Origin of the sequence: Campylobacter concisus, from assembly GCF_902460665.1 — a bacterium.
GTDB classification, from domain to species: domain Bacteria; phylum Campylobacterota; class Campylobacteria; order Campylobacterales; family Campylobacteraceae; genus Campylobacter_A; species Campylobacter_A concisus_AL.
In genome coordinates, this window is record NZ_CABPUR010000001.1 from 445298 (window position 1) to 499657 (window position 54360).

General features: G+C 36.9%; 71 protein-coding genes (1 of these 71 running past the window's edge). 54 read left to right on the plus strand and 17 right to left on the minus strand.

The features are described from left to right. Positions 1-365: 365 nt before the first annotated feature. From frr to F3G66_RS02285, 5 genes are all read right to left on the minus strand, one after another. Complete coding sequence (frr, locus tag F3G66_RS02265) at positions 366-923, minus strand: ribosome recycling factor (RefSeq protein WP_085658440.1); 558 nt, start codon at positions 921-923, stop codon at positions 366-368. After that, positions 913-1872, minus strand: coding sequence for a polysaccharide deacetylase family protein (locus F3G66_RS02270; RefSeq protein WP_149707009.1), 960 nt, complete (start codon positions 1870-1872; stop codon positions 913-915). The genes frr and F3G66_RS02270 overlap by 11 nt, the downstream gene beginning before the upstream one ends. A gap of 2 nt (positions 1873-1874) precedes the next feature. Further along, a complete protein-coding gene (gene secG, locus F3G66_RS02275) occupies positions 1875-2204 on the minus strand; it encodes a preprotein translocase subunit SecG (protein ID WP_021091090.1) in 330 nt (109 codons plus the stop codon). A gap of 66 nt (positions 2205-2270) precedes the next feature. Further along, positions 2271-2660, minus strand: coding sequence for a thiamine-phosphate pyrophosphorylase (locus F3G66_RS02280; RefSeq protein WP_087577411.1), 390 nt, complete (start codon positions 2658-2660; stop codon positions 2271-2273). After that, entirely contained in the window at positions 2647-3345 is a 699-nt protein-coding gene (locus tag F3G66_RS02285; RefSeq protein WP_149707010.1) for a Bax inhibitor-1/YccA family protein, read from the minus strand. Before F3G66_RS02285 ends, F3G66_RS02280 begins: the two co-directional genes overlap by 14 nt. 170 nt (positions 3346-3515) lie before the next feature. Here F3G66_RS02285 and F3G66_RS02290 point away from each other — a divergent pair, with 170 nt between their 5' ends. From F3G66_RS02290 to F3G66_RS02305, 5 genes are read left to right on the plus strand one after another with little or no spacing between them, the layout of a single operon-like run. Next, a complete protein-coding gene (locus F3G66_RS02290) occupies positions 3516-4160 on the plus strand; it encodes a carbonic anhydrase (protein WP_072595207.1) in 645 nt (214 codons plus the stop codon). Continuing rightward, positions 4153-5997 (plus strand): mechanosensitive ion channel family protein, encoded by a 1845-nt coding sequence (locus F3G66_RS02295; RefSeq protein WP_107789056.1) that lies wholly within the window; start codon positions 4153-4155, stop codon positions 5995-5997. Before F3G66_RS02290 ends, F3G66_RS02295 begins: the two co-directional genes overlap by 8 nt. A 10-nt stretch (positions 5998-6007) precedes the next feature. Next, entirely contained in the window at positions 6008-6166 is a 159-nt protein-coding gene (locus F3G66_RS09395) for a hypothetical protein (RefSeq protein ID WP_021091126.1), read from the plus strand. A gap of 46 nt (positions 6167-6212) precedes the next feature. Then, positions 6213-7292, plus strand: coding sequence for a GGDEF domain-containing protein (locus F3G66_RS02300; RefSeq protein ID WP_223154189.1), 1080 nt, complete (start codon positions 6213-6215; stop codon positions 7290-7292). Beyond that, entirely contained in the window at positions 7285-8337 is a 1053-nt protein-coding gene (locus tag F3G66_RS02305; RefSeq protein WP_149707011.1) for a GGDEF domain-containing protein, read from the plus strand. Before F3G66_RS02300 ends, F3G66_RS02305 begins: the two co-directional genes overlap by 8 nt. A gap of 25 nt (positions 8338-8362) precedes the next feature. Here F3G66_RS02305 and F3G66_RS02310 read toward each other — a convergent pair whose 3' ends face one another. Genes F3G66_RS02310 through F3G66_RS02320 form a run of 3 tightly spaced genes read right to left on the minus strand, consistent with a single transcriptional unit; the run spans position 8363 to position 11192 of the window. Continuing rightward, a complete protein-coding gene (locus tag F3G66_RS02310) occupies positions 8363-9646 on the minus strand; it encodes a TRAP transporter large permease (RefSeq protein WP_021091123.1) in 1284 nt (427 codons plus the stop codon). 11 nt (positions 9647-9657) lie between these two features. Beyond that, on the minus strand, positions 9658-10200 hold the full coding sequence (locus F3G66_RS02315; protein ID WP_084041037.1) for a TRAP transporter small permease: 543 nt from the start codon (positions 10198-10200) through the stop codon (positions 9658-9660). After that, complete coding sequence (locus F3G66_RS02320) at positions 10200-11192, minus strand: DctP family TRAP transporter solute-binding subunit (RefSeq protein ID WP_149707012.1); 993 nt, start codon at positions 11190-11192, stop codon at positions 10200-10202. Before F3G66_RS02320 ends, F3G66_RS02315 begins: the two co-directional genes overlap by 1 nt. Before the next feature lie 442 nt (positions 11193-11634). Between F3G66_RS02320 and sodB the strand changes: the two genes are divergently transcribed. Beyond that, on the plus strand, positions 11635-12252 hold the full coding sequence (gene sodB / locus F3G66_RS02325) for a superoxide dismutase [Fe] (protein WP_149707013.1): 618 nt from the start codon (positions 11635-11637) through the stop codon (positions 12250-12252). Positions 12253-12752: 500 nt separating this feature from the next. Here the strand turns inward: sodB and F3G66_RS02330 are convergent, their stop codons facing one another. Beyond that, the gene (locus F3G66_RS02330; protein WP_149707014.1) at positions 12753-13919 is read right to left on the minus strand and encodes a MalY/PatB family protein; all 1167 of its coding nucleotides are present in this window, start codon (positions 13917-13919) and stop codon (positions 12753-12755) included. A 99-nt stretch (positions 13920-14018) separates the two neighbouring features. Here F3G66_RS02330 and F3G66_RS02335 point away from each other — a divergent pair, with 99 nt between their 5' ends. The 3 genes from F3G66_RS02335 to tpx all read left to right on the plus strand — a co-directional run bounded on the left by F3G66_RS02335 (position 14019) and on the right by tpx (position 16372). After that, entirely contained in the window at positions 14019-14474 is a 456-nt protein-coding gene (locus F3G66_RS02335; protein ID WP_149707015.1) for a DIP1984 family protein, read from the plus strand. 216 nt (positions 14475-14690) lie between these two features. Next, positions 14691-15833: a trans-sulfuration enzyme family protein gene (locus F3G66_RS02340; RefSeq protein WP_149707016.1), complete on the plus strand. Its 1143-nt coding sequence runs from the start codon at positions 14691-14693 to the stop codon at positions 15831-15833. Positions 15834-15847: 14 nt separating this feature from the next. Further along, a complete protein-coding gene (tpx, locus tag F3G66_RS02345; protein ID WP_149707017.1) occupies positions 15848-16372 on the plus strand; it encodes a thiol peroxidase in 525 nt (174 codons plus the stop codon). Positions 16373-16417: 45 nt separating this feature from the next. On the opposite strand, the gene F3G66_RS02350 is transcribed toward tpx, so the two are convergent. From F3G66_RS02350 to F3G66_RS02365, 4 genes are all read right to left on the minus strand, one after another. Continuing rightward, positions 16418-16969, minus strand: a complete 552-nt coding sequence (locus F3G66_RS02350) for a ribonuclease HII (RefSeq protein WP_149707018.1) — start codon at positions 16967-16969, stop codon at positions 16418-16420. After that, positions 16969-17823, minus strand: a complete 855-nt coding sequence (locus tag F3G66_RS02355) for an S-adenosylmethionine tRNA ribosyltransferase (RefSeq protein ID WP_149707019.1) — start codon at positions 17821-17823, stop codon at positions 16969-16971. The genes F3G66_RS02350 and F3G66_RS02355 overlap by 1 nt, the downstream gene beginning before the upstream one ends. Positions 17824-17901: 78 nt before the next feature. Continuing rightward, entirely contained in the window at positions 17902-18996 is a 1095-nt protein-coding gene (locus tag F3G66_RS02360; protein WP_149707020.1) for an AAA family ATPase, read from the minus strand. Continuing rightward, positions 18959-21994, minus strand: coding sequence for an Eco57I restriction-modification methylase domain-containing protein (locus F3G66_RS02365; protein WP_149707021.1), 3036 nt, complete (start codon positions 21992-21994; stop codon positions 18959-18961). The genes F3G66_RS02360 and F3G66_RS02365 overlap by 38 nt, the downstream gene beginning before the upstream one ends. A 257-nt stretch (positions 21995-22251) precedes the next feature. Between F3G66_RS02365 and rpsJ the strand changes: the two genes are divergently transcribed. The 43 genes from rpsJ to F3G66_RS02580 all read left to right on the plus strand — a co-directional run bounded on the left by rpsJ (position 22252) and on the right by F3G66_RS02580 (position 48509). Continuing rightward, positions 22252-22560 (plus strand): 30S ribosomal protein S10, encoded by a 309-nt coding sequence (rpsJ, locus tag F3G66_RS02370; RefSeq protein WP_009295257.1) that lies wholly within the window; start codon positions 22252-22254, stop codon positions 22558-22560. A 20-nt stretch (positions 22561-22580) separates the two neighbouring features. After that, complete coding sequence (rplC, locus tag F3G66_RS02375; RefSeq protein WP_002941563.1) at positions 22581-23159, plus strand: 50S ribosomal protein L3; 579 nt, start codon at positions 22581-22583, stop codon at positions 23157-23159. Further along, entirely contained in the window at positions 23156-23770 is a 615-nt protein-coding gene (gene rplD / locus F3G66_RS02380) for a 50S ribosomal protein L4 (RefSeq protein WP_012140561.1), read from the plus strand. The genes rplC and rplD overlap by 4 nt, the downstream gene beginning before the upstream one ends. A 1-nt stretch (position 23771) precedes the next feature. Next, entirely contained in the window at positions 23772-24053 is a 282-nt protein-coding gene (locus F3G66_RS02385) for a 50S ribosomal protein L23 (RefSeq protein ID WP_002941535.1), read from the plus strand. Position 24054: 1 nt separating this feature from the next. Beyond that, the gene (gene rplB / locus F3G66_RS02390; protein ID WP_021091121.1) at positions 24055-24888 is read left to right on the plus strand and encodes a 50S ribosomal protein L2; all 834 of its coding nucleotides are present in this window, start codon (positions 24055-24057) and stop codon (positions 24886-24888) included. Between the two features lie 2 nt (positions 24889-24890). After that, positions 24891-25172: a 30S ribosomal protein S19 gene (gene rpsS / locus F3G66_RS02395; RefSeq protein ID WP_002941639.1), complete on the plus strand. Its 282-nt coding sequence runs from the start codon at positions 24891-24893 to the stop codon at positions 25170-25172. A gap of 11 nt (positions 25173-25183) precedes the next feature. Then, on the plus strand, positions 25184-25516 hold the full coding sequence (gene rplV, locus F3G66_RS02400; RefSeq protein WP_009295259.1) for a 50S ribosomal protein L22: 333 nt from the start codon (positions 25184-25186) through the stop codon (positions 25514-25516). 1 nt (position 25517) lies between these two features. Next, on the plus strand, positions 25518-26216 hold the full coding sequence (gene rpsC / locus F3G66_RS02405) for a 30S ribosomal protein S3 (RefSeq protein WP_002941650.1): 699 nt from the start codon (positions 25518-25520) through the stop codon (positions 26214-26216). A gap of 2 nt (positions 26217-26218) precedes the next feature. Further along, positions 26219-26644, plus strand: coding sequence for a 50S ribosomal protein L16 (gene rplP, locus F3G66_RS02410; RefSeq protein WP_021091116.1), 426 nt, complete (start codon positions 26219-26221; stop codon positions 26642-26644). After that, positions 26631-26825: a 50S ribosomal protein L29 gene (gene rpmC, locus F3G66_RS02415; protein WP_002941625.1), complete on the plus strand. Its 195-nt coding sequence runs from the start codon at positions 26631-26633 to the stop codon at positions 26823-26825. Before rplP ends, rpmC begins: the two co-directional genes overlap by 14 nt. Before the next feature lies 1 nt (position 26826). Next, positions 26827-27078 (plus strand): 30S ribosomal protein S17, encoded by a 252-nt coding sequence (gene rpsQ / locus F3G66_RS02420; RefSeq protein ID WP_149707022.1) that lies wholly within the window; start codon positions 26827-26829, stop codon positions 27076-27078. Next, positions 27078-27446, plus strand: coding sequence for a 50S ribosomal protein L14 (rplN, locus tag F3G66_RS02425; protein WP_021091075.1), 369 nt, complete (start codon positions 27078-27080; stop codon positions 27444-27446). Before rpsQ ends, rplN begins: the two co-directional genes overlap by 1 nt. Continuing rightward, positions 27446-27682, plus strand: a complete 237-nt coding sequence (gene rplX / locus F3G66_RS02430; RefSeq protein WP_002941666.1) for a 50S ribosomal protein L24 — start codon at positions 27446-27448, stop codon at positions 27680-27682. Before rplN ends, rplX begins: the two co-directional genes overlap by 1 nt. Before the next feature lie 5 nt (positions 27683-27687). Next, complete coding sequence (gene rplE / locus F3G66_RS02435) at positions 27688-28233, plus strand: 50S ribosomal protein L5 (RefSeq protein WP_002941643.1); 546 nt, start codon at positions 27688-27690, stop codon at positions 28231-28233. A gap of 1 nt (position 28234) precedes the next feature. After that, positions 28235-28420 (plus strand): type Z 30S ribosomal protein S14, encoded by a 186-nt coding sequence (locus F3G66_RS02440; RefSeq protein ID WP_002941532.1) that lies wholly within the window; start codon positions 28235-28237, stop codon positions 28418-28420. A 9-nt stretch (positions 28421-28429) separates the two neighbouring features. Beyond that, a complete protein-coding gene (gene rpsH, locus F3G66_RS02445) occupies positions 28430-28825 on the plus strand; it encodes a 30S ribosomal protein S8 (protein ID WP_021091129.1) in 396 nt (131 codons plus the stop codon). 190 nt (positions 28826-29015) lie between these two features. Then, complete coding sequence (gene rplF, locus F3G66_RS02450) at positions 29016-29552, plus strand: 50S ribosomal protein L6 (RefSeq protein ID WP_054197279.1); 537 nt, start codon at positions 29016-29018, stop codon at positions 29550-29552. A 10-nt stretch (positions 29553-29562) separates the two neighbouring features. Further along, a complete protein-coding gene (gene rplR, locus F3G66_RS02455) occupies positions 29563-29919 on the plus strand; it encodes a 50S ribosomal protein L18 (RefSeq protein ID WP_085658472.1) in 357 nt (118 codons plus the stop codon). Positions 29920-29934: 15 nt separating this feature from the next. Then, positions 29935-30378 carry a 30S ribosomal protein S5 gene (rpsE, locus tag F3G66_RS02460; protein WP_002941646.1) on the plus strand — a complete coding sequence of 148 codons (444 nt, stop codon included), beginning with the start codon at positions 29935-29937 and terminating at the stop codon, positions 30376-30378. A gap of 15 nt (positions 30379-30393) precedes the next feature. Then, positions 30394-30795, plus strand: a complete 402-nt coding sequence (gene rplO, locus F3G66_RS02465) for a 50S ribosomal protein L15 (protein WP_021089212.1) — start codon at positions 30394-30396, stop codon at positions 30793-30795. Next, the gene (gene secY, locus F3G66_RS02470) at positions 30795-32057 is read left to right on the plus strand and encodes a preprotein translocase subunit SecY (protein WP_149707023.1); all 1263 of its coding nucleotides are present in this window, start codon (positions 30795-30797) and stop codon (positions 32055-32057) included. The genes rplO and secY overlap by 1 nt, the downstream gene beginning before the upstream one ends. Position 32058: 1 nt before the next feature. Further along, positions 32059-32817, plus strand: coding sequence for a type I methionyl aminopeptidase (map, locus tag F3G66_RS02475; RefSeq protein WP_072595226.1), 759 nt, complete (start codon positions 32059-32061; stop codon positions 32815-32817). 34 nt (positions 32818-32851) lie between these two features. Next, complete coding sequence (gene infA / locus F3G66_RS02480) at positions 32852-33070, plus strand: translation initiation factor IF-1 (protein ID WP_002848031.1); 219 nt, start codon at positions 32852-32854, stop codon at positions 33068-33070. A gap of 189 nt (positions 33071-33259) precedes the next feature. After that, complete coding sequence (gene rpmJ, locus F3G66_RS02485; RefSeq protein WP_002941545.1) at positions 33260-33373, plus strand: 50S ribosomal protein L36; 114 nt, start codon at positions 33260-33262, stop codon at positions 33371-33373. A gap of 3 nt (positions 33374-33376) precedes the next feature. Further along, entirely contained in the window at positions 33377-33745 is a 369-nt protein-coding gene (gene rpsM / locus F3G66_RS02490) for a 30S ribosomal protein S13 (RefSeq protein WP_012140556.1), read from the plus strand. 22 nt (positions 33746-33767) lie between these two features. After that, complete coding sequence (gene rpsK, locus F3G66_RS02495; RefSeq protein WP_021091081.1) at positions 33768-34160, plus strand: 30S ribosomal protein S11; 393 nt, start codon at positions 33768-33770, stop codon at positions 34158-34160. A gap of 25 nt (positions 34161-34185) precedes the next feature. Then, on the plus strand, positions 34186-34812 hold the full coding sequence (gene rpsD / locus F3G66_RS02500) for a 30S ribosomal protein S4 (RefSeq protein WP_054197275.1): 627 nt from the start codon (positions 34186-34188) through the stop codon (positions 34810-34812). A gap of 14 nt (positions 34813-34826) precedes the next feature. Continuing rightward, the gene (locus F3G66_RS02505) at positions 34827-35861 is read left to right on the plus strand and encodes a DNA-directed RNA polymerase subunit alpha (protein ID WP_149707024.1); all 1035 of its coding nucleotides are present in this window, start codon (positions 34827-34829) and stop codon (positions 35859-35861) included. A gap of 11 nt (positions 35862-35872) precedes the next feature. Beyond that, positions 35873-36229 carry a 50S ribosomal protein L17 gene (gene rplQ / locus F3G66_RS02510; protein ID WP_002941584.1) on the plus strand — a complete coding sequence of 119 codons (357 nt, stop codon included), beginning with the start codon at positions 35873-35875 and terminating at the stop codon, positions 36227-36229. Between the two features lie 285 nt (positions 36230-36514). Next, on the plus strand, positions 36515-37519 hold the full coding sequence (locus F3G66_RS02515) for a hypothetical protein (RefSeq protein ID WP_149707025.1): 1005 nt from the start codon (positions 36515-36517) through the stop codon (positions 37517-37519). A gap of 122 nt (positions 37520-37641) precedes the next feature. Continuing rightward, a complete protein-coding gene (locus tag F3G66_RS02520) occupies positions 37642-38250 on the plus strand; it encodes a hypothetical protein (protein WP_149707026.1) in 609 nt (202 codons plus the stop codon). Then, the gene (locus F3G66_RS02525; RefSeq protein WP_149707027.1) at positions 38247-38996 is read left to right on the plus strand and encodes an ABC transporter permease; all 750 of its coding nucleotides are present in this window, start codon (positions 38247-38249) and stop codon (positions 38994-38996) included. Before F3G66_RS02520 ends, F3G66_RS02525 begins: the two co-directional genes overlap by 4 nt. Continuing rightward, positions 38993-39685: an ABC transporter ATP-binding protein gene (locus F3G66_RS02530; protein ID WP_149707028.1), complete on the plus strand. Its 693-nt coding sequence runs from the start codon at positions 38993-38995 to the stop codon at positions 39683-39685. Before F3G66_RS02525 ends, F3G66_RS02530 begins: the two co-directional genes overlap by 4 nt. A gap of 76 nt (positions 39686-39761) precedes the next feature. Continuing rightward, positions 39762-40679 carry an NrtA/SsuA/CpmA family ABC transporter substrate-binding protein gene (locus F3G66_RS02535; RefSeq protein WP_149707029.1) on the plus strand — a complete coding sequence of 306 codons (918 nt, stop codon included), beginning with the start codon at positions 39762-39764 and terminating at the stop codon, positions 40677-40679. A 209-nt stretch (positions 40680-40888) separates the two neighbouring features. Beyond that, a complete protein-coding gene (locus tag F3G66_RS02540; protein WP_021091089.1) occupies positions 40889-41164 on the plus strand; it encodes a NifU family protein in 276 nt (91 codons plus the stop codon). Continuing rightward, positions 41151-41705 (plus strand): hypothetical protein, encoded by a 555-nt coding sequence (locus tag F3G66_RS02545; RefSeq protein WP_021091130.1) that lies wholly within the window; start codon positions 41151-41153, stop codon positions 41703-41705. Before F3G66_RS02540 ends, F3G66_RS02545 begins: the two co-directional genes overlap by 14 nt. Beyond that, positions 41683-42966 carry a UDP-N-acetylmuramoyl-L-alanyl-D-glutamate--2,6-diaminopimelate ligase gene (locus tag F3G66_RS02550; RefSeq protein WP_149707030.1) on the plus strand — a complete coding sequence of 428 codons (1284 nt, stop codon included), beginning with the start codon at positions 41683-41685 and terminating at the stop codon, positions 42964-42966. The genes F3G66_RS02545 and F3G66_RS02550 overlap by 23 nt, the downstream gene beginning before the upstream one ends. Before the next feature lie 2 nt (positions 42967-42968). Continuing rightward, entirely contained in the window at positions 42969-43316 is a 348-nt protein-coding gene (gene panD / locus F3G66_RS02555) for an aspartate 1-decarboxylase (protein ID WP_002941539.1), read from the plus strand. Positions 43317-43319: 3 nt separating this feature from the next. Beyond that, entirely contained in the window at positions 43320-43634 is a 315-nt protein-coding gene (locus tag F3G66_RS02560) for a YbaB/EbfC family nucleoid-associated protein (RefSeq protein ID WP_002941513.1), read from the plus strand. Beyond that, the gene (locus tag F3G66_RS02565) at positions 43631-44740 is read left to right on the plus strand and encodes a DUF7488 domain-containing protein (protein WP_149707031.1); all 1110 of its coding nucleotides are present in this window, start codon (positions 43631-43633) and stop codon (positions 44738-44740) included. The genes F3G66_RS02560 and F3G66_RS02565 overlap by 4 nt, the downstream gene beginning before the upstream one ends. Next, a complete protein-coding gene (locus F3G66_RS02570; RefSeq protein WP_149707032.1) occupies positions 44737-45636 on the plus strand; it encodes a polyprenyl synthetase family protein in 900 nt (299 codons plus the stop codon). Before F3G66_RS02565 ends, F3G66_RS02570 begins: the two co-directional genes overlap by 4 nt. Before the next feature lie 109 nt (positions 45637-45745). Continuing rightward, a complete protein-coding gene (gene tkt / locus F3G66_RS02575; protein WP_149707033.1) occupies positions 45746-47656 on the plus strand; it encodes a transketolase in 1911 nt (636 codons plus the stop codon). Positions 47657-47714: 58 nt separating this feature from the next. Continuing rightward, positions 47715-48509 (plus strand): undecaprenyl-diphosphate phosphatase, encoded by a 795-nt coding sequence (locus F3G66_RS02580; RefSeq protein ID WP_149707034.1) that lies wholly within the window; start codon positions 47715-47717, stop codon positions 48507-48509. A gap of 109 nt (positions 48510-48618) precedes the next feature. Here the strand turns inward: F3G66_RS02580 and F3G66_RS09400 are convergent, their stop codons facing one another. From F3G66_RS09400 to moaC, 4 genes are read right to left on the minus strand one after another with little or no spacing between them, the layout of a single operon-like run. Next, complete coding sequence (locus F3G66_RS09400) at positions 48619-49383, minus strand: hypothetical protein (protein WP_188115811.1); 765 nt, start codon at positions 49381-49383, stop codon at positions 48619-48621. A gap of 24 nt (positions 49384-49407) precedes the next feature. Continuing rightward, positions 49408-49857, minus strand: coding sequence for a hypothetical protein (locus F3G66_RS09405; RefSeq protein WP_188115812.1), 450 nt, complete (start codon positions 49855-49857; stop codon positions 49408-49410). A 10-nt stretch (positions 49858-49867) separates the two neighbouring features. Then, entirely contained in the window at positions 49868-50134 is a 267-nt protein-coding gene (locus F3G66_RS02590; protein WP_149707035.1) for an HP0495 family protein, read from the minus strand. Then, positions 50109-50585 (minus strand): cyclic pyranopterin monophosphate synthase MoaC, encoded by a 477-nt coding sequence (moaC, locus tag F3G66_RS02595; RefSeq protein WP_188115822.1) that lies wholly within the window; start codon positions 50583-50585, stop codon positions 50109-50111. Before moaC ends, F3G66_RS02590 begins: the two co-directional genes overlap by 26 nt. A 367-nt stretch (positions 50586-50952) precedes the next feature. Here moaC and F3G66_RS02600 point away from each other — a divergent pair, with 367 nt between their 5' ends. Further along, positions 50953-51819, plus strand: a complete 867-nt coding sequence (locus F3G66_RS02600; protein ID WP_188115813.1) for a hypothetical protein — start codon at positions 50953-50955, stop codon at positions 51817-51819. Positions 51820-51831: 12 nt separating this feature from the next. After that, positions 51832-54360: the 5' portion of a Sec-dependent nitrous-oxide reductase gene (gene nosZ / locus F3G66_RS02605; protein WP_103560091.1), read on the plus strand. The gene runs 60 nt beyond the window's last position; only the first 2529 of its 2589 coding nucleotides appear in the window; it begins with the start codon at positions 51832-51834; its stop codon lies beyond the right edge, outside the window.

Sequence of the window (54360 nt, forward strand, 5' to 3'; positions counted from 1 at the left end):
AAAAATAGTATAAAATTACTTATTCAAAGTAAGATACTGTAAGATAATGGAAAGTTTAAGAGTTTTTATATTTTATTTTTAGCTACCTTAAATTCTTAAAATAATATATGTAAAATTAATAATATTGAATAAAGAATTTAAGACGAATCCAAAATAAAAATTAAATTAAAGCAATCCATGAAAATAGTTTAAAGACAAAGTGGTGGCTATGTTTTATGTAGTTAGGATCTATTTATATTTAATAGATAAAAGTACAACAGACAAAAAATTAAACTACTTGCTGATAAATATTTTTTTGAAATATTATTTTGAGAGAATATCTAGCTACATAAGAGTAGCTAGATAAGGAAAAATTTCTAAAAATTTTAGATTTTTAAAAGCTCAGCCTCTTTCTCTTTTACAAGAGTATCGATTTTTGCAGTGTAGGTGTCAGTTATCTTTTGAACCTCATCTTGCCCCTTTTTACTCTCGTCCTCAGTTATAGCTTTTTCTTTTTCAAGTTTTTTTACTTCATCATTTGCATCTTTTCTTATGTTTCTTATACTAACTTTGGCTTTTTCTCCCATTGATTTTGCATGTTTTGCATTTTCTTGGCGTTGCTCGACGGTCATAGGTGGAAAAAATAGCTTGACACTCTCACCATCACTATTTGGATTGACACCGATATTTGCTGCTTGGATAGCCGATGATATGGCTTTTATCATACTTTTTTCCCAAGGTGTGATAGCGATAGTTGAAGCGTCGCTTGTAAGCACAGTGGCTACTTGGTTGAGCGGGGTTGGCGAGCCGTAATAATCAACCATTACATGATCTACGATATTAATGTTTACCTTGCCCGTTCTAAGCGTTGTAAAGTCACGTTTTAATGAAGCTATTGCTTTTTCGCAGCCTTCTTTTTGTGTTTCGTAAATTTTATTTAGCATTGATGTCCTTTATTAGAAGTTTTGTACTTCGTTGATGATCTACTTTTAGTGATATTAAAACTTTGCGTTTATCGAGAGGGGGGTTAAATTTACACTCAAAAACACCATTTGTCATAGGTACTTTTTTAAAGCCATTAAAGCCAGTCATGAAAAAATTACCTTCACTAGCATTTGTATCGGTTTTGATGATTAGCTTGTCGATCGCATTATTTTGCGGATAGCCCTCTGGAAATATCCACTGGGCATTTAGAAATTTACTATTAAAAGTTAGTGCTATTTTGGTACCGTTCATTACTGGTGTTCTATAAAGATCGTAAACATCACTCTTGTCTGAAACCGCGCCTGAGTTTTGATTTAAAAGTGCTAAAAAGCCAAATTCCTTTGCAAGAGCAACCACTCTACTATCGATCTCGCCGTAAGGCACTGCGAAGTATTTTGGCTTATAGCCCATGTGTTTTTCAAAGGTTTCAACGCCCTTTTGAAAATCCTCTCTTAATGCCTCATCGCTAAGCTTCGTCATCCTTGGATGAGCATACGAGTGGTATCCAATCTCGCCATAAGCCTCAAGTTCTTTAATCTGATCAAAATCCAAATAATCGCCATATTTATTTGCACTGGCTTCCACATAAAGCATTAGTGCAAATGGATAGTTATACTCTTTAAATACACTAAGGGCCTTGTCATAGAAACTTTTATAACCATCATCTACAGTGATGACGATCCAGTTATCAGGTATTTTTTCGCCAGCATTTACAGCATCGACTAGCTTTGAGAGTTTAACGACTTCATAGCCATTATTTTTGAAATATTCAAACTGCTCTCTTAAATTTTTAATAGAAATATCAGTGCTTGTATGTCTTGGATCGTCAAAGCGATGATAGACTAAAATATGAGCGTCTGCTAAAGCAAATGTTAGCGTCAAGAATGACGCTAAAAGTGTTTTTATCATTGTTATTTTGCTGGAGTCTGTGGTGCACTAGGAGCTGATGGTACGTCGTTTGACTTTGGTATGACTAGAGATTTACTATCGACGCTATCAACGATAGAGCGTTTTAGATCTTTATTATAGAAGTATCCAAGTGCAAGTGTATTTAAGATAAATAAAATACCTACGATAAAAGTAAATTTAGCTAAAAATCCAGCTGGTCCTTTTGCTCCAAAAAGACTCTCGTTACTTCCGCTATATGCCCCAAGTCCGATAGATGAGCTTTTTTGAAGTAAAACAGCGATAGTTATGATGACAGCTAGAGCAAACTGTAAGATCAAAAATATTAAACTCACGAAATTTCCTTTAAATTTTTAAAAATAATTGTTTGCGATTATACAAGAAAAGATTTAAATTTTTAGTTAAAGTTCTTTTTCAAGCTCATAAAGCTCGTATCTTATGCCTTTAAAAAGCTCGGCTTGTTCTAAATTTATGAGCTTAAAGCACTCTTCAAGCACGCGAGCACTCTCCTGGGCACGCTTGAAATTTGCAGTGATTATCTCATCTAAATTTTCTCTAGCTTGCTCGCTTTTTGTGCTAGTTTTTAAAACGTCGTTTTGAGAATTTCTAAATTTTAAAAATTCTTTTTGCGGGATCTTTGCCTTGTGGCGGAGGGATTTTATCTTATAGGCGAGCTTGGCGTCATCAAAGACATATCTTTTCATATCTTCAACAACGCGAAGCCCTTCTTTTAGCCTATTTAGATTCGCATCTATTACTCGGTAGATGCGCTCATCTTTAGTCGTTTCTATTAAAAATTCCTAAAATTTGTAGTAATGATGTAAATAGATTTACAAAATCAAGATACAAAGCAACTGCGCCTTCAACTGGTGTTTCATAGTTTCCACGGATAATATTTTGCGTATCAAAAAGTATATATGCGCTAAATAGGATCGATGAAATACTTGCGATTATAAGTTGAAACATTGTACTTTTAACAAAGATATTGATAATAGCTGCTGCAACGATAACAATTAAGGTTATAAACAACATTTTACCCATTGTTGTAAAGTCACGTTTTGTATTCATTGCAAAGACACTTAATGCACCAAAAGCAACTGTTGTTAGTCCAAATGCTTGAGCTACGATACCAGCTCCACTTGGCATAGCCAAGATCGCTGAAAGTAGCGGAGTTAGCGTAAGGCCACTTATGAAAGTAAACGCAAATAGAAGTATTAAATTTAATCCCTCTTTACGTTTAGCTGCCATTAAGCCAAAAAGTAGTGCAAACTCGACTATAACAAGTCCCCAAAACAAAAATCTATTTGCCGCAAAAACGCCAGCTATGCTAATACCTACATAAGCGCCAGCTGTTGCTGAAAGTAGTGATGCTGCAAAAAGTTGATAAGTTTGTTTTATAAAAGTGCTTAGTGAGCTTTGAGAATACGCAAGTTCTTCTTGATTTTGTTTTGCGTAGTTCCTATCATACAGACTCATTTTATCTCCTTATGAATTTTTGAATGAGTTTAACCTAAAAAAATTAAACAATGAATAAAAAGAATTTTAACAAATTATATTAGTTAAAAATTTATATATTAAAGTATTTTTTAGATTAAATAAAAGTTGCTATAATCGCGTAAAAATATAAAAAACGGAGATGAATTTTTATGGATGACTCGCTACTTGAAGGTGCGGTAAAATTTATGGAAGATGGCTTTTTAGAGCATGAAGAGCTCTTTAAAAGTCTACAAAATAGACAAGACCCACATACCCTTTTTATATCCTGTGTTGATTCAAGAGTAGTACCGAATTTGATAACAAACTGCCTTCCAGGCGAGCTTTTTATGGTGCGAAATATCGCAAATATTGTGCCGCCTTATAGAGTGAGCGAGGAGTTTTTGGCAACGACTTCTGCTATCGAATATGCATTAGAGCTTTTAAATATCAAAAATATCATTATTTGCGGACACTCTGACTGTGGCGGATGTGCAGCGCTTTATATGGATGAAAAAAAGCTCAAAACCACGCCAAATGTTAGAAATTGGATAAAGCTAATAGAACCAATTAAGAGAGAAGTGCTTAAATTTACAAGCGACGATCCAGCAAAAATGGCGTGGCTAACTGAGAGATTAAATGTGATAAATTCGATCGAAAATATAATGACTTATCCAAATGTAAAAGAGGAGTATGAAAGAGGAAATCTTCAAATTTATGGCTGGCACTACATTATAGAAACCGGTGAAATTTTCAGCTACGATTTAAAGGAAGGTACATTCAAACTTCTAGCGGACAAAAGAGGTGAAAATGCGTAAAATTTTAACTATCATTTTGCTCTCATTTATAATGCTTTTTGGTGCTGAAAATAATAAAACACAAGAAGAAAATATACTAAGCCTAACAAATCAAATTTTAACTTTAAACAACCAAATCCAAATCATAAAAGCACAGCAAAAAGATACAAACTCAACAAAAGCTGATAATTCAAATTTAGCTGGACTTCAAAAGAAAAAAAATGACCTTTTGGAAAAAATTCCACTATATGTTATGCAGATTGAGGTAACTCAAAACGATATTGATAAATTTATTTTGCAAAAAAATAATTTAGAAAAAAAAGTAGCTAGATTAGAGAAGCAATCAAACAAAGATGCTTACGTTCAAAGTGCTATTGAGCTTGAGAAAATGAAGATAGATTATGCATACTTCTCAGCTTTAATTAATCTTGAAGAGATATTTAAAAAAGGCGCTAAAGCAAACTCTATAAAAGAGGTGATAGATAATGGACTTTTAAATCTACAAACAAATTCTTACGTCAGTATAAAAGAGCTAAAAGATTCTCTAAATGAGACTTCAAGCTCTTACGATAACGCATTTGCCGAGCTTGATCTAAAAAAAGAGACTGATGAGGAAATTTTAATCTATCTTAAAAACAATGCCGATCTTCTAAGCTCAAGCATGATCTTATCAGAGCTAAATTTAGTCGATACGGTCGAATATATAAATAAGCTAACTTCTATAAATTCGGCAAAATTTAACGTTGGTAAGATTGTAGTTATAATCGTAGTATTTTTATTTTTTGTCTCACTTACAAGAATTCTTGCCAAACTCACATACTGGCTTATGTCACTTATTGCATCAGGCGAAGGCGTAAAGGAAGCAAAGGATCAGATAGTAGATATCGTTAAAAAGCCTATCTCTGCACTTCTTATCATTTATGCACTAAATATTTGTATAGGTGTTGGCTTTTATCCAGTACCAGTGCCACTAACTCTAGCAAATATATTCTCGATCGTCTATATAGTCGCATTTTCATGGCTTGTTTTAACTATCCTAAATGGTTATGGCATAGTAATAATCGATAAAATTGCACAAAAGAGTAGACGAAAAGAGGTCGTAAATTTAGTTTTAAAAGTAGTCTATGTAATTGTATTAATAATCGCACTTTTACTAATTCTTCAAAAGCTTGGCTTTGATATATCAGCGCTCATAGCTTCACTTGGTATCGGTGGTCTTGCTGTTGCATTTGCTGCAAAAGACATCATCGCAAACTTCTTTGCTTCTGTTATGATGCTCTTTGATAACTCATTTTCGCAAGGAGATTGGATAGTTTGTGGTGATATAGAGGGTACTGTTGTTGAGGTTGGCTTTAGAAAGACGACTATTAGAAGTTTTGATAATGCTTTAATCTTTGTGCCAAACTCAAAACTAGCAAGTGATCCTGTTAGAAACTGGAGCAGAAGAAAGGTTGGTAGACGTATCAGAATGCTAATTGGCATTGAATATGGAGCGACAACTGATGAGATTAAAAAATGTGTAGATGATATAAAAACTATGTTGATAAATCATCCAGATATTGCTAAAAGTGAGGATATAACAGCAAAGAAAAAAGGGCTAAAATATAGACAAAGTATAGTTTCGGTTGATGATTATGCTGGATATAAATCAAATTTATTTGTCGTGGTTGATGATTTTGCAGATAGCTCAATAAATATCTTGGTTTATTGTTTTGCAAAGACTATCGTTTGGGGAGAATTTTTAGATGTCAAACAAGATGTAATGCTAAAGATTATGGATATTTTAAAGCAAAATGGTCTAAATTTCGCATTCCCAAGCCAAAGCTTGTATATTGAAAGTGTCAAAGATAAAATTTAAGGAGAAAACAATGAGTGATGATTTTGACTATGAAGAAGTAGAAGAAGACTACTCTGAATTTAATGACGATGAGGACGATAGTAGCGATAGTTATGACTATAATTACGATGAAAATGACTACAACTACGAAGATAGTGACGAGGATGAGGATAGTTACGACTCTTATTAAAAATACTTAATGAAATTTAATAGAATAAATTTACAGGGAGTTTTATTTGACACACGATTTTGTAGATCAAAGTAGTTATAAAGCGATCGATGATATCTATAAAACGATATTAGACGTTATGATAGCTGCGAATGCACTATCTTTGTTACTTTTTATGATCATAGCTACACCACTACTTTTTATGTGCTTATTATTTATAGCAGCTGGTATATTGCTTAGAATAAAATTCGACATAAAATATAGAGTATTAATATCTCTTGCATTTCACCTAAATATCATATTACTTGTTACTATTATTGTTACTACTATGGGTTGGAATACTGGAATTTGGATAATACTTGTTGGTGTAATTTTTATAAACTACTTCCTAGCGTTTGATTCAAAGAGTCTTACTTATATAATGGCATTTTTAGAATTAATCTTGCTTATACTTCTTTATTTTATTCATAAAGATGAGACGCCGCTGATCCCATCAGCTATACGAGGGACGATAGTCGTGTGCAGTATTGGTTTTGCTTTTTTTATTGTTTTAAGACTTTCAATGTTTGCAGGTGTTATCACTTCTAGTGGATATCAGCAAATAAGAAAAGAGACAGAAGAGCTTGAAAAAGATTCAAATCATGATTTTTTAACGCAGCTTTTAAATAGAAGAACAATAGAAAAAACTTTAAGATTTGAACTAATTGCCAACAAGGAAAGAAGCGGTAACACAAATTTAGTCATAATGCTAGGCGATATTGATAATTTTAAAAAAATAAACGATACATATGGGCATGACTGCGGTGATGAGGTCTTAAAAGATGTAGCCAGCGCTTTAAAGAAATCATTTAGAGGTAAAGACTATGTTTGCCGCTGGGGCGGAGAAGAATTTTTGATAATCTTGCCCGATACAAAGATAGAATTTATCCACGAAGTGAGTAAAAGGCTTAAAAAACAGATAAACAACGCAAAACTTCCAGATAAAACTCCAGTTACTATGACCTTTGGCATGCTAATATGTGCAAATGGTGTTGAGGTGGATTTTGAGCAAGCCATAACTTTAGTAGATAAGCTGCTTTATGAAGGAAAGCTAAATGGCAAAGACCGTATCGAATTAGAAATTTTAAAAAAGGGCTCGGATGCGTAGAATTTCACTCTATACGGCTCAAAAACTTATCATGCTTTCAATATTATTAACTCACGTTTGTTATTTTTTTATTTTTTTATTTATGAAAGAAGAAATTCTAGCAGTTATGAATGTATTTTCAGTTGCAACCTATCTTTTTCTTTTAAGGCTTATTTACGATAGCCCTGAAAATAACAAGATAACAATGGTAGTAGTCCAGCTTGAAATTTTATTTCATGCATTGGTTTGTATGCTGACACTTGGATGGGGATATGGATTTGGGTTATTGTTTTTAGCATCGTCGCTAATACTGTTTTTTACCTCATTTACCTATAAATTTTTTAACTACATAATAGTTGCAGTGCAAATAATTTTATCTATAGCCTGCTATGTATATTTAGATGGCCAGCCTGTAAAAGATTTTGACGGCTTTAAAGATCTACTTTTTGTTTTTAACTTAAGCATGGTTTGTATATTTTCGGTTGTTATTTCGTACCTTTTGGAAAGTTCAAATTTATTTATATTTTTAAGTATCTTAGAGGAAAAAGAGATGGCTGAAAATATCTTAAATCACGATCCATTAACAGGACTTTTAAATCGTACTTCGATGCAGAAAATTTTAAGTCAAAACGATCTTTATAAAAATAGGGACTTTGCTATCGTTATGTGCGATATTGATAACTTTAAAAAGATAAACGACACTTATGGACACGGCGCAGGAGATGCTGTTTTAAAAAGCTTATCAGGCATATTTAAAAGCACATTTAGAGATAAAGATAGAGTAGCTAGATTTGGCGGAGAAGAATTTTTAGCAGTCGTCTTGGGCGTAAAAAAAGACGCAGCTGTAAGTATCGTAGAGCGTGTGAGGGAGACTTTGAGTAAAAATATAGTTGAGTTTGAAAACATAAAGATTAAAGCAACTATGACTTTTGGAGTAGTTGCTCATGATGGTATGGGAGAATTTAGCTTAGAAAAGATGATAAAACAAGCTGATAATCTACTTTATGCTGGTAAGCGAAGTGGTAAAAATATCGTTATGAGTGCGGATTACGACCCAAAAGCATAAATTTAGAGGCATGAGCCTCTAAATTTTAATGTCCATACATTATGTTTGGTAACCAAAGAGAAATTTGTGGTATATAAGTAACCAAGATAAGGCCAAAGAACAAAGTAAGTGTCCACGGCAAGCATGCCATGATGACCTCTTTTAGATTCATATTTGTAAGACCGCTTGCGACAAATAAATTTAGTCCAACAGGCGGAGTCACCATACCTATCTCCATATTTACAACTAAGATAATGCCAAAGTGTATCGGATCTATGCCAAGTTGCGTTGAAATCGGAAGCAATAGTGGAACCATGATCATGATGACGCTTGAAGGCTCCATAAACTGACCCATGATAAAGAGCAAGATATTTACAAATATCAAAAATCCTATCATGCCGATATTTGCGTCAAGTATCATAGAAGCGATCGCTTGAGGGATCTGCTCGCTAGTTAGCAAATATGCAAAAACAACGGCATTTGCGATGATGAAAAATATCATAGCTGTTGTAAGGGCTGAGTCTAAGCAGATATCCCAAAGATCTTTTATCTTTATATCTCTATAGATAAAAAGTGAGATAAATAGCGCATAGACCGCACTTGCCGCAGCAGCTTCAGTTGGAGTAAAAATTCCTCCATAAATTCCGCCGATGACCACGACAACGATTAAAAGCGCCCAAAATGCTTTTGCAAATTTCTGCACTCTCACTTTAAACGGCTCAGCCTTAGTCGCTTTAAAGCCAAGCTTTTTTGCGCCAACATAAGTTTGAACAAGCATAAAAGCTCCAAGCATAAGACCTGGCACGACGCCTGCCATAAAGAGCTTGCCAATACTTACCTCAGCAGTTACGCCATAAACTATCATAACAACTGAAGGCGGGATCAAAATTCCAAGTGAGCCAGCCGTAGTTATGCCGCCCACCGCGTACTCTTTTGGATAGCCGGCCTCTTTTATCGCTGCAAACATAATTGAGCCAATAGCTACAACCGTCGCAGGCGAGCTTCCAGAGACCGCTGCAAAGATGATGCAGGCAAATATCGCACTCATAGGCAAACCACCTGGCAAGTGTCCGACCATAGACTTTGCAAAGTCGATAATACGCCTTGCTGAACCACCTTTACTTAGTAAATTTCCAGCCAAGATAAACATCGGTATCGCCATTAGCGAAAATTTATTGATACCATCAAATATAAGCTGTGGGATCGTAGCGATGTCTATATCTGTGAAAAATATCATCGTCAAAACCGTACTTGTGCCTAGCGAAACCGCCACTGGCACGCCTATTAGCATTAGCGCAAAAAGTAGGATAAATAAAAATGCTATTGTCATCTTTTTTCTCCTTAATCTTTGACTACGCTACCATGAGCTAGCTCATGTGCTTCGTTGCTTACGACATTTTCTGCAGGCGTTAGAGCTACTTTTATGGCTTTTTCAGTCGAGCGGTAGCTAGCTGTAACGAAGGCTATTGGAAGCACTACCATAGGTACCCATTGTGGTATGCCAAGGTCTATTATCATCTGCTCGATCTCGTGAAGAATTTGTAGATAATCAATCGAATAGACTGCGATAAATAACAAAAACACAGTAGTTAGTACATGAGAGAAGATTAAACACGCTTTTGCAAGGGCTGGTGGAAATTTTTCCACCAAAATAGTCACACTGACGTGAATGCCCTTATTAAAGCCATATGCCGCGGCAAAAAACGCCGACCAGATAAAAAGATAGTTTGATAGCTCGCTTGCCCAAGACCAGCTTTTATCGAAAAAATATCTAGCCATAACATTTGCAAAGGCTAGCAATGTTCCACTAGCTAGCCCAACTACTGCGATAGTTTTATTTAGTGAGGCTATCGCTATATCAAGGACATTAAAAAAACTCTTCATTATTTTGTCCCAAGAGTCTTTTCTATGAGGTCTTTACCGATAACATCATAAAATTTAGGATAGATTGACTGCATAACCTTTTGCCACTCGGCTTTTTGTGCGTCATCGATTTTATAAATTTCTAGTTTTTTACTAGCGGCGATGTATTTTTCAAGCTCAGCTATGACGTGAGCGTCCTCTTTTGCCGTCTCTTCTCTCTCAAAAGCTGTTGCTTCGCTTAGAGCTTGTTTTACAGTTGCTTTTAGATCATCTGGTAGCTTGCTCCAAAATTTATCGCTCATAACGACTAAATAGCCCAAATATCCGTGACTTGAAAGTGTAAGCGAGCTTTGAACTTCGTGAAATTTTGAGTTATAGAAATTTGAAAGTGGGTTTTCTGTCGCATCAACTACGCCTTGTTGAAGTGCAGAGTAAACCTCTGAAAATGGCAGAACTTGTGGGTTGCCACCAACTACTTTAATTTGTTCTTCAAGTACCTTTGAGCTTTGGATTCTAAATTTTTGTCCTTTTGCATCTTCTGGCACAAGAACTGGCTTTTTGCTTGAGCTAAAGTGTTTAAATCCAGCATCCCAATAATCAAGCGCCACAAAGCCTTTTTTTGTAACAAGGGTTTTTAGCTCCTCGCCGACCTCGCCGTCTTGGACCTTATGAAGGTGCTCTGCGTCTTTAAAAATGAAAGGTAGGTCAAATAGCTGAAACTGCGGTACTATCGGTGTAAATTTTGAAAAACTTGGAGCTGCCATTTGAACATTGCCAAGCTTTAATGCACCAAAAACTCTATCATCATCAAGTAGTTGTGCTGATGGGAAAACTTGAACTTTTAGCTTGCCACCACTTAGCTCCTCAGCACGTTTAGCAAAAAAGTCAGCTGCCTTGCCCTTTGGCGTAGAAGCTGCAACAACGTGAGCAAATTTGATCGTATAGACCTTGTCTGCACCAAATGCTAAGCCACTGATGGCACAAGTAAAAAGTAAAGCTTGCAAGAATTTCATCTTTTATCCTTTGTAATGGTTTTGTTAAACACATTATAAATTTCAAAAATAAAAATTTAGAAATTTTGTTTCGTAAATTCACAGCTATTTATTTTTATATGTGTATTTTAGTAACAATTATGCTCTTAAAAGCTAATTTAGATTTTTGAAAAATTTTATAGTTTTTCAATAACTAAACTTTTAAAGTATATTTGTTACTTTTTTACACATAAAATTTATTTTATTTTTACTTTTAATAAATTTTTTGAATCTATTTAACCAAATGCACGGGATATTTTGCTCTAAGTTTGCTTTTTCATAAGCTTAAAAGCCAGCCAAAAAATGTAAGTTTAGGTTTGCTTAAATTTAGCCTATATTTTGTGGCTAAATTTAAAAGATTTTTGTTTATTAATTTTTTATGGCTATAATACGAAACAACAAATTTTATTATTAAGGAATTATTATGTTTGAACTTAGAAAACTTCCATTTGATGCAAATAGCAATGCAGTAGTTAGCGCAAAAACCTGTGAATACCACTACGGCAAGCATCATGCAACTTACGTAGCAAATTTAAACAATCTTATAAAAGATACAAAATTTGCTAACGCATCTTTTTATGAAATTCTAACAAATAGCGAAGGTGGGCTTTATAACAACGTTGCTCAAGTTTACAACCACGACTTTTACTGGGACTGCATCGCTAAAAAAAGCGAGATGTCAAGCGAGCTAAAAGCTGCGATCGAGGCAAATTTCGCTAATTTTAAAGAGGAATTTTTAAAAGCAGCTACAACGCTTTTTGGCTCAGGCTGGGCGTGGCTTGTATTTGATCCAAGCAGTAAAAAGCTAGAGATCGTACAAACTAGCAATGCAAAAACTCCAGTGAGTGACGGCAAAGTGCCACTTTTAGTCGTTGATGTTTGGGAGCACGCTTACTACATCGACAACTTCAACGCTCGCCCAAAATACCTAGAGACATTTTATGAGAATATAAACTGGGAATTTGTAAGCAAAGCTTACGAGTGGGCGCAAAAAGAGGGCCTTGGCTCAGTTGAGTTTTACACAAAAGAGCTTCATAAATAATATCTGGCGGGGCTTACCCGCCTTTAAATTTCTACTTTTATCTAAATTTTTAAAGTCATAAAATTTATCAGTAAGAACTACCTTGTTTTAAAAGAAAGTGTAACTTCAAAAATGGCTCAAAATTTTGTTTTAGCAAACAATTTCTCTTAAATTTAAAGCCAGTGTGAGTTATCTCAACTTCAAATTTCTACTTTGTTAAAAATTTTAAATACACTGCTAAATTTATGAGCTATGAACATGATCTTTACCAATTCAAAAAGGTACAAATTACTCGTTTTATCTATCTGCCCTATTATGGCTAAGCGGTTTTATGCTTAAATTTAAAGCAACTAAACAAAAACTAGCGTAGGCCATCTTGTCTTTAAATTTATTAGCAAAACTTGATTTGATATTTAAAAATGTTGGGGCAATATTTACTGCTTCAAAAGTGCCCAGAGCTGTATCAATATTAGGCAGGAGTAGCTTAAAATTCAAAAGCCACTCAGCCAAATTTACTCAATTTATCTTTTTGAAGTGTATAAATTTATACCATTTTGTAAGCGTTTTAGCCCCTCAAGCACTCTGGCTCTTTGGGTTGCTATGTTCATACGGAGAAAAAATCTATCTCCCCTGTAAGCATTGCCGTCATTTAGCCATAGTCCAGCTTTGTCACGCAAGAAATTCATAAAGTCGCTCGAATCCTCGCAAAACGCGCTGCAATCAAGCCATAAAAGATAAGTCGCATTTGAAGGCAGAAGCTTTACTGGCAAATTTTGCTCTTTTATGAAATTTATAACGACTTTTTTGTTTTCAAAGAGATAATTTCTAAGCTCATCAAGCCATGTTTGACTATCATTAAATGCCGCTATTGTCGCAGTTATCGCAAATGCGTTTGCCTCACCTATCTCATCATAATTTACAGCTGCATTTATTCTGGCACGTATTTGCTCATTTGGCGTGACGATGGCTGAGCTTTGAAGTCCAGCTATATTAAAGGCTTTTGTAGGTGAGATGCACGTGACTGAGTTATTTTTGCACTCTTCGCTAACACTGATAAATGGTACGTAGCTTAATCCAGGATCTGTTATGTCGCAGTGGATCTCATCGCTGATAACCAAAACATCGTGCTTATAGCAAAGCTCGCCTATTTTTTTAAGCGTCTCTTTGTCCCAAATTTTTCCTATTGGATTGTGAGGATTGCAAAGAAGCATCATAGTTGTTAGTGGCTGAGCTAGCTTTGCCTCAAGGTCTTCAAAATCAATCTCATAAGAGCCATCTTTATAGACAAGGTCGTTTGATAAAATTTCACGGCCGTTGTTTTTTATGCAGTTAAAAAATACATGATAGACAGGAGCCTGAACTAAAATTTGATCTCCTGGATTACTAAATCTTCTAATCGCAGTTGAAATCGCTGGTATAACGCCAGTGCAAAAGCACATCCAATCGTTTTCAAAGCTAACATCATGACGCCTCTTCCACCAGCCTTTAATCGCTTCGTTCCACTCTTTTGGGATAAATGAGTAGCCAAAGACGCCATTATCAAGACGCTTTTGTAGGGCATTTAAAATTTCAGGTGCAGCCTTAAAATCCATATCAGCAACCCACATTGGCAAAACATCGTTTTTCATTCGCCACTTCGATGAGTTGGTGCCATCTCTGCTAATAAGCGTATCAAAATCGTACTTCATAGCTTTTCCTTAAAATAAAATTTTAAATCAATTATAACCCAAAAGATACTAATATAATTTGAAATTTTCTCTCAATTTAATATTTCAAAAGGAAAAATGATGAAATTAGCTCAGGCTCTCATTTTAAGGGCCGATACACAAAAACGTTTAGAGCAGTTAAAAGGCAGGTTACTCGATAATGCAAAAATGCAAGAAAATGAAAGGCCTAGCGAAGATCCAAAGCTTCTTTTAAAAGAGCTTGATAGGCTAAGCGATGAGCTATTTAGACTGATCTTGGCTATAAATTTAACAAACTCGAGTGCAAAATTTGAAGGCGCGAGTCTAACTGAAATGATCGCTAAAAAAGATACGCTAAGCCAAAAAGCAAGCGTGCTTAGGGAATTTGCCAAAAGCGCAAGCCAAAAGGTCGATCTTTACTCAAATAGTGAGATAAAAATTTTAAGTAGTGTTGATGTAGCCATGCTTCAAAAGCAAATAGACGAGCTTTCTAAAGAGATCAGAGAGCTAGATATGAAGCTACAAGAGGCAAACTGGCAAGTTGATCTTGTAGAGTAAAATTTATGGTGAAAATGTAGCTAAAGGCGAGTAAAAAGAAAAATTTATTAGGCTTGCGGGGAGAGAGCAAAAGCTTAAATTTATCCCAGCAATTTAAAAAATGCATTCTTAAAAATAAATGTTACTACCACTTACTGATTTAGCTACGTTTTGGGTGGGTTTGGGGAAGATTAATCTTTATTATGTAAGATTTCACAAATTTTTAAAAGGAAATTTATGAAACTTGACACATTGATCGTAAAGGGCATTGAAGCTAAAAATAATCCAAATAAAGCTGTCATTCCGCCTATTTTTTTAGCAAGTACATTTGTGCAAGATGATCTTGAAAATTTTCAAGAATTTGCATATTCGCGTGGTGGCAACCCAACCAAAAAAGCATTTGATGAAATTTTTGCAAAAGTTGAAGGCAGCAAATACGCTTTTAGTTTTGGCTCAGGCATGGCCGCAACAGCAGCTGCACTTAGCCTTATAAAAACGGGACAAAAGGTCCTACTAAATAGCAACGTTTATGGCGGCACTTATAGATATGTCACGACTGTTTTTGAAAGCCACGGCATAAAGAGCGAATTTATAGATGATCTAAATTTTTTAAGCGAAGATGATATAAGTGACGATGTGGCAGCGATATTCATCGAAACTCCGTCAAATCCTCTCTTAAGAGTGACAGATATCGCTAGAATTTCAAAGATCGCTCACAAAAAGGGCGCTCTAGTCATCGTGGATAACACATTTTTGACGCCTTACTATCAAAAAGTGCTTGAGCACGGAGCTGACATCGTGGTATATAGCGCTACAAAGTATATCGGCGGACACGCTGACGTGATCGCTGGTATCGTTACGCTAAACGATGATGCTTTGGCCGAAAAGATAAAATTTGCTAAAAACACACTTGGTGGCATCATAAGCCCGATGGACGCATACTACCTAATACGTGGGCTTAAAACGCTTAGCGTTAGGTTTGATAGACAAACACAAAATACCCATAAAATAATCAAATTTTTGCAGAATAATGACGCTGTTAGCGTGGTGCATTTTGCCGGCTCATATAGCGAGCAAGAGGCAAAGATGCAAGCGGCTCAAGCAAGTGACATCGGTGCTCTCATCTCATTTGAACTAGATGAAAAATATGATGTAAATAAATTTGTAAAATCGCTAGAAATTTTTGATCTAGCAGTGAGCCTTGGAGGTGTGGAAAGCCTCATTTGTAGGCCTGCGACGATGACACATGAGGCATATCCAAAAGAGGTGCTAGATAAGATTGGTATAAAGCAAAACTTGCTTCGCCTAGCCATCGGTATCGAAAACGCTGATGATCTAATAGCAGATCTTGATCAAGCATTTAAAAAAGCAAAAAAATAATAAAGGAGATAGATATGGCAACTACAAAATTTAAAGGTAGTGATGTAAATTTAAGTGGAAATGAGGTCTTTGTAGGCTCTTATGCGCCTGAAGCAAAAGTCGTAGCACAAGATCTTAGCGAGTTTAACGTAGGCGGAAATAATGGCGTAGAAGTACTTGTTTGCTTGCCGTCACTTGATACTGGTGTTTGCGCAGCAGAGGCTCGTAAATTTAACGAAAAAGTAGCTGGCAAACACGGCGTAAAACTAAGCATCATCTCAAATGATTTGCCATTTGCGATGGGGAGATTTTGCACGACTGAAGGTATAAAAAATTTACGTGTAGGAAGTGACTTTAGATACGGAGAATTTGCTAAAAACTATGGCGTTTTAATGAGCGATGGCCCACTAAAAGGACTACTTGCAAGAGCGGTATTTGTCATCAATGATGGCGTAATAATTCACAAACAAATCGTCCCTGAAGTGACAGAAGAGCCAAACTACGATGCTGTATTTGACGCTATTAAAAGTAGCGGTAGTTGCGGTTGTGGCTGCCATTAAAAAGGACGTTATCTAAGCATCTATTTGATGCTTAGATAATTAATCTTAGTCAAATAGAGATTTTTCAAAAGATTTTACTACAAAGCTTTTTCTATGAAGGCTCGAATAGCCAAACTTGGCAATGACATCTAGGTGCGCCTTTGTGCCGTATCCTTTGTGCCCAGCAAAGCCATACTTTGAGTAAATTTTATCCCAGCCTTTCATTAAACTATCACGACTAACCTTTGCTAATATGCTAGCAGCGCTTACCCCAGCGACTTTGCTATCAGCCTTTATCATCGTTGTGATACCAACGCCATAGTCTAAATTTCCATCGTAAATGATCTCAAAACCCTCAAAGTGCGCCTTAAAAATTTTGAGCGCTCGTCTTAAGCACTCACTTAGCCCAAGTTCGTCTATTTGGACGTTTGAGAAGTAGATAATGAGAAAATTTGAGCTTTTTATAATCTCTTTAAAAAGTTCCTCACGCTTTTTTGCGGTTAGTTTTTTGGAGTCGTTTAGGCCTGAAATTTCTTTATTTAGCACGCAGGCCGCTACGCTTAAAGGCCCAGCTAAAGCCCCACGTCCAGCCTCATCTATGCCACAAATTTTTGCCATTAAAGTCCGATATCCTCACTAAAATATGGTCTTAGCTCATCAAGTGGCACGCTAATTTGCTCCTCATTTAAAAAGGTAAGACCAAGTGGCGAAAGTACAAAATTTTCGCTAACTCCTGCTGTTGCGAGGATTGCTTTTAGATGAGGATCGTTCATATCTTTAAAAATCTGCTTTAACTTTAGCTTCTTGTTGGTTTTAAGCAAGACGACATCGCAGCTAGTTTTGTTATTTTTATAGGTGCAGATGCTTTTTATTTTGTCATTTATATAGTAGATGTTATCTAGGCTTTCAAATTGGTTATTTGGCCATTTTTTACGTTCACTTTTTAGGTCATAAAGTGTCGAGAGTAATTTATTTTTATTTTTTTTAGCCGATTCTTTGGCAAATATATCGTTAATTATAGCTTCGTATCTTGTGCCATTTGCTTCGGTCATTTGGATGCCAATATTTAGCATTTCATACTCTTTTTCTTTTTTAATAGTCGCATTATAGGCTTTGTTTTTAACGATTATTTTGCCCTTTAGCTCGCCATTTTCATTTTTAACGTCTAAATTTATCTTATCAGATACAGCATTTAGCGATGAAATTTCACTGATATTTTGCTCAAGATTACCTTTTTCGTAGTCATATTTTGTACCATCAAAAAAGATATGTCCGCTTATCTTGGCCGGCACTTTAAAGCTCTTACTTTGCTTAAAATTTTCAAATTCATCTTTAAAATAGTTCATATAAACTTCAAATTTTATACCATTTGCCTCGCCAATAAATTTATAAAATTTTGCCCAGTTTTCGTGATTTATCTCATAGCCAAATAGGCTTACTATAAGTATAAAAATCCCAATAAATGCTCTCATGTCCGTCCTTCATAGTTTTTTTGATTATAGCTTCTTTACTTTAAGCTTTTAAAACAATAATCAAATAAAGGTTTAAATTTATAAACCTAGACTCCACCTAGAAAATGGCAAAATTTCGCATTTTATGCCCTCAAGGCTAAGCTCAGCTTGGTTTGCAACGCTGATTATCTGAAGCTTACTTACACCCAGCTCTTTTAAGCTTACGTGGAGTTTTTTAAATTTCAAAAAGATAATCTCTGGTGCAGAAAACGGCACACAGATGATCGCGATCTTCCTTTTATTAAGGAAGAAATCAATCTCTTTTGTGTAGTAAATTTCATCTTTAAATTTAAGCAATTCGCAAAAAACTACATTTGCAAAGACAGCTAAAAAATCCTTTTTTAGATACAAAGCGTTACGAAGTGCAAAATTTGTAAAGTAGAGTTTTTTGCTCGTGCTGCTCTCATCTAAATTTGGCACTAATTCTATAAAACCATTTTCATTAAGGCTGGCTACTGCGCTATAGACACTATCTTTTGAAATTTTCATCTGCTCTTTTAAATTTTTATAAATACCAAAAGCGCTAAATATATCGTGACATTTTGGAGCACACTCTTTTAATATGCCAATACTTTGATCATTTAAATTCGCTTTTAAAAGCTGCTGCAAGTGAGAAGTGACTTCGCTTGAGTCCAAAAAAGCGCTTGCGATCTCATTTCCATGAGCCAAAAAATAGCTAAAAAACATATCTTGGTCTAAATTTTTCTTAAAAAATAGTATAAATTCTTCGTAGTCAAGGTAGTTTAAATTTATGTGCGCAAAGCCATCAAGCGACAGAGAAAGTTCTTTGCTTGTAAAGATAATATTTTCAAGCGGAAGTTCATCCAGGAAGCTCAAATTTTTAAGGTCTTCCGCATGCAAATTTTCAACAGCTAGTGCCTTTATTTGCATATTTTTTTCTAAAAATTCTTTTAAATTAGCCAGAAGCGGTCCTTTGTCTATTCTTAGATCTTCTAAATTTACATAAAGCCTCTCCTCGCTTTTATAATGACTCAAAAATTCATAAATAAGTGTTGTTTTGCCACTTGAAATAGGTCCAATTATTAGTGTTTTTGGCGAGATGATCTCATATTTTCTAGGGATAAATTTACTTGATTTAAGCGGCTGATTGTAATAAAGCTCTAGTTGGTTCATTTTCTCCCCTTTGTAAGATGTATATGTAAATTTTTGCTATACCTTCAGAACCCCCCCCCGTTATAAGCGCGATCTCATCGCTCGTTAGTTCATAAAGCTCAAAAACAAGTTTGTCTATTTTTTCGTCACTTGCCTTGATTTTGTCGTTTAGTGCGTCGATATTTTCTTTGGCTTCTAGCTTTTCATCAAGAGTTAAAGTAGGCATGTGTTTCTCATAAAGCTTGATTTTTTCATTGGCTTTTAAAATCTCATCAACTAAATTTATTATCTCGTTTGCTAAATTTTCATTTTGCGGCGTTATTTGGGGAATAGGCAAAATTTCTAAGCGATTTATTTTTATTTCGCCTTCAAGTCCGCCTCCAGCATAGAAAAAGTTGAAAATTTTATAAACACCTATTGAATTTAAAAAAGCTAATAAAAATTTTAAATTTTCGCCAGTTATACAATATGCAGTATTGTCTGGAATATTATTATTTGTATCGTAAGCAAATTTTGGGCTTTGCACCATTCTGGCACATAAAATTTTCTCTTTTTCAAATTCCTCCAAATATGCACAGTTTCGTAGATTATAAGGTGTGGCTCCTTTATCAGAGCGCTTGGAAAGTTTTGGCTCAAATTTATCAAGATATAGTTTTAGCTTAGGAAAATTATCTATATTGATGCGAGGCTCGGTGCCATATCCATTATGGATATTTATGAGCCACAGCCCAGCCCACTCATAGTCATAACGCTTTATGTCTCGACCCCTTAAGATCGGTCTAATGAGCTTTTGTATCTGTTTTCTTTCGTCCCCAATGCAAGTGCTTAAAATTTTGTCACGAGTGTCGCTATCGATAATGAAAGCTTCGTTTAATCCAGTTAAAATTCCACGATAAATATTCACATCCCAATCTTTTAATGGCTTTGCGACTTTTTCGATCTTGCTTTTTAGCTCAAATTTGCTCTTATCAAGGAAAGTGAAATTTGTTTTGTTTAGCGTGGATTGTGGTATTTGGATAAATTTTTGTGCTTTTAAATTTATGGAGCTTGAAGCCAGGAAATTAAATTTTGAATTTTCACCGGCTCTTATTTTTCTAAAAATAGTAATCGCGCTATCTACGCTCGCGTCTTCAAAAACTTTAACCCCAGCAAAATCGATAATATGTGTTATTTGCGTATTTTCTAGTATAAATTTACGTAAATTTTTACCATAGCTGGCACGGAAAAATTTATTTGAACATATAAAACCTAAAAACCCATTTTCTTTTAGGTGCGTAATGCCAAGCTCATAAAAATAGACAAACAAATCAGCCGTGCCACTATAAGCTTTATATTTTTGTAGGGCTGGCTTTTGCTCTTTTATCGCCTCTTGTCTGACATAGGGAGGATTGCCGATAACGATATCAAATTTAAAGTTAAAAGGAAATTCTAAAAGCGAGTTTGCAGCTACTAAATTTTTACTAAGATCTGTCAAAACTCGTCCCTTTGCAGCTGTGCGGAGCCAAAGAGACAGTCTGGCGATATCGACCGCATCGGTATTTATATCTACGCCGTAAAGATTATTTTCTAAAATCGTGCTTTCTATATCGTAAAGTCCCAAACCCTCTCCCTCATATACTTTTCGGCAAGTGTCTAATGCGCTATGTTCGGCAATGAGAAATTCCAAAGCTTGGTTTAAAAACGCACCAGAACCACAAGCTGGATCAAGTATCTTAAGAGATAAAAGCCACTCGCGGTAAGCATAAATTTTATCTTTGATCTCACTTTCTGCTTTGGTTAATTTTTTGGGATTTTTTGGTGCTAGTAGCTCATTTAGATCAAGCCCTAGCTCATCTTTTTTAGCTTTGCAAAGCGTGCCAAGCGAATTGTCAATTATAAATTCTGTTATAAACTCTGGCGTATAAAATATGCCATCTTTTTTACGTTTGCTTTGTTTAGCATCAAATTCGCCACCATTTATTTGTGCATTTAACTCTTCAAGATCGTTTAATGAGCTTTCAAAAATATGTCCTAGGATATTTACACCGATGTCGCTTAAAAAGTCATAGTCACTTAAAAATTGCGCCTCAAGCACGCTATCATCTATCTTTAGCCCATCAAGCTCAGTATCTGTGGCAAAAAGTCCGCCATTGTAGCGTTTGATATCAAGGCGTTCACTGCCTTCATCAATGGCTTTAAAGTAAATTTTGTAAAAGTCATAAAAGCTTAGCTCGGTAACTTGGTTTTGAAATTTATCTTTTATCTCGGCTATCGTGCGAAGTCTTAGTAGTCCGCGGTCTTCAGCAAATAGTATAAAGACAAACCTGTCGCATAGTTTTTGAGTCAGGCTTAAAAGCCTATTTTTATCAATGCTAGCATTGTTTTTGCAAATATTTTTGAAAAGAGTAAGTCTAAAAGCGCTAAAGTCTTTATAAAATTTGTTTGAAATCTCACGCTCGTGAGTGGCAAATTTCTCTTTTAGCTTTAGCGGCAGATCTATGCTAATGCTCTCAAAGCTAAGCAGCAAATGAAGCCTTTTAAACTCGTCAAAGCTTGCTGTAAAAAGGTCAAATTTTTCAAATGTTGTTTTATTGCCGATGTAAAAGCGCAGTTCATTAAAATTTGAAACAACGACATATTTGGCATTTTCATTTGAGATAAAATAGCGAAAAGCTTGATCTACCGGGCTAAGTTCGCGGTTGGATGGAGTTTTATCAAGATGCTGTGTGGTCTGATCTTTTAGCTCGATCACGCATCTAACTTCGCCATTTATAAGTATCGCCCCATCTGCTTTTTTGCCGTCAGTTTCGTTCTTTTTCTCGCGCTCAAGATTGAAATTTGTAGGATCAGTAGTATCCAAAGTGTAGCCAAGGCAGTTTTCAAAGATATCTTTTAGAAATTGCGTTTGAAATTTCTCTTCTTTGAAATTCTTAATGTCGCTAGCTTTTGCTTGATATATTTGTAAATTTGAATAACGCCTCTTGAGCTTTTCCTCATCTTGTTCTTGGGCTAATAAGAATTTTGTATTAAAGATTGACATTTTTTACTCTTTAAAATTTTAATTTTTAGAATTTTATCTTTTTAAATTTTATACCTTCCTTATTAAAAGGAAATAATTAATCAAAATTCATCAAAAAATAACGTTTTTCTTGACAACTATAATAGCTTTTTTGTAAAATCGCGTTCTCTTTACGAAAAGACAAGCGTCTTTGCTCGTACGATCGCTTGATCCTATGCGAGTTATTTTGATGTAAAGAGGTCGCGAGTTTGCGACAAGTTCTTTTTAAAGGAAAACACATGGAAAGAATCAGGTTAAAGCTAAAAGCTTACGACCATAGAGTTCTAGACCGCACTGTTGCAGCAATCGTAGAAGCTGTCAAACGAACAGGTGCCGACGTTCGTGGCCCGGTACCAATGCCTACAAAGATCAAACGCTATACAGTCTTAAAATCTCCACACATCAACAAAGACTCACGTGAGCAGTTTGAGATGAGAATACACGCTCGTATGCTTGACATCGTAGCTGCTACTCCAGAAACTGTAGATAGCCTAACAAAACTCGACCTAGCTCCAGAAGTTAATGTCGAAGTTCGTGCGATGAAATAAGCGGACAAAAGGATAAGAGTATGGAATATATTGTAGAAAAAATAGGCATGAGTAGAACGATTGCCACGAAGAGTACGCCAGTTACACTACTTAAGCTAGTTGAGGCTAAAGTATGTGAGATCGACGAAAACAAACGTGCTATCGTAGCGTATGCCCACACTAAAGCAAACAACAAAGCTATCGCTGGTCAGCAAAAGAAATACAATCTGACAGCAGAATTTAACAAATTTGCTACGCTTGAAGTAGCTAATAGCGAAGTTGGAAACCTAGACTTTACACCATTAAATGAGGCTAAAATTTTAAAAGTTAGCTTTAACTCAAAAGGTAGAGGTTACCAAGGTGTAGTAAAAAGACATGGTTTTGGTGGTGGTCCAAAAAGCCACGGCTCACGTTTCCACAGACGCCACGGTTCAATTGGTAACTGCGAATGGCCAGGTCGTGTTCAACCAGGTATGAAAATGGCAGGACACATGGGCAATGAGAAAGTTACTGTTAAAAACGAGCTAATAAGCTTTGACGCTCAAAATGGCATCGTAGTTGTAAAAGGTTGCGTTCCTGGTCACAATGGTGCAATGGGTAAAATAAGGATTGTAAAATGAGTAAAATTCACGTATTAAACGATAAATTTGAAAATTCAGGCGAATTAGAGCTTCCTGCAAGCTACGCTGAAGTAAATCCGCACAACCTATATCTTTATGTAAAATCTTACCTTGCTGGTATAAGAGCAAATTCGGCTCACACTAAAAGCCGTGCTTTTGTAAGCGGTGGTGGTAAAAAACCATGGAGACAAAAAGGACGTGGTGGTGCAAGAGCGGGTTCAACTAGAACTAACGTTTGGGTAGGCGGTGCAGTTGCATTTGGTCCAACAAACGAGAAAAACTATTTTCAAAAAGTCAATAAAAAACAAAAAAGACTAGCTCTTGAGTACGCTTTGGCAGTAAAAGCACAAGATGGTAAAATTTTCGCAGTAGATAGCATCTCAATCGAGTCTGGAAAGACAAAAGATGCAGCTAATATCATCAAAAATTTAAAAGTAAAAGACGCACTTATCGTTAAAGATTTACTAGACGATAAAACACTACTTGCTTTTAGAAATTTAGCAAACTGCTATGTAGTAGATGCAAATGAGGTAAATGCTTATCTTGTCTCTACATTTAGTTCGGTTATTATTGAAAAAGCTGCACTAAAAACTATAACAAAAGAGGGCTAAAATGGCGGATATAACTGATATCAAAACAATTATTTATACAGAAAAAACTCTAGGCCTTCAAGAACAAGGCGTTGTTGTTATCCAAACTTCACCAAGAGTTACAAAAAACAGCTTAAAAGCGGTTTTGCAAGAGTATTTTGGAGTAACGCCTGTTCGCGTAAATTCACTTAGAATTAGCGGCAAGGTTAAGCGTTTTAGAGGAAGAGCAGGCCAACGTGACGAGATAAAGAAATTCTACGTTAAGTTACCTGAAGGCGTAAGCCTAGAAAATACGGAGGCGTAAGATGGCTATAAAATCATATAAACCATATACACCTAGTCGTAGATATATGACTGGACTAAGCTCTGAAGATATAACAGCTAAACCAAGCGTTAGAAGCTTGCTTGTTAAAATACCTGCATCTGGCGGTAGAAATAACAATGGTCGTATAACTTCAAGACATAAAGAAGCAGGTGCAAAAAAACTTTATCGTATCATCGACTTTAAACGTCGCAAATTTGGTATAGAAGGTAAAGTTGAAGCGATCGAGTACGATCCAAACAGAAACTGCCGTATCGCTCTTATAGCTTACAAAGATGGTGAAAAACGCTATATCATTAGACCAAATGGCCTAAATGTTGGCGACGTTATCGCATCTATCGATGAGGGCTCACTAGATATTAAACCAGGTAACGCTATGAAGTTAAGATTTATCCCAGTTGGTACTATCGTTCATAACGTAGAGCTAAAGCCTGGTAAAGGCGCTCAGATAGCTCGTTCAGCTGGCGGTTATGCTCAGCTAATGGGCAAAGAAGAGAAGTATGTTATCTTAAGAATGCCAAGTGGCGAGATGAGACAAGTACTAGCTGAGTGTATGGCAAGTATTGGTGTAGTTGGCAACGAAGACTGGGCTAATATCACTATCGGTAAAGCCGGACGTAATCGCCACCGCGGTATCCGCCCACAAACACGTGGTTCTGCTATGAACCCAGTTGATCACCCACACGGTGGTGGTGAAGGTAAGAAAAATTCAGGCCGTCACCCAGTTACTCCATGGGGTAAACCAACTAAAGGTGCTAAGACTCGCCGTAAAAAAGCTAGCGATAAGCTTATAATTTCAAGAAGGAAAGGAAAATAGAGATGGCAAGATCACTCAAAAAAGGTCCTTTCGTAGATGATCATGTAATGAAAAAAGTTATTGCCGCAAAAAATGCAAACGATAACAAACCAATCAAAACTTGGTCAAGACGTAGCACGATTGTACCTGAAATGATTGGACTAACATTTAACGTTCACAATGGCAAGAGCTTTATTCCTGTATATGTTACAGAAAATCATATAGGCTATAAACTTGGCGAATTTGCTCCAACACGCACATTTAAGGGTCATAAAGGCTCAGTGCAAAAGAAAATCGGCAAGTAAGGGAAGATAATATGAGTAAAGCAATTATAAAATTCGTAAGACTTTCTCCTACAAAAGCAAGACTTATAGCAAGAGAAGTTCAAGGCATGAATGCCGAGCTAGCACTTGCAAGCTTGCAATTTATGCCAAATCGTGGTGCTAAATTTATAGCAAACGCTATTAGCTCAGCAGTAGCAAATGGCGGATTTGAGCCAGAAGAGGTTGTAGTAACTAGTTGCCGCGTTGATGCTGGTCCTGTATTAAAGAGATTTAGACCAAGAGCAAGAGGAACAGCGAGCAAAATTCGCAAACCTACTTCTCATGTAATGGTAGAAGTATCTAAACCTGAAAAGAAGGAAGCATAATATGGGACAAAAAGTAAATCCAATAGGTCTTAGACTAGGAATTAACCGCAACTGGGAATCTAGATGGTTTCCAACCAAACAAAGTCTTCCTGAAAATATCGGTGAAGATTACAAAATTCGTGCATTTTTAAAGAAAAAGCTTTACTATGCAGGAATTAGCCAAATTCTAATCGAAAGAACGGCTAAAAAACTTCGTGTAACCGTAGTTGCAGCTCGTCCTGGTATCATCATCGGCAAAAAAGGTCAAGATGTTGAAAATCTAAAGAACGAAGTTAGCAAACTTATCGGTAAAGAAGTAAATGTAAATATCAAAGAAGAAAGAAAAGCTCAAGCTTCAGCTCAACTTGCTGCTGAAAACGTAGCTATGCAACTTGAAAAGCGTGTCGCATTTAGACGTGCTATGAAAAAAGTTATCCAAGGTGCTCAAAAATCAGGCGCTAAAGGTATCAAAATTTCAGTTGCTGGTCGTTTAGGTGGTGCTGAGATGGCAAGAACCGAGTGGTATCTAGAAGGTCGCGTTCCGCTTCATACTCTTAGAGCAAAGATAGATTATGGTGTAGCTGAGGCTCATACGACTTATGGAAACATAGGTATTAAAGTATGGATTTTTAAAGGTGAGGTTCTTCAAAAAGGTGTTCAACCTGAGAAAACTGAAGAAGAAGCACCTAAGAAAACACGTAGAGCAAGAAGAGGTAAATAATTATGTTGATGCCTAAAAGAACGAAATTTCGTAAGCAAATGAAAGGTCGCAACCGTGGTTATGCGACTCGTGGAGCATCTTTAGCAACTGGCGAATTTGCACTTAAAGCTGTTGAAGCTGGCAGAATAAATTCTCGCCAAATAGAAGCTGCTCGTCAAGCTCTAACTCGTCACGTAAAAAGACAGGCTAAAATTTGGATTAGGGTTTTCCCTGATAAGCCACTTACTAAAAAACCTCTACAAACTCGTATGGGTAAGGGTAAGGCTGGAGTTGAAGAGTGGGTTATGAATATCAAACCTGGTCGTATAATATTTGAAATGGCTGGTGTTAGCGAAGAGTTGGCTCGTGAAGCTCTAACTTTGGCTTTACACAAACTTCCTTTCAAATCAAAATTTGTAACGCGAGAGAGTGAAAATGAAATATACTGAGTTAAAAGATAAGAGCGTTGCAGAATTAAACGCGTTGCTAAAAGAGAAAAAGGTGCTTTTATTTACTTTAAGACAAAAGCTAAAAACTATGCAGTTAAGCAACCCTAATGAGATTAGTGCTGTTCGCAAAGAGATAGCTCAGATCAACACTGCAATTAGTGCAACAAGACAAGGGGCGTAAAATGGCATTAAAAAGAGAAATTCAAGGTGTTGTTTTACAAAAAGCTGGAGATAAAACAGCTACTATTTTGGTAGAAAGACGCGTTATGCATCCAAGATACCATAAATTTGTAAAACGCTTTAAAAAGTATTTAGTTCACGATGAGAAAAATGAGACAAGAGCAGGCGATACAGTTGTTGCAATCGAGTGCAGACCGCTTTCAGCTCGTAAGAATTTTCGCTTAAAAACTGTATTGGCAAAGGGAGTTGAGTAATGATTCAAAGTTTTACAAGACTTGCAGTTGCTGATAATAGTGGTGCAAAAGAGTTAATGTGTATAAAAGTTCTTGGTGGCAGCAAAAGAAGATACGCTACACTTGGCGATATCATAGTTTGCTCTGTTAAAAAAGCTCTTCCAAATGGAAAGATCAAAAAAGGACAAGTTGTAAAAGCTGTTGTTGTAAGAACTAAAAAAGAGGTTCAAAGAGATAATGGTTCGCTAATCCGCTTTGACGAGAATGCAGCTGTTATACTTGATAGCAAAAAAGAGCCAGTCGGCACTCGTATTTTTGGACCAGTTGGACGTGAAGTTAGATATGCTAACTTTATGAAGATTGTTTCGCTAGCTCCGGAGGTTTTATAATGGCTAATGTAAAATTTAAAGTCAAAAAAGGCGATACCGTTAAGATTATCGCTGGTGACGATAAAGGCAAAACTGGTAAGATTTTAGCAGTTCTTGCAAAAAAAGGTCAGGTTATAGTTGAGGGATGTAAAATAGCTAAAAAAGCTATCAAACCAAGCGAAAAAACTCCAAATGGTGGTCACGTAAATAAAGAGATGCCAATTGACATATCAAATGTCGCGAAAGTTGAAGGATAAGAGATATGAGTAGATTAAAAGATAAATTTAACGAAACTATCAAGCCAGCTCTCGTAAAAGAATTTGACATCAAAAATCCAATGCTTATCCCTGCACTTGAGAAAATTGTGATCAGTGTAGGCGCTGGAGACTCTGCTAAAGATCAGAAAGTGCTTCAAAATATGGCTGATACCATTTCACTTATCGCTGGACAAAAAGCAGTTATCACTGATGCTAAAAAATCAGTTGCTGGCTTTAAAGTTCGCGAAGGTTTCCCTGTTGGTATCAAAGTAACTTTGAGAAAAGAGCAAATGTATGCTTTCTTAGATAAGCTAATCAGCGTTGCTCTTCCAAGAGTTAAAGATTTCCGTGGTCTTCCAAAAAATGGCTTTGATGGACGTGGAAACTATAACTTCGGTCTTAGCGAGCAGCTAATGTTTCCAGAGGTTGAGTATGATAAAATTTTACGAACTCATGGTATGAATATTACGATTGCTACTACGGCTAAAAATGATAAAGAGGCATTCAAATTGCTAGAGCTATTTGGTGTGCCGTTTGCAAAAGGAAAGTAAAATGGCAAAGAAATCAATGATAGCAAAAGCTGCACGCAAGCCAAAATTTGCGGTTCGTGGCTATACTAGATGCCAAATTTGCGGTCGTCCGCACTCTGTTTATAAAGATTTTGGAATTTGCCGTGTTTGCCTAAGAAAAATGGCTAACGAAGGTCTAATACCTGGTCTTAAAAAAGCAAGTTGGTAAGGAAGAGAAATGTTAAACGATTTAATATCAGATGGATTAACACGCATTAGAAATGCAAGTATGAGAAAGCTTGAAACTGCGAAATTGCTTCATTCTAAGGTTGTTGAGGCTACTCTTTCTATCCTTGCAGCAAAAGGCTATGTAGAGAGCTACAACGTTATCGAAGAAGGTAACAAGAAATTTATAAATGTAGTTTTAAAGTATGATGAGTACGGCAGAAGCGTTATAAACGAGCTTAAAAGGGTTTCAAAACCTGGTCGTCGTGTTTATCAAGGCAAAGACGACATTAAGCGTTTTAAAAATGGTTACGGAACAGTTATCGTTAGCACAAGTAAAGGCGTTATGAGCGGTATTGAAGCAAGTAAGGCTGGCGTTGGCGGCGAAGTTCTTTGTACGGTTTGGTAATAAACTGCATTAAACGCTATTTAACCTTATGATTTTAAGGTTAAATTTTTAGCTTGGTAAAATTTTAGATTTTGCCAAAGCTAAATTTAGAAATTCAAATGAAGGTTTCGTCAAATTTGACGATAAAATTTACGGCATTGTGGTGTTTATTCGTAAATGTAGGAACACCCTAGACAAGTAAAGGAAAAAAATGTCACGTATTGGAAAACAGCCTATCGCTATCCCAAGTGGTGTAGACGTTAGCGTTGAAAATAATGTCCTAAAATTTAAAAAGGGCAATCATATAAAAGAGCTTGACACAAAAGGTCATGTTGATGTCAAGGTAGAAAATGGTCATATAGTTTTTGCTCCAAAGGGCGAAGATCGCCAAAGTAGAGCTTACTGGGGAACATATAGAGCACTTGCTAATAATATCGTAACTGGTATCACTGCGGGATTTACTCGCCAGCTTGAGATCAACGGCGTTGGTTATAAAGCAGCTGCAAAAGGTAAAATTTTAGAGCTTTCTCTTGGTTTTTCACACCTTATCAACTATGAGCTACCAGCAGGCGTTGAAGCTAGTGTTGAGAAAAACGTTATTACTATCAAAGGCGATGACAAACAAGTAGTAGGTCAAGTGGCTGCTCAAGTTAGAGGATTTAGACCACCTGAGCCATATAAAGGTAAGGGCGTTAAATATCTAGAAGAACGTATCATCCGCAAAGCGGGCAAGACATCTAAGAAGTAAGGAGCGGTAAATGACAGCAAAAGTACTAAAAAGAAAAATCGCTCTTAGAATTAAGAGAAAAAGAAGAATCAGAGGTAAAATTTCTGGTGTTGCATCTTGCCCAAGAGTTTCTATTTTCAAATCAAACAGAACTCTTTATGTTCAAGCGATTGATGACGTTACAGCTACTACACTAGCTGCGGTTGATGGCAGAAAGATAGGCATAAAAGCAAATAAAGAAGGTGCGGTCACTTTAGCTAAAGAATTTGCTAAGGCTTTAAAAGCTAAGAAGATAGATGTTGCAGTTTTTGATAGAAATGGTTATTTGTATCATGGCGTTATCGCAGCATTTGCTGAAGCTTTAAGAGAAAATGGCATCAAGCTATAACCCAAAGGAAAATCGATGGAAAAATATAATAGAGAAGAATTTGAAGAAGTAATCGTCGATATCGGTCGGGTTACAAAGGTTGTTAAAGGTGGTCGTAGATTTAGATTTACAGCTTTAGTTGTTGTTGGTAATAGAAATGGCCTAGTTGGTTTTGGATATGGCAAAGCTAAAGAGGTGCCAGATGCGATGAGAAAAGCGATTGACGACGCATTTAAAAATATTATCCACGTTAAGATCAAAGGCACAACTATCCCTCATGATGTAGAGGTAAAATATAACGCAAGTAGAATGCTACTTCGCCCAGCTAGCGAGGGTACTGGTGTTATCGCTGGTGGTAGTGCACGTCCTATTATCGAGCTTGCAGGTATTAAGGATATCCTTACTAAATCACTTGGCTCAAACAACTCAGCAAACGTCGTTCGTGCTACTATAAAAGCACTTAGTTTGCTAAAAAGCTAAGAGAAAGGAGTTAAGATGGCATTAGAAAAATTAACACCTGCCGCAGGTTCAACTCATGCAACCAAAAGAATAGGTCGTGGTCAAGGTAGCGGCAATGGCAAAACTGCTGGCAAAGGTAACAAAGGTCAAAGAGCAAGAAAAGGCTACAATGAGAAAAGAGGTTTTGAGGGCGGACAACAACCACTTCAAAGACGTCTTCCAAAAGTAGGCTTTACTTCTAAATTTGAAAAACCTTATGTTATTAATGTCGAGAAAATTGCAGCTATAAAAGAGCTTGCTGAAATTTCAATAGCAACAATAGCTAGCGTTCATAAAATTTCAAAGAGCGTTACTAAGATAAAACTAATCGGTGCAAGCGCAAAAGCTCTTGCTTCTAAGATCAAAGACGAGAACGTTAGCGTTAGCGGAACAAAATAATGGATAAAACACTGACCAACAAGATTTTAATCACGTTGGCATTTTTGTTCGCATACAGGATACTGGCTTATGTGCCAGTTCCTGGTGTTAATGTCGACGTAATTAAAGAATTTTTTAATTCAAACAATAGCAATGCCTTGGGCTTATTTAATATGTTTAGTGGTAAGGCTGCTGAGCGTTTAAGTATTATCTCTTTAGGTATCATGCCTTACATTACAGCTTCGATCATTATGGAGCTTTTAGCAGCAACATTTCCAAAATTAGGTCAGATGAAAAAAGAGCGTGACGGTATGCAAAAGTACATGCAAATCATACGTTATGCAACCATCGTTATCACTCTTGTACAATCAATCGGTGTTTCTATCGGACTTCAAAGTTTAAGTGGACGCGGTGGCGAACAAGCTATCATGATAGATATAAATTTATTTATCGCGATCTCTGCTGTATCTATGCTAACTGGAACTATGCTACTTATGTGGATAGGTGAGCAAATAACACAACGTGGTATAGGCAACGGCATAAGTCTTATCATCTTTGCTGGTATCGTCTCTGGTATACCTAGTGCGATCGGTGGAACTGTAAATTTGGTAAATACTTCTGAGATGAATTTTCTAACAGTTATCGCTATTTTGGTGATTATATTAGCTACTATTGGTGCTATTATATTTGTCGAGATGGGCGAAAGGCGTATCCCTATTTCTTACTCAAGAAAAGTGATAATGGAAAATCAAAACAAACGTATAATGAACTATATACCGATCAAAGTAAATTTAAGCGGTGTTATTCCACCGATATTTGCTAGTGCGATTTTGATGTTTCCAAGTACTATTTTGCAGGCTAGCACAAATCCAGTAATCCAGGCTATCAACGACTTTTTAAGTCCAAATGGCTATATGTTTAACTTTTTAACATTTTTATTTATTATCTTCTTTGCGTTTTTCTACGCATCGATAGTATTTAACACAAAAGATATAAGTGAAAATTTAAAAAAACAAGGCGGATTTATTCCAGGCGTTAGACCAGGCGAGAGTACAGCTAGCTATCTAAATGAAGTAGCTGGCAGGCTAACTTTGGGCGGTGCTTTATACTTGGGTATCATTTCAACACTACCTTGGGTGCTTGTAAAGACTATGGGTGTTCCATTTTATTTTGGTGGCACATCAGTACTTATCGTGGTTTCAGTAGCACTTGATACGATGAGGCGTATAGAAGCTCAGTCTTATACAAACAAATACCAAACTCTAAGCGCAGTAGGTCTATAAAATGGCTATCACGCTTAAAAGACCAGCTGAGATAGAGAAAATGAGAGCGGCGAACAAGATCGTCGCTCGAACTCTTGATCACATTTCTACGATTATAAAGCCTGGAATTTCCCTTCTTGAGATAGATAAAATTTGTGAAGATATGATAAGGGCTGCTGGGGCAAAACCTGCTTTTAAAGGTCTTTATGGCTTTCCAAATGCAGCTTGCATAAGCGTCAATGAAGTGGTGATCCACGGAATCCCAAATGAATACAAACTAAAAGAGGGTGATATCGTTAGCGTTGATATCGGCTCAAATTTAGATGGTTATTTTGGTGATTCGGCTAGGACATTTGGAGTTGGTAAAATTTCAAAAGAAGACGAGGCTTTGATCGCTTGCTCAAAAGATGCACTATATTTTGCGATTGACTATATAAGAGCTGGTATGCATTTTAAAGAAATTTGCTACGAGCTTGAGAAATTTATTCTTGGTAGAGGTTATGTGCCTTTACGTGGATATTGCGGTCACGGTATAGGAAAAAGGCCACACGAAGAGCCAGAAATTCCAAACTATCTTGAGGGGCATAACCCAAAAGCTGGACCAAAGATAAAAGAAGGAATGGTATTTTGTATAGAGCCAATGATCTGCCAAAAAGACGGCACGCCAGTTTTAGGAAGCGATAACTGGAAAGTAACCTCAAAAGATGGTTTAAGAACCAGCCATTATGAGCATTGCATGGCGATAGTTAATGGCAAAGCCGAAATTTTAAGCCAAGCGTAAAATTTATGGCAAAAATTTAAAGAAAGGAGAGTTTGTGGCAAAAGACGATGTCATTGAGATTGATGGAAATGTTGTTGAAGCACTGCCAAATGCAACTTTTAAAGTTGAGCTTGACAACAAACATATAATTTTATGTCATATCGCTGGAAAAATGAGAATGCATTATATAAAGATAATGCCTGGCGACCGTGTAAAAGTAGAACTTACGCCATATAGCCTAGACAAGGGCAGGATCACTTATAGATATAAGTAAATTTGACTTTGTGGCAAATATGCTAAGTAAATTTAAAGCTGGTTTTGGATAAAATCCAAGCTTTGCGAAAAGCTGTATGAAGAATTATTTTCAAAGTTCCCCACTTATTTTGAAAATAGTTGGTTTAAATTCTTTCTTTAGACCTGATGCAGCCCCTAAAAAAGTGGAATAAATTTTTAGGAGACTAAAATGAAAGTTCGTCCTTCTGTAAAGAAGATGTGTGACAAATGTAAAATTGTCAAACGTAGTGGCATAATTCGTGTTATCTGCGAAAATCCAAAACATAAACAAAGACAAGGATAAGGCATGGCACGTATTGCAGGTGTAGATTTACCAAACAAAAAGAGAATAGAGTATGGTTTGACTTATATATATGGTATAGGTCTTTACAAATCTCGTCAAATTCTTGACGCAGCTGGAATTTCTTATGACAAGAGAGTCTATGAGCTTAGTGAAGATGAAGCAGCAGCTATCCGTAAAGAAATTCAAGAGCATCACGTCGTTGAGGGTGACTTGAGAAAACAAGTTGCTATGGATATCAAAGCTCTTATGGATCTTGGAAGTTATAGAGGTCTTCGCCACAGAAAAGGTCTTCCTGTTCGTGGTCAAAAGACTAAAACTAATGCTAGAACCAGAAAAGGCAGACGTAAAACTGTCGGTGCAGCTACTAAGTAAGGCAAGGGTTAAAGGATAATAAATGGCGAAAAGAAAAATTGTTAAGAAAAAAGTAGTTAGAAAAAGCATAGCCAAAGGTATCGTTTATATCAGTGCAACATTTAATAATACTATGGTAACTGTAACTGATGAAATGGGAAATGCTATTGCATGGAGTAGTGCGGGTGGCTTAGGCTTTAAAGGTAGTAAAAAATCAACTCCTTATGCAGCTCAGCAGGCAGTTGAAGATGCTCTAAATAAAGCAAAAGAGCATGGTATAAAAGAAGTTGGTATTAAGGTTCAAGGTCCAGGTAGCGGACGTGAAACGGCTGTTAAAAGTGTAGGAACTGTTGAAGGAATTAAAGTATCTTTCTTTAAAGACATTACACCTTTACCACACAATGGTTGTAGACCGCCAAAACGCCGCCGCGTATAATTAGAGAAAAATAGGAGAAATTATTATGGCTAGATATACAGGACCTGTTGAAAAATTAGAAAGACGTCTTGGTGTGTCTCTTGCGTTAAAAGGCGAAAGAAGACTTGCTGGTAAAAGTGCTTTTGAAAAAAGACCTTATGCGCCAGGACAACATGGACAAAGAAGAGCAAAAATAAGCGAATATGGCTTACAACTTCGCGAGAAACAAAAAGCTAAATTTATGTACGGTGTTTCAGAGAAACAATTTAGAAGATTATTTCAAGAAGCAGCACGCCGCGAGGGCAACACTGGTGCCCTTTTGGTTCAACTACTAGAGCAAAGATTAGATAATGTTGTTTATAGAATGGGCTTTGCAACAACTCGTCGTTTTGCTCGTCAGCTAGTAACTCATGGACATATTTTAGTAAATGGCAAAAGAGTAGATATACCATCTTACAGAGTTGAACCTGGCGCAAAAGTAGAGATTGTTGAAAAATCTAAAAACAATCCACAAATTGTTCGTGCGATAGATCTTACAGCACAAACTGGTATTGTTGCTTGGGTAGATGTTGAAAAAGAGAAAAAATTTGGAATTTTCACTAGAAATCCAGAAAGAGAAGAGGTTATCATTCCTGTTGAGGAAAGATTTATAGTAGAGCTTTATTCAAAATAATAGAGGGTATAAAGATGAGAAAGATTACTACATCAGCTTATATGCCAACTGAAATTGAAGTTAAAAGTGTTAGTGAAAATGTTGCTAACATTACAGCATATCCTTTTGAGGCGGGCTATGCTGTTACCTTGGCTCACCCATTGCGTCGTCTTCTTTACACAAGTACAGTAGGTTTTGCTCCTATTGGTGTAAAGATAAAAGGCGTTAGCCACGAATTTGATAGTATGCGAGGTATGCTAGAGGACGTAGCTTTTTTTATTATAAATTTGAAAAAGATCAGATTTAAATTAAAAAGCACCAGCGAGCGCGAAGTTATAGAGTATAGCTTTAAAGGACCAAAAGAGATAACTGGGGCTGATCTAAATAATGATCTAGTTGAGATCGTTAACCCAGACGCATACCTTGCTACAATAAACGAAGATGCTGAGTTAAATTTTTCAGTTATCATTCAAAAAGGTATCGGATATGTTCCTAGTGAAGAGATCAGAGAAGAGATTGAGATCAGAGAAGAGATTGAAGACGACTATATCGCACTTGATGCTTTCTTTACACCTGTTAAAAAAGCAGTTTATGATATACAAAATGTCTTGGTTGAGGATGATCCAGACTATGAAAAGATCGTATTTACTATAACAACTGATGGTCAAGTTAGTCCGATAGAGGCTTTTAAAAATTGTTTAGAAGCTATGTATCAACAAATGTCAGTATTTAAAGGAATTTTAGATATTGATGTTAGTACTCCAGTTGCTAGCTCAACTGCAGGTGGCGAGTTTTCAAAGTTACTTTCTAGCGTAGAAGATCTAAATTTAAGTGCTAGAAGTTTTAACTGCCTTGACAAAGCTGATATTAGATTTATCGGCGAGCTTGCATTAATGGACGAAAATGAGCTTAAAGAGCTTAAAAATTTAGGTAAAAAATCTCTTGAAGAGATTAAAGCGGTTATGGAAGAGATAGGCTATCCAGTTGGTGCCGATGTGTTAAAAGATGGCAAAGAGCAACTAAGAAAGAAAATAACCGAGCTTAAAGCACAAATGAGTGTAAAAGAATAAAAGGACAATAGATGAGACATAAACACGGATATCGCAAACTTGGTAGAACGTCATCTCATAGATCTGCATTGCTTAAAAATTTAGCGATAGCTATCATCAAAAGCGAAAAGATAGAGACGACTTTACCAAAAGCAAAAGAGCTTAGAAGCTATGTTGAAAAGCTAATCACAAGAGCTAGAAAAGGTGATTCTAACGCTCATAGAGCAGTATTTGCTTCTTTGCAAGATAAAGAAACAACAAATAAATTAGTTACTGAAGTAGCTCCAAAATTTAAAGAGCGCAATGGTGGCTATACAAGAATCATCAAGACTCGTGTTCGCAGAGGCGACGCAGCAGAGATGGCTTATATAGAGCTAGTAGCTGAATAATTATTAGAGAGCTTCGGCTCTCTTTTTTTAATTTATTGAATATAAAATTACACCACTTTTAAAATAAAATCCTTCTTCCAAAAGCTTTCTCAAACTATAAATTTCTTTAATTATCTATCAAATTTATTAACCAAAAAATCATAAAATTTTTTATAGTTAAAAGTTGCAAATTTTCTAATCTAAAATCACATATTTTAAATTTTTACCTTTGAACTCTTTACTAAAATTTTATTTTATTAAGACGATATTTGTTTCAAATATCTTATAAATTTCAAAGGATTTGAGATGATAGGTAGTGTAAATGGAGTTGGGACAAATTTTTATGTTGGCTCACAAAGTAGTAGAGCACAAGAGCTTGATACTAAAAATACTAAATCCAATATAAACAAAAATTCTTTAAATGATTCATCTAGCAGTTTGGTTGATGAGCAAAAAAGTCATACCGATACTAGAGGTGAGCCAATAAATTTAAATGAAACAAATACGATAAAATTTCAAAAAAATAGCGAAAATCTAACATTTGTTAGCAATTTCTCACTCTCAGGCATGGCTGCTAATGGCAAGATAAGCATCTGGGGTAAGCTCATGGGTTACGACAAACAAGTCAGCCAAGATGAGATAAATGATCTCAAAAATTTTATCAACCAGACCAAAGCACTTGGTTTTGGCAGAGCTCACGAAGAGATCATAGGATATTATCCAACAGATGTTGATCTCTTTGCAAAAGAATACACATCAAAACTTGATGGCAACACACTTCTTGGGCTTGGTCACAAGAGCCATGTGGAAGGGTTTGAGATACTTGATAAGGACCTAAGCATAGATGAGTTTAAAGATAAGTGGATTGATTATGCGCTTAGGCAGTATCTTGGAGAAAGAGTCGGTGTGGAGAGTATCACAATAGGCAAAAAGGCTATCTCCATGCTAACTAGTACAAATAAGCCTCCAGTTGAGTATCAAACTCTACAAAATATAAATTTCACTGATGAAGAGAGCAGACAGAGATTTCTTACGCTTATGAAAGCTGGCATGAAGAGTGGGGCGGATTTTAAAGAGGTGGTAGAGGGCGTGCTCTCGCTTTATAATGTGCAAAATACAGACAAACTTGATGGCAACAAAGTCTATGCTTCAGTGATCGGACGAAGCGAGAAACTGGCTACTTACGACATCAACAAAGATGAGAAATTTACCTATCTTAAGGAGCTAATGCAACTTGAGAAAAACGGAGTTGATATACTAAAACTAATGGAAAAAGTGGAGCAAAAACATAAACTAGATATAAAAGTGTAGGCTAAATTTAGTTTTTTGCACCGCTTATCTTTATGCTTTTAGTTATAAGCAGCTCTTTTTACTTGGTTTAAATTTTTAAATGATAGAATCTTGATTTCTATTATTAAAATTACGGAGAACTCGTGAGAAAGCTACTTTGGCTAAATCCTGTTGTAAAAAATATGTATGACTTCTCTGCATTAAAAGAGCTTTTGCAGAATAAGGGCTTTAACATAGTAGAGTGCGAAAAAGATCATGTTTGTGATGTCAAAAATTCATATAAAAATTTATGCTCTAAAGGCATGGTTTTAGACAGTCGCTGTCCAAGAGCTGTAAATTTTATAAGATCAAATTTCAAAGAATTTTTAAACAATATTTCAAGCTTAAATCCCATTTTAATAGAAAGCGCCATCGAGCTTAGCTCAAATCTAAAAGAAAATGAGTGGCTTTATATAACAACGCCTTGTGAGGACTTGGCTGAGCTTGGAAATTCTTTAAAGCTAGAGCGAACTACATTTTTAACATGGAAAAAATTTAAAGAGCTAAACGACATAAATTTACAAATAAGCAAAATAGAATCAAGTCCGATCCCGCCTGGATTTTTTGAAAATTTAGGCATAAAAACACTAAGCTTATGCAGTAAAGAAAAGATACAAAACGCATTTTCATATAAATTTAGCGAGCTTAAAAACTATCATATCATCGAGCTTTTATACTGTGAAAATGGCTGTCACAATGGAGATGGGCTGTGATAGAAATTTTTAAAAAGAGCGTTTTGATCCTAGTGATCTTTGCTCTCTGGCAGGTCGTTTGCGAGCTAGAAATTTTCACGCCCTATATCTTGCCAAGTCCTATTACGACACTTAAAACGATGTTTGACATGAGCTTAAGCGGCGAGCTAATAACGCATGTGATGATTAGCTTTAAGCGTATATTTGTTGGTTATATTTTGGCTTTTGTTTTGGCATTCATTTTTGGCGGAGTGGCGGCGCTATTTCCAAAAGCTAGCATTTATTATGAGTGGATACTGGAGTTTTTTAGAAATGTTCCGCCACTTAGCCTTATTGCTATTTTGGTGCTTTGGTTTGGTATAAACGAAACTCCAAAAATCATTATTATCATCCTAGCATCGTTTTTCCCAATGTTTTTAAGCATTTCAAAAGGGCTAACTAGCTGCGATGTGAAGCTTATTGAAGTTGGTAAAATTTTTTGTTTTAGTAAATTTGAAATTTTTTACAAAATCATCCTAAAAAATGCCATAAAGGATATTTTTGTAGGTATGCGCATAGGTTTTGGCTACGCTATGCGAGCGATTGTGGGAGCGGAGATGATCGCAGCTTCTAGCGGACTAGGCTATCTTATACTGGACGCAGAGGAGCTTTCACGCGCAGATAGGATATTTGTTGGCATTTTTACGATTGGAATTTGCGGTGTGCTCATAGATAGGATATTTTTGTTTTTGATATCTAAATTTAGCCTTTTACGAGGCGAAAAATGATAGAAATTTTAAATTTATCAAAGCATTTTTTTATTAATGACAAGCGCATTGATGTTTTAAAAGAGCTAAATTTAACTATAAAAAAAGATAAGATCACCGTTATACTTGGCAGAAGTGGATGCGGTAAAACTACGCTTTTAAGGCTTATTGCTGGACTTGAGGGTGTAAGTCTAGGCGAGATAAAATTTAAAGAGCAAGCAAAGATCGGTTTTGTATTTCAAGAGCCTAGGCTCATGCCTTTTTTAAATGTCTATGAAAATATCGTATTTGCGCTTAAAAAGCATGAGATAGACGAGGTAAAGATAGATAGACTCATATCAATGATAGGACTTAATGACTTTAAATTCGCCGCTGTTTCGCAGCTATCTGGCGGCATGAGCTCACGCGTTTCTCTTGCAAGAGTGCTAGCATATGAAGCAAATTTGATCCTTATGGATGAGCCATTTGCGGCACTTGATGCTTTTACGAGAGCCAGCATGCAGGCTGAAATTTTAAAGCTTCAAGCTGGTAAAACCATCATTTTTGTCACTCATAATGTCGATGAAGCCCTATATTTAGCAGATGAGATAATTTTGCTTGAAAAAGGTGGGATGAAATCAAGCTATGATCTATCAAATCTAGCTAAGCCAAGAGATTTGCTTTGCGATGAACTAATAAATTTAAAGCGTAAAATTTTGAGTGAAATTTAGCATTTTATAAAATGATAATTAAAACCAAAACGAAGCAAAAAGTTATATAATTTGGAAAATTTTTAAAGGAGCAAATATGAGAAAGTTTTTTAAGATTTTGTGTGCAGCCTCTTTGCTTTGTCTAGTCGCAAACGCAAGTGAGCTAGATAAGATCGGCATGACCTACGTCAAATCGCCGCTAAACGTCCCCTCAATCGTCGATAAATTTAAGGGCTTTTATGTTAAATCTTTTGGCATACCAGTTGAGTACTCTGAGATAACATCAGGTGCAAAGCAGACTCAAGCTCTAGCTTCAAATTCGCTCCAGTTTCTAAACTGCGTGGGCGGAACTTCAGTCATACTTGCCGCGGCAAACAAAGCTGACATAAAGATCATAAGTGCCTATTCAAGAGCACCTGAAGCTTTTGCGATATTTGCTAAAAATAAAGGCATAAAAACCGCTAAAGACTTAAAAGGTAAAAAAATAGCAGGGCCAAAAGGTACGATATTAAATGAGCTTTTGGTTAGGTATCTTGCTCTTGGCGGTCTAAGCATAAATGACGTAGAGTTCGTTTCTATGGGCATCCCAGCTGCACAAGCTGCACTTGAAAATGGTAGCGTCGATGCAGCACTTCTTGCTGGACCAGCTGCTTATAATGCTAAAAAATCAGGACTTAGTGTCGTAACAACAGGCAAGGGCGTCATCACTCCAGTCATCGTCACTGCCACAAGCGGAGAATTTTACAAAAAGCATAAAGATCTAGTTGAAAAATTTAAAAAGGCCCAAGATGAAATTTTGGCTTTTATGAAAGCAAATGAGGAAGAGGCATTAAAATTTACAGCTGAAGAGACCGGGCTTAGCATAGAGGCGGTAAAGAGTATGTATCCGCAGTATGACTTTAGTCCAAAGATCACGCCTGAAGATATAAAAGCACTTGAGGCTACGCAAGAATTTATGCTTGAGAGCAAGATGATCGAGCAAAAAGTAGATATAAAATCGCTTCTAATAGATTAAACAAAAAGGGCGAAATTTGCCCTTTTATCCTAAAACTTATAATCAAAAATTTACTAAATTTTAGCTCAAATATTTAAAAACTAAAGCTGACTAGGCGTATCAAAAAGGTTTACATTACAAAGCAAAATTAGCGCTAAGCAAAAATATAGCCATTATTTTTTGCATTTTTATTTTGCTATAATAGCCCAAAAATTTAATAGGAAAAAGATATGATCCCATTTAGCGATGAAGAACTTTTAAAACCAGTCAGTGCGAGTTTGCAAAAGGTATTACCGATGCTTGAAAATGATGGCGGTGGCATGGAGCTACTTGGCATAAAAAACGGCAAAATTTATGTAAGACTTACAGGGCATTGTCATGGATGTGCAGCTAGCACAACTACACTAAAATATGGACTCGAAAGACAACTTCGTATGGATATTCACCCAGAGCTTGAGGTCGTAAATATCCCGATTGGCGAGGAATTTGACATTGATAGATTATAAAAAAATAGGCATTAAACACTTCAAACGTTCTAAATTTAAAGAAGCGATCTTTTACTTCTCTCTAGCTTACGAAAAGACACAGGATAAAAATTTACTATTTTTGATACAAATTTGCTCCCTTGGCGAGAAAAATGCAGAGGAAGCAAAACTTTTATTTGACTATTTTATGGATAAACTAAGAGCTGGCGAAGATGATGAAGGAATGGATGAAATTTTAAAAATTTTAGAATCAAGATTGGCTAGTGATGAGTATTTTGAAGAGCAAGATGCGATCAGCTATGAGGATTTTAAAAAGGCTGTTTATAAGGATGGGAGCTTCAAAAAAGTCTTTGAAAACATCATGTTCTCAACCAAGGTCATGATCTCAAACAAAGATGATTTTTTAGAATTTTTAGGAAATTTGATAAAAAATGACTTTATCGAAATGAGTATAAACTATCTTGAGAGTGCGGCGGTGATGTTTGGCGGTGATGAGCGCATAGATCAGCTTTTTAAAGAGATACAAAAAAGACAAAACGATGAAAATATCAGTAGAAAATAGCTTCATAACAGATGACTCAAACGAGTGCGAAGAGGGCTCATTTTTCGTGCAAACTGCTGCAAACGCAAAATTTGCGGAGGTAGCGGTAAAAAATGGCGCTAAGATAATCAGCCTTGAAGAGTGCAAGAAACTTTTAAAAATCGATGAAAACTTAAAGATAGTTGGCATCACAGGTACAAATGGCAAGACCACAACGGCTGCTGCTATCTATGAGACTTTGCGAAATTTAGGTAAAAAATGCGGCCTAAGTGGCACAAGAGGGGCATTTATAGAGGGCAAGCAGATAGATGGCAAGGCGCTTACGACGAGTGCTATTTTAAAGACTCTTTCATACCTCAAAGCAGCCAGCGAGCAAGGCTGCGAGCACTTCGTGATGGAGGTTAGCTCGCATGCGATCGCTCAAAAGCGTATAGAGAGCTTGAAATTTGCTCTTAAAATTTTTACAAATTTGACTCAAGACCACCTCGACTACCACAAGAGCATGGAGGAGTATGCTAGGGTAAAGTCGAGCTTTTTTGATGATGATTGCATGAAGCTTATAAATGCTGATGATAATGGCATTAAATTTAACCCAAAAAACGCTTATACGTATTCGCTCAAAAAGCCAGCCAGCTTTGCGCCGGTAGTTTATGGGCTAAAGGACGGCATAGACGCGGTTATCAAGACGCCAAATGGCGATGTGGAGATAGACTCAAGCTTGCAAGGCGAGTTTAATCTTTACAACCTAATTGCAGCTCTTGGCGCCGTTTGCCTGCTAGAGCGACCAGACGCAGCCGCACTTTCAAAGGCGATAAGTAAATTTAAAGGTGTGAGCGGTAGGATGGAGGTCGTTAGCACCGATCCGCTAGTCATTGTGGACTTTGCTCATACTCCAGATGGCATAGAAAAGGTGCTAAACTCGCTTAGACATCTAAATTTGATCGCAGTCTTTGGTGCAGGCGGCGACAGAGATAGGACAAAACGCCCTAAAATGGGAGCAATAGCCCAAAAATACGCAAGAATTTGCATAGTCACTAGTGACAATCCAAGAAGCGAAGAGCCAGAGAGCATAATCGATGAAATTTGCGCTGGTATGAGCCAAAATGAAAATTTGATACGAAACGTCAATCGCAAAGAAGCGATCGCACTGGCTATCAGCAAGCTAGAACCCGGCTGGGCGCTTGTCATACTTGGCAAAGGCGACGAGCCATATCAGGAGATAAAGGGCGTCAAGCACCCATTTAGCGACAAAGAAGTAGTAAAAGAGCTTTTAAAGAGGTAAAAATGAATATAGAAATTTTAGCTAGTAAGATCCACAGAGCCGTCGTAACAGACGCAAATTTAAACTATGTTGGCTCGATCAGCATCGGCGAGGAGCTTATAAAGGCTGCAAATTTGATAGAAAATCAAAAGGTTGAAATTTTAGACGTGAATAACGGCGAGAGATTTGCCACCTACGTGATAAAGGGCAAAAAAGGCGAAATTTGCCTAAACGGCGCAGCTGCTAGAAAGGTCTGCGTAGGAGACGTGGTCATCATCGTGGCTTACGCTAGCATGAAATTTAAAAAGGCTAAGAAATTTAAGCCAACCATCGTGCACGTAAATAACAAAAACGAGATCATAAAGGAGTAGGCGATGTTTGAGGGATTTGACTTTTCAAAGATGGGGCAGATGCTCGAGGATGTGCAAAAGCAGGCCAAGCAGATGGAAGAAGAGAGCAAAAATAAAGAATTTGGTGCAAAAAGCGGCGGCGGACTGGTAAGCGTGAGAGCTAACGGTAGCGGCGAGATACTTGATATCAGCATAGATGATAGCTTGCTTGAAGATAAAGAGAGCATGCAAATTTTGCTAATAAGCGCCGTAAATGACGTGCTAAAATCAGTTGAGGCTGATAAGAAGAACACCGCTTCAAGGATGCTTGGTGGCCTTGCTTCGATGGGGATAAAATGAGACTAAAATATAAATTTGCCCTTGCTTTTTTGCTATCAGCGCTTTGCCTAAACGCCGATCCTAGGCCTACACAAGAGGACTTTAACGCCTGCTTTGAAAAGAACAAAAACTCAATCGTCTCAGTAAATAAACACTTTGGCGTGGCTATCACTAAAAATTTGATTGCAGTGCCAAAAAGCGAGGGAGCTCCGCTTGGCGAATATGTCAAATTTGACCCATATTTGCAGCTTTTCTTAGTGCGCTCTAGCAAAGAGTTAAGCCCTGTTGTGATGGCTGATGAGACCAACGAGGAACGCATTAAAAAGAGCACTTGGGTTGGCATCTTAAATGACGCAAACAACACCGTCATGGGCCACATCAAGTCTTTAGGGCAAAATTTAGGCGACTTTGATACGCTAAGCTTCGAGTATAACGCGACTGGCGAGATAAATACCCCTTGCTGCAAGATGATAGGCATAGCTGTTGGAGCTGATAAATTTATACCAAATCGTTATCTAAAGCACTTTGTATCTTATGATGACGTCTATTACGGTGATATCGGCGTGAAATTTTTACAAAAAGAGGATAAATTTTTTGTAGGTCTTGTCGATCCTTTGGGCCGTGGCAAGATGATGATGGTTGATGACGAGCTAGTTAGTGTAAATGGCATCAAGCCAAAGAGCTTAAGAGAGCTGAATGAGATGGTACTTTTTGCTCCAAAGGGCGCAAAGCTTGACATCATCGTGAAGCGCGATAAGCAAGAAATGCTCTTTCAAGTGCCAGTAAGTGGGGATGTGAAATTTAACCAAAGTCTCGATGTAGACGCCCCTTCAAGCCTTGACATACCAAATTTTAATATCATGCCAAAAGAGCCACAAACAATGCTTGATGATAAGATTTTGGTGGATTATGGTATCACGGTGGATAAAAATTTAGTCGTTACCAAGGTCGAGCCAAAGTCAAATGCAGAAATTTTTGGCATCAAGACCGGCGATAAAATTTTGGGTTTTGATAAACAAAGCGTGAGTAGCCGTGAAGAGCTTTTAGAGAAGCTTGGTGAATTAAAAAAATTTACGCTTCTATTTACTAGAAATGACTTTCAGTTTTTTGCAAGAGTACCAAAATGAGCATACTTGAGGACTTTGTAAAATTTCTAAACGCAAATTTGCCAAAGGCGCCTAGCTTTCACCCTTATTATGAGGAGGCGCTTGGCGTTATGCTAAAGGCTGGGGGCAAGCACTTTAGGGCGCTTTTGCTTCTTGGCGTGGTGGAAAGTGTGGATAAAAGCCTCACGCAAAAGGCCATGAGAGCGGCTTTGGGTCTTGAGATGATGCATACATACTCGCTCATTCATGATGATTTACCTTCGATGGATAACGCAAGCCTTAGGCGTGGCACACCAACGCTTCACGTCACATACGACGAGACGACTGCCATACTTGCAGGAGATGCGCTAAATACGCATGCTTTTTATGAAATTTCACACGCTGATCTGAGTGCTGAAACACGTATAAAATGCGTGGAAATTTTAAGCGAGAATGCTGGCGTTAGCGGTATGGTGCTAGGTCAGGCGCTTGATTGTTTTTTTGAAAATACAAACAAAGAGGACATCAAAAGAGCAAAGGCTAAATTTGGTCTCTCTGGCAAGATGCTAAACCTTGATGAGCTAGTATTTTTACACATCCACAAAACCGCAAAGCTGATCGCTGCTAGCCTAAAAATGGGTGCTGTGATAGTAAATTTAGACGAAATAGAGTGCGAGAAAATTTATGATATCGGACTAAAGCTCGGCCTTGCTTTTCAGATACAAGACGACATCATCGATCTTACAAGCGACGAGGCGGCCGCTGGAAAGCCTGTGCATAACGACCTAGCTAAAAACTCATTTACAAATTTACTTGGTCTATCTGGTGCAAAAAAGAAAAAAGATGAGCTAATTAGCGAGATAGAAGAGGCGCTAAAACAGGTAGATGCAAGCATTGCAAAGATGATCTTAGAGCTTACAGACAAGCACTTAAGATAAGCGCGTAAATTTCGTAAATTTATATCACTTTTTAGACATTTTGGGCAAAAACGCAAGGCAAGTTTTAATCACTTTTTTGTATAATCTGACGCAATAAAAAGGAGATCATATGCTAAAAAAACAAGCCGATACTATAAGATTTTTGTGCGCTGACATGGTGCAAAACGCTAACAGCGGACACCCAGGTGCGCCTATGGGTTTAGCTGATATTATGGTGGTTTTAAGCAACTTTTTAAAACACAATCCAAAAAATCCAAAATGGCTAAATAGAGATAGGTTGGTTTTTAGCGGTGGTCACGCATCAAGTTTGGTTTATAGCTTCTTGCACTTAAGCGGCTACGATTTAAGCCTTGACGAGCTTAAAAATTTTCGCCAACTTGGCTCAAACACTCCAGGACACCCAGAAATTCACACTCCAGGCGTTGAGGTTGCTACTGGCCCACTTGGTCAAGGCGTAGCAAATGCAGTTGGCCTAGCCATGGCAGAAAAATACGCTGCAAACGTGCTAAATGAGCCGGACAATAAAATAATCGATCATAAAATTTACTGCCTTTGCGGCGACGGCGATCTTGAAGAGGGTATAAGCTACGAGGCATGTTCTGTAGCTGGAAATTTAAGACTAGACAACCTTGTGCTCATTTACGACTCAAACAACATCACGATCGAGGGCGACACAGCAATATCATTTAGCGAGGATGTCAAAGCCAGGTTTGAGGCGCAGGGCTGGGAGGTCGCGCGCATCGATGGACACGACTACGATCAGATCGAATTTGCACTAGAGCAGGCAAACGAGAAAGAGTCGCCATATCTCATCATCGCAAACACACGTATAGCACGCGGTGCAATGGAGCTTGAAGGCTCACACCACAGCCACGGCGCGCCACTTGGCGAAGAGATCATCAAAAAGGCGAAGGCTGCAGCTGGCTTTGATCCTGAGAAGAAATTTGCCATTGATGAGGACGTGCTTTTAAGATTTAGAGGTGCAGTTGAAAAGGGCGATCTAGAAGAGGCGATGTGGAACAAAAAGGTTGAGGCGCTAAGCATTGAAGGCAAAAATTTACTAAACTCGCTTCTTAATCCAGACTTTAGTAAGATCGAATTTCCAGACTTTAGCGACAAAAAGCTAGCCACAAGAGATACAAATCATGTCATTTTAAATGAGATAGCTAAAAAACTACCTGGCTTTATCGGCGGCAGCGCTGACTTAGCTCCTTCAAATAAGACTGAGCTAAAGGGTATGGGCGACTTTCCAAATGGCAAAAATATCCACTACGGCATCAGAGAACACGCCATGGCAGCTATCAACAACGGTATCTCAAGATACGGCCTTTTCTTGCCATTTTCAGCAACATTTTTTATTTTCAGCGACTATCTAAAACCAAGTGCGAGGATAGCAGCGCTCATGGGTATCAAGCACTTTTTTGTCTTCACGCACGATAGCATCGGCGTTGGCGAAGATGGTCCGACGCACCAGCCTATCGAGCAGCTTAGCACATTTAGAGCGATGCCAAATTTCTATACTTTCCGCCCAGCTGATGGCAACGAAAATGCAGCCAGCTGGCAAGTCGCTCTAAATTTAAACGCTCCAAGTGCCTTTGTGCTTAGCCGTCAAGGGCTTGATCCGCTTGCAAAAGGCGAATTTGGCGAGGTGAGTAACGGCGCATATCTTTTAAGCTCGTCAAAAGATGCGAAGATAACATTTATAGCAAGTGGTAGCGAGGTATCACTCTGTGTAAAAGCAGCTGAAATTCTTGGCGAACAAGGCATTGGTGCAAACATCGTGTCAGCTCCTTGTTTTGACCTACTTTGCGAGCAGCCAGATGAGTATGTGGCTAAAATTTTAGACAAAAATACAACCATCATCGCAGTTGAAGCTGCAACTGGCTATGAGTGGTATAAATTTGCTGACGCAGTTTATGGCATGAATAGCTTTGGCGCTAGTGGCAAGGCTAACGAGCTATTTGATCACTTTGGATTTACTCCGCAAAAACTTGCAAATTTTGCTAGCGAACTTATATAAATTTAATCTTGGGGAGTAAAATCCCCAACTGCAATCTAAAATCAAAAAAAGGCATTTTATGGAAATTTCTCACGTTATTGTTTTGGCTTTGGTGCAAGGTATAAGCGAGTTTTTGCCGATATCTAGCTCGGCTCATCTTATCTTGGTGCCAAAGCTACTTGGCTGGCCAGATCAAGGTCTTGCTTTTGACGTGGCAGTGCACGTTGGTACGCTAAGTGCGATACTTTTTTATTTTAAAGATACGATTTTTAAGCTACTTCGTGACTTTTTTGCCTCGATCGCACAAAGAAAGATGGTAGGCGATAGCTTGCTTGTCTGGTGCGTGGGATTTGCTACCATTCCAGTTGGGATCTTTGGGCTTTTATTTAACAACATTATCGAAGAATACGCAAGAAGCGGCGTTGTGATCGCTATTACTACGATCGTCTTTGGCATAGCGCTTTACTTTGCAGATCTTCGCTCGACAAATAAAAGCGAATATGAAATGACCATAAAATTTGCACTTATTATCGGCCTTGCTCAAGCTGTGGCACTCATCCCTGGCGTCTCAAGATCAGGCATAACGATGACAGCAGCACTTTTTTTAGGATTTAGCCACAAGGGTAGTGCAAATTTCTCATTTTTGATGTCGATCCCAGTCATCATCCTAGCTGGTGGGCTTGAGAGTATCAAACTTATAAAAGATCCAAATGCGCTTCCTTGGAGCGATATCGCCCTTGGAGTCATCATAAGTGCAGTTAGTGCTTATTTTTGTGTTAAGCTATTTATGGGTATCATCTCAAGAATCAGGATGCTTCCTTTTGTCATCTACCGCTTGATCTTGGGAACATTTTTACTTTATCTATTTTTGTGATTTTAAAGCTTTAAAAAGTAAAAGCCAAGTGTGGAGAAATTTTTCACACTTGGCAAGAATATTTAGCGTGAGTATCTTTCAAGAAAAATTTCAAGATAAGCTTGATAATTTAATCCTCTTTTTTATCTTTTTTAATAACATTTAACAGATCTTTTGCAGCTTGGTAAGCCCTATCTCCAAATTTCTTAGCTTCTGATTTGATGTCAATTTGTTTGATGTCTTCAAATTTTTCATTGGCTTTTTTCTCAAGATTAGCGATCTCTTGTTTGATCTCTTCGATTTTGTCATTTGTATCAAAATTTAGCTTTAGCTTTTTACTCTTGTCATTTAGCTCTTGCTTTAAGGCTTCAAATTTATTATTTGCCTCGCTCATAAGCTTTGCCATGCCGTTTGACTTTAGCTCTTCTATCCTTGAAATGATCTGCTCTCTTGCTTGATCGCTAATACGTTTAAATTTTGCTAGGTTTGTATCTAGCTCGCTATTTATAACGTTTTCGATCTCGTTTCTTGCTACACCTTCAAATTCCTTTTCAAGTTCTCTAAGCAAGGCTATAAATTCTTCATCAATATTTTTTAAATTTAGTAGCTGCGAGTTTAGCCTAAGCTCATCTGGAGCAAATTTCGCCTCATCTTTAAGTTTTTCTATAGCCCTTAAAATACCATCTCTTGTGCCACTTATCGCCCCATTTATCAACTCTTTTGCAAAGATATGACCCTCGTCTGCTAAATTTGCTGCTGCTATGATGATGTTTTTTGAAATTTCAAGTATTCGCTCTTTGCTAAACTCTCCTCCAATGATCGCAACATAAGTCATATTTTTAGCTATTGCACCAGCTGTTTCCTCGACATCTTTCGCACCTTCAAGAGTTGTCAAAAATGCGATTTGAGCACTCTCTTTTCAGATACCAAGAAGCCTTGTTTCTCTAATGATCGCATTGTTTAAAAGCTCTAAAATTTCCTCTTTTTCACTAAAATTTCTATCTTTTACGACCTCTTCAGCTGCTTCAAATGAAATTTTGAGCCTATTTTTTATCTCTTCACGTTTTGCTTCTATTGCACGATTTAGCTCATCTTTTTTATCAAGTAGCTCGTAAAGTGCCTTTTCTTCAGCACCGACAATGGCTTGATTTATTCCCTCCATGGCACTTTTTAGATTTTTTGCATTTATGAGATCTTCTTTGTTCATTTTGTCATAAAGCTCATTCATTTTAGCCTTTAAAATTTCTGGCAAAGCATTTATATCTTTGTTTGCAGCATCTTGAAAGAAGTTATTGCAAAGAGCTTTTATGCTTATTAATAAGCCATCGCTGCTTTTATAATCATGTAAATTTTGTTCTAAATTATTCATATCTTTTACCTTATAAAACGTATTTTGCTTCGTGTTTTAGTGCAGAAAATATCTCTAGCCTCTCTTCTTCGCTCAAAACTAGCACGGCTAAGTCATAGCTTGCGTACTTTTTATCTTTGCTAAATTTTGAAAAGACTAGCTTAAATTCTCTATCTTTTACTATCTCTTTTACCTTTTCTTCTACATTGACATCTGCATCAAATATTATTTTGTATTCCCAATGCGTTGGGTAATCAATTTTTACTTTTTTGTTATTTAGATCGCATATACTCGCCACTTTTTCCTCCTGTTTTACTCTCTAACACGATATTACTTATTTCCATGCTTTTATCTATAGCTTTTACCATATCATAAATGGTTAAAAGTCCCACGCTAACGCCAGTTAGTGCCTCCATCTCAACACCTGTTTTGCCCTCTATTTTTACACTCACATAGAGCTTAAAAGCACAAATTTCAGGTAGCTCTTCAATATCACAATCCACACCTAAAATAGCTAGTGGATGGCACATCGGGATTAGTTCACTTGTCTTTTTTGCACCCATTATCGCAGCAACGACAGCTGTTTGAATGACTGGACCTTTTTTGCCGGTATTTTCTTTTATCGCTCTAAAGGCCTCTTTGCTCATTTTGATGATCCCGCTAGCAGTTGCTATTCTTTTTGTAGGATCTTTTGGGCTCACATCGACCATTTTTGGACGATCTTTTTCATCTAAATGCGTTAGCATTATCTCTCCTTTTTTGGCGGATTATAGCCTATTTAAACAAATTTAAATTACCAATGGCTTTAAGCTAAAAATATATCAAATGTATAAAATTTAGCTTTTTACTTAAATACTAAAGATTTCTCATTGCTTAATATAATTATCTAATTTAAATAATTTTCTTAAGAAATAATTCAAATTTAAATTTTTGTTCAAATTAGCACTAAAAATAAGTGATTCAATAGATAATAAATTTTATTAAAGCCATATTAGTATTGATTAAATCATAATGTCTATATAATGTAAATAATAAAATTTAAAAAAAATTATTGAAATTTTTCTTTAAAAGCTTAAAAAAATAAATTAATCGCTAATTTGCTTTTAAGAGTTAAGTATGTATAGTTTTTTACTTATTAAATTTATGATGAAAGTGCCTTGGATCATGAGATTTCTGCTTTGTATAAGTTTGTTTTTGATAACAGCTTTTGCCCAGCAATTAGGCTGCTTTATTAATGAAAGCAACCAAAGCATTGTTTTTATAAAAGATGGACAGATTAAAAATTTGGATCTAAAAGATACGATTTATAAAAATCAAGAGTGCGGAAATGATGGAGAATCCTTTTATATCGCAAATTTAAACAATGAGATTATCGAGGTGGCAAATGAGAGAAATTTCTTATTTGCCATGCCAAATGTCGGCTGTAAAATTTCACAAATTGTGGCAATTAAAAATAAAATTTACGTAGCTTGCGATATGGCAAATGAAGTCAGCATAGGCGTTTTTGATAAAAATCTAAATAAACTTTTAACTAAAAATTATAAAGATGTTTATAAAATTTCAAGCCTTTTGCCAATTGATGATGAACTATTTTTTACGAGCTTTAATGGCAAAGCATTTTTGCTTGATAAAGAGCTTAATTTAAAAGAGAAAAAGCGTGTTGGCTTTGCTCCGCTTAGCGCCTGTAAATTTAAGGGGAATGATATTTTGCTTGGCTTTAGAGATGGAGAAATTTTAGATTTTAAAAGTGGAATCAAAAAGCAAGTTTTAAAATCTAAAATTTCAGCTCTTGCGTGTATGGAGGATGAAATTTTTATAGGTGATGGGGATGGAGTAGTCTATAAATTTGACAAAGATCTTAAGCTAAAAGGACAAAAGGCTCTTTTTAGCAATGAGATAAAAAGAATTTTTATAGATAAAGGCGTCTTAAATGGCGTAAATTTAGACAATGAGATAAAGAGTTTAGAGATAAATTCATTTTAAAAAGGAGAGTAAATGCAAAAGTTATTTTGTGTCGCAAGTGCTGCGTTGCTTGGGCTATCTTTAACGACTGCTTGTGCTGCTAGTAGTGACCTTGAAAAAGTCATGAAAGAGCGCGGGCTAAGCGAAAAAGATGTCCTTGCAGCTGCTAAAACTTATCAGCCTAGCGGTAAAAAAGATGATTTCATCGTCTTTTCATCTGGCGGGCAAAGCGGTCAAGTGCTAGTTTATGGCGTTCCGTCGATGAGAATTTATAAATACATCGGCGTTTTCACGCCAGAGCCTTGGCAAGGATATGGCTATGACAATGAGTCAAAAGCTGTTTTGAAACAAGGCAACATTAGGGGCAAAGAGATAACATGGGGCGATACACACCACCCAAATTTCAGTGAGAAAAATGGTGAGTATGTTGGTGATTATCTATTTATCAACGATAAAGCTAACCCAAGAATCGCAGTTATAAATTTGCATGACTTTGAGACAACTCAAATCGTTGTAAACCCTATCATGAAGAGTGAGCACGGCGGTAGCTTCATCACTCCAAATAGCGAGTATGTTATCGAAGCTAGCCAATATGCAGCTCCGCTTGATAACAACTATCACTCAATAGACGACTATGAAGCAGTCTATAGAGGCGCTGTAACTTTTTGGAAATTTGACTATCCAAAAGGCAAGATCGATGAGAAAGAGTCATTTTCTCTTGAGCTCCCACCATACTGGCAAGATTTAAGTGATGCTGGTAAAGGCGAAAGCTACGGCTGGGGCTTTACAAACTCAATAAATACTGAGATGTATACTGGCGGTATCGAAAAAGGTCTTCCTCCATTTGAAGCAGGTGCAAGTAGAAATGACACTGACTTCTTACACGTTTATAACTGGAAAATTTTAGAAAAACTTGTTCAAGACAAGAAAAACTACAAAGTTATAAATGGTCACAAGGTAGTTACAATAGACGCTGCTGTAAAAGCAGGTGCACTATTTTTGATCCCAGAGTCAAAGAGCCCACATGGTTGTGACGTAAGCCCAGATGGTAGATACATCATTATTGGCGGTAAGCTTGATACTCACGCATCAGTTTATGACTTTAGAAAGATCAAAGAGCTAATTGATAAAAAAGAGTATGCTGGCACTGACCCATACGGAATTCCTATCTTAGATAGAGAAAAGTCAATGCACGGACAAGTCGAACTTGGCCTTGGACCACTGCATACATCATTTGACTCACAAGATGGTGTACTTTATACTTCACTTTATGTTGATAGTCAAATCGTAAAATGGGACTATAAAAATTTAAAAGTGCTTGATAAGATAAATGTTCACTACAATATCGGCCACCTTGATACAATGGAAGGCAAATCAGCAAAACCAGTTGGCAAATATGCAATCGCACTTGATAAACTTTCAATCGATCGCTTTAGCCCAGTTGGCCCACTTCATCCACAAAATCACCAGCTAATAGATATCACTGGTGCAAAAATGGATCTAATCTATGATATGCCAATCCCACTTGGCGAGCCACACGATGTTGTTTCAATAGCTGCTAGCAAACTAGCTCCAGCGCTTACTTACAATATGGGCACAAACTCAAGAACGGGCGAGGCTAGCCCATATGCAACTCTAGCTGGTCAAGAAAGAGTTGAGAGAAATGGCAAAAATGTAACCGTCTATGCGACAATGATCAGAAGCCACATCAACCCAGAGCACATCGAAGTAAATAAAGGTGATAATGTAACAATTCACTTAACAAACCTAGAGCGCGCTCAAGATGAGACTCACGGATTTGGTATCGACCTTTACAACATTCACGCTTCACTAGAGCCTGGCAAAACTGCTTCAGTAAATTTTGTAGCTGATATGGAAGGTGTCTTCCCATACTACTGCACCGAGTTTTGTTCAGCACTTCACCTAGAGATGATGGGTTATTTACTTGTTAAAGATCCAAGTAAAAAATATGAATCTGCAAAAAATAACAAGCTAAAAACTCTAAGCCCAGAAGCTTTAAAAGCTGAATACGACAAAGTAATCGCAACTAATAAGGCAACTGATGATGTTATCCAAGAGGTTGTTAAATACCTAAAAGAGAAACATTATGAGAAATATCCAAAAGTAAAAGCTTTGGTTGATGACGCACTTGATCAATACGGCCACATCAAAGAGGTAAAAGCTAAAGCTGACGAAGCTTACAAAAAAGGTGACGTAAACGGCGCTATCCTTTGGGAGTACCAAGTATGGCAATACATGGTTAAAACAGCTGACGTTGGCTTAAGAGCTAAAAATAACCTAGCTAAAGAGATCGCAACTCCGATGAGCCCAGCTGCTGCAAAAGGTGAAGAGGCTTATCTAAAAGGCGGATGTAATGGTTGCCACGTTATCGGTCAAGTAAGCTCAGGTCCAGACCTAACAGGCGTTTTACTAAGACATGAAAATGGCGAAAAATGGGTAGCAGAATTTATCAAAGATCCTGCTAAGTTCTATAATGACGACTACATTAAATCAATGATTGATTACTTTAATCTTAGAATGCCAAATCAGCATATGAGTGAT

Excerpts from the sequence above, each read along its gene's own strand:
- F3G66_RS02360 (WP_149707020.1), bottom strand. The coding sequence starts at position 18,996 with ATGAACCAACTAGAGCTTTATTACAATCAGCCGCTTAAATCAAGTAAA.
- F3G66_RS02550 (WP_149707030.1), top strand. The coding sequence starts at position 41,683 with ATGAAAATATCAGTAGAAAATAGCTTCATAACAGATGACTCAAACGAG.
- F3G66_RS02540 (WP_021091089.1), top strand. The coding sequence starts at position 40,889 with ATGATCCCATTTAGCGATGAAGAACTTTTAAAACCAGTCAGTGCGAGT.
- rpsK (WP_021091081.1), top strand. The coding sequence starts at position 33,768 with ATGGCGAAAAGAAAAATTGTTAAGAAAAAAGTAGTTAGAAAAAGCATA.
- F3G66_RS02350 (WP_149707018.1), bottom strand. The coding sequence starts at position 16,969 with ATGGCAAAAATTTGTGGCATAGATGAGGCTGGACGTGGGGCTTTAGCT.
- rplQ (WP_002941584.1), top strand. The coding sequence starts at position 35,873 with ATGAGACATAAACACGGATATCGCAAACTTGGTAGAACGTCATCTCAT.
- F3G66_RS02330 (WP_149707014.1), bottom strand. The coding sequence starts at position 13,919 with ATGAAGTACGATTTTGATACGCTTATTAGCAGAGATGGCACCAACTCA.
- rpsQ (WP_149707022.1), top strand. The coding sequence starts at position 26,827 with ATGGCATTAAAAAGAGAAATTCAAGGTGTTGTTTTACAAAAAGCTGGA.
- F3G66_RS09395 (WP_021091126.1), top strand. The coding sequence starts at position 6,008 with ATGAGTGATGATTTTGACTATGAAGAAGTAGAAGAAGACTACTCTGAA.
- rpsH (WP_021091129.1), top strand. The coding sequence starts at position 28,430 with ATGTTAAACGATTTAATATCAGATGGATTAACACGCATTAGAAATGCA.
- rpmC (WP_002941625.1), top strand. The coding sequence starts at position 26,631 with ATGAAATATACTGAGTTAAAAGATAAGAGCGTTGCAGAATTAAACGCG.
- map (WP_072595226.1), top strand. The coding sequence starts at position 32,059 with ATGGCTATCACGCTTAAAAGACCAGCTGAGATAGAGAAAATGAGAGCG.
- rplB (WP_021091121.1), top strand. The coding sequence starts at position 24,055 with ATGGCTATAAAATCATATAAACCATATACACCTAGTCGTAGATATATG.
- F3G66_RS02365 (WP_149707021.1), bottom strand. The coding sequence starts at position 21,994 with ATGTCAATCTTTAATACAAAATTCTTATTAGCCCAAGAACAAGATGAG.
- rpsS (WP_002941639.1), top strand. The coding sequence starts at position 24,891 with ATGGCAAGATCACTCAAAAAAGGTCCTTTCGTAGATGATCATGTAATG.
- F3G66_RS09405 (WP_188115812.1), bottom strand. The coding sequence starts at position 49,857 with ATGAATAATTTAGAACAAAATTTACATGATTATAAAAGCAGCGATGGC.
- rplE (WP_002941643.1), top strand. The coding sequence starts at position 27,688 with ATGAGTAGATTAAAAGATAAATTTAACGAAACTATCAAGCCAGCTCTC.
- F3G66_RS02315 (WP_084041037.1), bottom strand. The coding sequence starts at position 10,200 with ATGAAGAGTTTTTTTAATGTCCTTGATATAGCGATAGCCTCACTAAAT.
- rpmJ (WP_002941545.1), top strand. The coding sequence starts at position 33,260 with ATGAAAGTTCGTCCTTCTGTAAAGAAGATGTGTGACAAATGTAAAATT.
- F3G66_RS02270 (WP_149707009.1), bottom strand. The coding sequence starts at position 1,872 with ATGATAAAAACACTTTTAGCGTCATTCTTGACGCTAACATTTGCTTTA.
- F3G66_RS02335 (WP_149707015.1), top strand. The coding sequence starts at position 14,019 with ATGAAATTAGCTCAGGCTCTCATTTTAAGGGCCGATACACAAAAACGT.
- F3G66_RS02530 (WP_149707028.1), top strand. The coding sequence starts at position 38,993 with ATGATAGAAATTTTAAATTTATCAAAGCATTTTTTTATTAATGACAAG.
- rpsM (WP_012140556.1), top strand. The coding sequence starts at position 33,377 with ATGGCACGTATTGCAGGTGTAGATTTACCAAACAAAAAGAGAATAGAG.
- F3G66_RS02505 (WP_149707024.1), top strand. The coding sequence starts at position 34,827 with ATGAGAAAGATTACTACATCAGCTTATATGCCAACTGAAATTGAAGTT.
- F3G66_RS02290 (WP_072595207.1), top strand. The coding sequence starts at position 3,516 with ATGGATGACTCGCTACTTGAAGGTGCGGTAAAATTTATGGAAGATGGC.
- F3G66_RS02560 (WP_002941513.1), top strand. The coding sequence starts at position 43,320 with ATGTTTGAGGGATTTGACTTTTCAAAGATGGGGCAGATGCTCGAGGAT.
- tpx (WP_149707017.1), top strand. The coding sequence starts at position 15,848 with ATGGCAACTACAAAATTTAAAGGTAGTGATGTAAATTTAAGTGGAAAT.
- F3G66_RS02295 (WP_107789056.1), top strand. The coding sequence starts at position 4,153 with ATGCGTAAAATTTTAACTATCATTTTGCTCTCATTTATAATGCTTTTT.
- frr (WP_085658440.1), bottom strand. The coding sequence starts at position 923 with ATGCTAAATAAAATTTACGAAACACAAAAAGAAGGCTGCGAAAAAGCA.
- secY (WP_149707023.1), top strand. The coding sequence starts at position 30,795 with ATGGATAAAACACTGACCAACAAGATTTTAATCACGTTGGCATTTTTG.
- F3G66_RS02340 (WP_149707016.1), top strand. The coding sequence starts at position 14,691 with ATGAAACTTGACACATTGATCGTAAAGGGCATTGAAGCTAAAAATAAT.
- rpsC (WP_002941650.1), top strand. The coding sequence starts at position 25,518 with ATGGGACAAAAAGTAAATCCAATAGGTCTTAGACTAGGAATTAACCGC.
- rpsJ (WP_009295257.1), top strand. The coding sequence starts at position 22,252 with ATGGAAAGAATCAGGTTAAAGCTAAAAGCTTACGACCATAGAGTTCTA.
- F3G66_RS02310 (WP_021091123.1), bottom strand. The coding sequence starts at position 9,646 with ATGACAATAGCATTTTTATTTATCCTACTTTTTGCGCTAATGCTAATA.
- F3G66_RS02535 (WP_149707029.1), top strand. The coding sequence starts at position 39,762 with ATGAGAAAGTTTTTTAAGATTTTGTGTGCAGCCTCTTTGCTTTGTCTA.
- F3G66_RS02440 (WP_002941532.1), top strand. The coding sequence starts at position 28,235 with ATGGCAAAGAAATCAATGATAGCAAAAGCTGCACGCAAGCCAAAATTT.
- rplP (WP_021091116.1), top strand. The coding sequence starts at position 26,219 with ATGTTGATGCCTAAAAGAACGAAATTTCGTAAGCAAATGAAAGGTCGC.
- rplX (WP_002941666.1), top strand. The coding sequence starts at position 27,446 with ATGGCTAATGTAAAATTTAAAGTCAAAAAAGGCGATACCGTTAAGATT.
- F3G66_RS02600 (WP_188115813.1), top strand. The coding sequence starts at position 50,953 with ATGTATAGTTTTTTACTTATTAAATTTATGATGAAAGTGCCTTGGATC.
- rplR (WP_085658472.1), top strand. The coding sequence starts at position 29,563 with ATGACAGCAAAAGTACTAAAAAGAAAAATCGCTCTTAGAATTAAGAGA.
- sodB (WP_149707013.1), top strand. The coding sequence starts at position 11,635 with ATGTTTGAACTTAGAAAACTTCCATTTGATGCAAATAGCAATGCAGTA.
- rplN (WP_021091075.1), top strand. The coding sequence starts at position 27,078 with ATGATTCAAAGTTTTACAAGACTTGCAGTTGCTGATAATAGTGGTGCA.
- F3G66_RS02285 (WP_149707010.1), bottom strand. The coding sequence starts at position 3,345 with ATGAGTCTGTATGATAGGAACTACGCAAAACAAAATCAAGAAGAACTT.
- F3G66_RS02570 (WP_149707032.1), top strand. The coding sequence starts at position 44,737 with ATGAGCATACTTGAGGACTTTGTAAAATTTCTAAACGCAAATTTGCCA.
- F3G66_RS02355 (WP_149707019.1), bottom strand. The coding sequence starts at position 17,823 with ATGAGAGCATTTATTGGGATTTTTATACTTATAGTAAGCCTATTTGGC.
- rplF (WP_054197279.1), top strand. The coding sequence starts at position 29,016 with ATGTCACGTATTGGAAAACAGCCTATCGCTATCCCAAGTGGTGTAGAC.
- F3G66_RS02515 (WP_149707025.1), top strand. The coding sequence starts at position 36,515 with ATGATAGGTAGTGTAAATGGAGTTGGGACAAATTTTTATGTTGGCTCA.
- F3G66_RS02305 (WP_149707011.1), top strand. The coding sequence starts at position 7,285 with ATGCGTAGAATTTCACTCTATACGGCTCAAAAACTTATCATGCTTTCA.
- tkt (WP_149707033.1), top strand. The coding sequence starts at position 45,746 with ATGCTAAAAAAACAAGCCGATACTATAAGATTTTTGTGCGCTGACATG.
- rpsD (WP_054197275.1), top strand. The coding sequence starts at position 34,186 with ATGGCTAGATATACAGGACCTGTTGAAAAATTAGAAAGACGTCTTGGT.
- rplV (WP_009295259.1), top strand. The coding sequence starts at position 25,184 with ATGAGTAAAGCAATTATAAAATTCGTAAGACTTTCTCCTACAAAAGCA.
- F3G66_RS02385 (WP_002941535.1), top strand. The coding sequence starts at position 23,772 with ATGGCGGATATAACTGATATCAAAACAATTATTTATACAGAAAAAACT.
- rpsE (WP_002941646.1), top strand. The coding sequence starts at position 29,935 with ATGGAAAAATATAATAGAGAAGAATTTGAAGAAGTAATCGTCGATATC.
- rplC (WP_002941563.1), top strand. The coding sequence starts at position 22,581 with ATGGAATATATTGTAGAAAAAATAGGCATGAGTAGAACGATTGCCACG.
- rplD (WP_012140561.1), top strand. The coding sequence starts at position 23,156 with ATGAGTAAAATTCACGTATTAAACGATAAATTTGAAAATTCAGGCGAA.
- rplO (WP_021089212.1), top strand. The coding sequence starts at position 30,394 with ATGGCATTAGAAAAATTAACACCTGCCGCAGGTTCAACTCATGCAACC.
- F3G66_RS02580 (WP_149707034.1), top strand. The coding sequence starts at position 47,715 with ATGGAAATTTCTCACGTTATTGTTTTGGCTTTGGTGCAAGGTATAAGC.
- F3G66_RS02320 (WP_149707012.1), bottom strand. The coding sequence starts at position 11,192 with ATGAAATTCTTGCAAGCTTTACTTTTTACTTGTGCCATCAGTGGCTTA.
- F3G66_RS02565 (WP_149707031.1), top strand. The coding sequence starts at position 43,631 with ATGAGACTAAAATATAAATTTGCCCTTGCTTTTTTGCTATCAGCGCTT.
- panD (WP_002941539.1), top strand. The coding sequence starts at position 42,969 with ATGAATATAGAAATTTTAGCTAGTAAGATCCACAGAGCCGTCGTAACA.